Annotated in this window: 56 protein-coding genes and 1 pseudogene (2 of these 57 cut by a window edge); 21 read left to right on the top strand and 36 right to left on the bottom strand. The window is 71.0% G+C overall.

All coding sequences use genetic code 11. From position 1 onward, the window contains the following. Positions 1-286 carry the final stretch of a glycoside hydrolase family 6 protein gene (locus ACZ46W_RS09300; RefSeq protein ID WP_468333816.1) on the top strand. 758 nt of this gene lie to the left of the window's left edge, so only the last 286 of its 1,044 coding nucleotides appear in the window; the start codon falls outside the window, past its left edge; the stop codon is at positions 284-286. A gap of 10 nt (positions 287-296) precedes the next feature. On the opposite strand, the gene glxA is transcribed toward ACZ46W_RS09300, so the two are convergent. From glxA to ACZ46W_RS09280, 4 genes are all read right to left on the bottom strand, one after another. Then, positions 297-2,255, bottom strand: a complete 1,959-nt coding sequence (gene glxA, locus ACZ46W_RS09295) for a radical copper oxidase GlxA (RefSeq protein WP_468333814.1) — start codon at positions 2,253-2,255, stop codon at positions 297-299. A gap of 3 nt (positions 2,256-2,258) precedes the next feature. Next, entirely contained in the window at positions 2,259-4,052 is a 1,794-nt protein-coding gene (locus ACZ46W_RS09290) for a glycosyltransferase family 2 protein (protein WP_468333811.1), read from the bottom strand. Between the two features lie 188 nt (positions 4,053-4,240). Beyond that, on the bottom strand, positions 4,241-4,534 hold the full coding sequence (locus ACZ46W_RS09285; protein WP_468333808.1) for an MTH1187 family thiamine-binding protein: 294 nt from the start codon (positions 4,532-4,534) through the stop codon (positions 4,241-4,243). Then, on the bottom strand, positions 4,531-4,875 hold the full coding sequence (locus ACZ46W_RS09280; RefSeq protein ID WP_468333805.1) for a DUF3817 domain-containing protein: 345 nt from the start codon (positions 4,873-4,875) through the stop codon (positions 4,531-4,533). Before ACZ46W_RS09280 ends, ACZ46W_RS09285 begins: the two co-directional genes overlap by 4 nt. 152 nt (positions 4,876-5,027) lie before the next feature. On the opposite strand from ACZ46W_RS09280, the gene ACZ46W_RS09275 reads away from it, so the two are divergent. From ACZ46W_RS09275 to ACZ46W_RS09260, 4 genes are all read left to right on the top strand, one after another. Further along, entirely contained in the window at positions 5,028-5,666 is a 639-nt protein-coding gene (locus ACZ46W_RS09275) for an AIM24 family protein (RefSeq protein WP_366127318.1), read from the top strand. Then, entirely contained in the window at positions 5,666-6,316 is a 651-nt protein-coding gene (locus tag ACZ46W_RS09270; RefSeq protein WP_468333802.1) for an AIM24 family protein, read from the top strand. Before ACZ46W_RS09275 ends, ACZ46W_RS09270 begins: the two co-directional genes overlap by 1 nt. Then, positions 6,313-7,086 (top strand): AIM24 family protein, encoded by a 774-nt coding sequence (locus ACZ46W_RS09265; RefSeq protein ID WP_468333800.1) that lies wholly within the window; start codon positions 6,313-6,315, stop codon positions 7,084-7,086. Before ACZ46W_RS09270 ends, ACZ46W_RS09265 begins: the two co-directional genes overlap by 4 nt. A gap of 123 nt (positions 7,087-7,209) precedes the next feature. Beyond that, positions 7,210-7,686, top strand: coding sequence for a MarR family winged helix-turn-helix transcriptional regulator (locus ACZ46W_RS09260; RefSeq protein ID WP_468333797.1), 477 nt, complete (start codon positions 7,210-7,212; stop codon positions 7,684-7,686). Between the two features lie 4 nt (positions 7,687-7,690). Here the strand turns inward: ACZ46W_RS09260 and ACZ46W_RS09255 are convergent. The 3 genes and pseudogenes from ACZ46W_RS09255 to ACZ46W_RS09245 form a co-directional block, all read right to left on the bottom strand. After that, positions 7,691-7,830: pseudogene (locus ACZ46W_RS09255) on the bottom strand (ATP-binding protein); the annotation flags it as partial. Between the two features lie 101 nt (positions 7,831-7,931). Further along, positions 7,932-9,299 (bottom strand): sensor histidine kinase, encoded by a 1,368-nt coding sequence (locus tag ACZ46W_RS09250; RefSeq protein ID WP_468333794.1) that lies wholly within the window; start codon positions 9,297-9,299, stop codon positions 7,932-7,934. Beyond that, positions 9,296-9,955, bottom strand: a complete 660-nt coding sequence (locus ACZ46W_RS09245; protein ID WP_468333791.1) for a response regulator transcription factor — start codon at positions 9,953-9,955, stop codon at positions 9,296-9,298. Before ACZ46W_RS09245 ends, ACZ46W_RS09250 begins: the two co-directional genes overlap by 4 nt. 117 nt (positions 9,956-10,072) lie before the next feature. Between ACZ46W_RS09245 and ACZ46W_RS09240 the strand changes: the two genes are divergently transcribed. Next, positions 10,073-10,435 (top strand): PepSY domain-containing protein, encoded by a 363-nt coding sequence (locus ACZ46W_RS09240; RefSeq protein WP_468333788.1) that lies wholly within the window; start codon positions 10,073-10,075, stop codon positions 10,433-10,435. Between the two features lie 368 nt (positions 10,436-10,803). Here the strand turns inward: ACZ46W_RS09240 and meaB are convergent, their stop codons facing one another. Next, a complete protein-coding gene (gene meaB, locus ACZ46W_RS09235) occupies positions 10,804-11,760 on the bottom strand; it encodes a methylmalonyl Co-A mutase-associated GTPase MeaB (protein WP_468333785.1) in 957 nt (318 codons plus the stop codon). Positions 11,761-11,792: 32 nt separating this feature from the next. After that, positions 11,793-13,001, bottom strand: coding sequence for an acetyl-CoA C-acetyltransferase (locus ACZ46W_RS09230; RefSeq protein WP_468333782.1), 1,209 nt, complete (start codon positions 12,999-13,001; stop codon positions 11,793-11,795). A 138-nt stretch (positions 13,002-13,139) separates the two neighbouring features. On the opposite strand from ACZ46W_RS09230, the gene mce reads away from it, so the two are divergent. The 7 genes from mce to ACZ46W_RS09195 all read left to right on the top strand — a co-directional run bounded on the left by mce (position 13,140) and on the right by ACZ46W_RS09195 (position 22,933). Then, positions 13,140-13,592: a methylmalonyl-CoA epimerase gene (gene mce / locus ACZ46W_RS09225; protein ID WP_468333779.1), complete on the top strand. Its 453-nt coding sequence runs from the start codon at positions 13,140-13,142 to the stop codon at positions 13,590-13,592. Positions 13,593-13,758: 166 nt separating this feature from the next. After that, positions 13,759-17,844: a polarized growth protein Scy gene (gene scy / locus ACZ46W_RS09220; RefSeq protein ID WP_468333776.1), complete on the top strand. Its 4,086-nt coding sequence runs from the start codon at positions 13,759-13,761 to the stop codon at positions 17,842-17,844. Between the two features lie 115 nt (positions 17,845-17,959). Further along, complete coding sequence (locus ACZ46W_RS09215; protein ID WP_126885916.1) at positions 17,960-18,898, top strand: coiled-coil domain-containing protein; 939 nt, start codon at positions 17,960-17,962, stop codon at positions 18,896-18,898. Positions 18,899-19,088: 190 nt separating this feature from the next. After that, a complete protein-coding gene (locus ACZ46W_RS09210) occupies positions 19,089-20,033 on the top strand; it encodes an ABC transporter ATP-binding protein (protein ID WP_468333773.1) in 945 nt (314 codons plus the stop codon). A gap of 2 nt (positions 20,034-20,035) precedes the next feature. Beyond that, positions 20,036-20,815, top strand: a complete 780-nt coding sequence (locus tag ACZ46W_RS09205) for an ABC transporter permease (RefSeq protein WP_468333770.1) — start codon at positions 20,036-20,038, stop codon at positions 20,813-20,815. A gap of 142 nt (positions 20,816-20,957) precedes the next feature. Further along, complete coding sequence (locus ACZ46W_RS09200; RefSeq protein ID WP_468333767.1) at positions 20,958-22,127, top strand: ABC transporter ATP-binding protein; 1,170 nt, start codon at positions 20,958-20,960, stop codon at positions 22,125-22,127. Next, entirely contained in the window at positions 22,124-22,933 is an 810-nt protein-coding gene (locus ACZ46W_RS09195) for an ABC transporter permease (RefSeq protein WP_468333764.1), read from the top strand. Before ACZ46W_RS09200 ends, ACZ46W_RS09195 begins: the two co-directional genes overlap by 4 nt. A gap of 40 nt (positions 22,934-22,973) precedes the next feature. Here ACZ46W_RS09195 and ACZ46W_RS09190 read toward each other — a convergent pair whose 3' ends face one another. Next, complete coding sequence (locus ACZ46W_RS09190) at positions 22,974-23,303, bottom strand: ATP/GTP-binding protein (RefSeq protein WP_468333761.1); 330 nt, start codon at positions 23,301-23,303, stop codon at positions 22,974-22,976. Positions 23,304-23,497: 194 nt separating this feature from the next. On the opposite strand from ACZ46W_RS09190, the gene ACZ46W_RS09185 reads away from it, so the two are divergent. Next, positions 23,498-24,532, top strand: coding sequence for an LLM class flavin-dependent oxidoreductase (locus tag ACZ46W_RS09185; RefSeq protein ID WP_468333758.1), 1,035 nt, complete (start codon positions 23,498-23,500; stop codon positions 24,530-24,532). A gap of 66 nt (positions 24,533-24,598) precedes the next feature. Here the strand turns inward: ACZ46W_RS09185 and ACZ46W_RS09180 are convergent, their stop codons facing one another. After that, the gene (locus ACZ46W_RS09180; protein WP_064071815.1) at positions 24,599-24,991 is read right to left on the bottom strand and encodes an SCO5389 family protein; all 393 of its coding nucleotides are present in this window, start codon (positions 24,989-24,991) and stop codon (positions 24,599-24,601) included. Positions 24,992-25,212: 221 nt separating this feature from the next. Here ACZ46W_RS09180 and nucS point away from each other — a divergent pair, with 221 nt between their 5' ends. After that, positions 25,213-25,875, top strand: coding sequence for an endonuclease NucS (gene nucS / locus ACZ46W_RS09175; RefSeq protein WP_179166412.1), 663 nt, complete (start codon positions 25,213-25,215; stop codon positions 25,873-25,875). 80 nt (positions 25,876-25,955) lie between these two features. Here nucS and ACZ46W_RS09170 read toward each other — a convergent pair whose 3' ends face one another. The 4 genes from ACZ46W_RS09170 to ACZ46W_RS09155 form a co-directional block, all read right to left on the bottom strand. After that, positions 25,956-28,757 carry an ATP-binding protein gene (locus ACZ46W_RS09170; protein WP_468333754.1) on the bottom strand — a complete coding sequence of 934 codons (2,802 nt, stop codon included), beginning with the start codon at positions 28,755-28,757 and terminating at the stop codon, positions 25,956-25,958. A gap of 222 nt (positions 28,758-28,979) precedes the next feature. After that, the gene (locus ACZ46W_RS09165; RefSeq protein WP_031073773.1) at positions 28,980-29,303 is read right to left on the bottom strand and encodes an STAS domain-containing protein; all 324 of its coding nucleotides are present in this window, start codon (positions 29,301-29,303) and stop codon (positions 28,980-28,982) included. A 181-nt stretch (positions 29,304-29,484) separates the two neighbouring features. Further along, positions 29,485-30,333, bottom strand: a complete 849-nt coding sequence (locus tag ACZ46W_RS09160; RefSeq protein WP_468333751.1) for a 3-hydroxyacyl-CoA dehydrogenase family protein — start codon at positions 30,331-30,333, stop codon at positions 29,485-29,487. Positions 30,334-30,472: 139 nt separating this feature from the next. After that, positions 30,473-31,117, bottom strand: coding sequence for a TetR/AcrR family transcriptional regulator (locus ACZ46W_RS09155; RefSeq protein ID WP_468333748.1), 645 nt, complete (start codon positions 31,115-31,117; stop codon positions 30,473-30,475). Between the two features lie 79 nt (positions 31,118-31,196). Here ACZ46W_RS09155 and ACZ46W_RS09150 point away from each other — a divergent pair, with 79 nt between their 5' ends. Genes ACZ46W_RS09150 through ACZ46W_RS09140 form a run of 3 tightly spaced genes read left to right on the top strand, consistent with a single transcriptional unit; the run spans position 31,197 to position 33,337 of the window. Continuing rightward, positions 31,197-31,979, top strand: a complete 783-nt coding sequence (locus tag ACZ46W_RS09150; protein WP_468333745.1) for an ABC transporter ATP-binding protein — start codon at positions 31,197-31,199, stop codon at positions 31,977-31,979. A 22-nt stretch (positions 31,980-32,001) separates the two neighbouring features. Then, the gene (locus ACZ46W_RS09145; RefSeq protein WP_468333742.1) at positions 32,002-32,751 is read left to right on the top strand and encodes an ABC transporter permease; all 750 of its coding nucleotides are present in this window, start codon (positions 32,002-32,004) and stop codon (positions 32,749-32,751) included. A gap of 13 nt (positions 32,752-32,764) precedes the next feature. After that, entirely contained in the window at positions 32,765-33,337 is a 573-nt protein-coding gene (locus ACZ46W_RS09140) for a cob(I)yrinic acid a,c-diamide adenosyltransferase (RefSeq protein ID WP_468333739.1), read from the top strand. Positions 33,338-33,350: 13 nt separating this feature from the next. Here ACZ46W_RS09140 and ACZ46W_RS09135 read toward each other — a convergent pair whose 3' ends face one another. Further along, complete coding sequence (locus ACZ46W_RS09135; protein WP_468333736.1) at positions 33,351-33,932, bottom strand: hypothetical protein; 582 nt, start codon at positions 33,930-33,932, stop codon at positions 33,351-33,353. Positions 33,933-34,083: 151 nt separating this feature from the next. Here ACZ46W_RS09135 and ACZ46W_RS09130 point away from each other — a divergent pair, with 151 nt between their 5' ends. From ACZ46W_RS09130 to ACZ46W_RS09120, 3 genes are all read left to right on the top strand, one after another. Further along, positions 34,084-35,283 carry a sensor histidine kinase gene (locus ACZ46W_RS09130; RefSeq protein WP_468333733.1) on the top strand — a complete coding sequence of 400 codons (1,200 nt, stop codon included), beginning with the start codon at positions 34,084-34,086 and terminating at the stop codon, positions 35,281-35,283. After that, positions 35,280-35,948 (top strand): response regulator, encoded by a 669-nt coding sequence (locus ACZ46W_RS09125; RefSeq protein ID WP_468333730.1) that lies wholly within the window; start codon positions 35,280-35,282, stop codon positions 35,946-35,948. The genes ACZ46W_RS09130 and ACZ46W_RS09125 overlap by 4 nt, the downstream gene beginning before the upstream one ends. 125 nt (positions 35,949-36,073) lie before the next feature. Further along, a complete protein-coding gene (locus ACZ46W_RS09120) occupies positions 36,074-37,933 on the top strand; it encodes a glycosyl hydrolase family 18 protein (protein ID WP_468333727.1) in 1,860 nt (619 codons plus the stop codon). On the opposite strand, the gene ACZ46W_RS09115 is transcribed toward ACZ46W_RS09120, so the two are convergent. From ACZ46W_RS09115 to ACZ46W_RS09020, 20 genes are all read right to left on the bottom strand, one after another. Further along, positions 37,934-38,647 carry a 4'-phosphopantetheinyl transferase family protein gene (locus ACZ46W_RS09115; RefSeq protein ID WP_468333725.1) on the bottom strand — a complete coding sequence of 238 codons (714 nt, stop codon included), beginning with the start codon at positions 38,645-38,647 and terminating at the stop codon, positions 37,934-37,936. It lies immediately after the preceding gene. Positions 38,648-38,685: 38 nt separating this feature from the next. Beyond that, positions 38,686-39,156: a DUF2550 domain-containing protein gene (locus ACZ46W_RS09110; RefSeq protein ID WP_468333723.1), complete on the bottom strand. Its 471-nt coding sequence runs from the start codon at positions 39,154-39,156 to the stop codon at positions 38,686-38,688. Positions 39,157-39,284: 128 nt separating this feature from the next. Beyond that, a complete protein-coding gene (locus tag ACZ46W_RS09105; RefSeq protein WP_073754366.1) occupies positions 39,285-39,659 on the bottom strand; it encodes a F0F1 ATP synthase subunit epsilon in 375 nt (124 codons plus the stop codon). A 153-nt stretch (positions 39,660-39,812) separates the two neighbouring features. Then, positions 39,813-41,255: a F0F1 ATP synthase subunit beta gene (gene atpD / locus ACZ46W_RS09100; protein ID WP_382665980.1), complete on the bottom strand. Its 1,443-nt coding sequence runs from the start codon at positions 41,253-41,255 to the stop codon at positions 39,813-39,815. Continuing rightward, complete coding sequence (locus tag ACZ46W_RS09095) at positions 41,255-42,172, bottom strand: F0F1 ATP synthase subunit gamma (RefSeq protein ID WP_468333718.1); 918 nt, start codon at positions 42,170-42,172, stop codon at positions 41,255-41,257. The genes atpD and ACZ46W_RS09095 overlap by 1 nt, the downstream gene beginning before the upstream one ends. Before the next feature lie 20 nt (positions 42,173-42,192). Beyond that, positions 42,193-43,791 carry a F0F1 ATP synthase subunit alpha gene (gene atpA, locus ACZ46W_RS09090; protein WP_366127350.1) on the bottom strand — a complete coding sequence of 533 codons (1,599 nt, stop codon included), beginning with the start codon at positions 43,789-43,791 and terminating at the stop codon, positions 42,193-42,195. A gap of 127 nt (positions 43,792-43,918) precedes the next feature. Beyond that, positions 43,919-44,734: a F0F1 ATP synthase subunit delta gene (locus ACZ46W_RS09085; protein WP_468333714.1), complete on the bottom strand. Its 816-nt coding sequence runs from the start codon at positions 44,732-44,734 to the stop codon at positions 43,919-43,921. Beyond that, positions 44,731-45,276, bottom strand: a complete 546-nt coding sequence (locus ACZ46W_RS09080) for a F0F1 ATP synthase subunit B (RefSeq protein WP_366127352.1) — start codon at positions 45,274-45,276, stop codon at positions 44,731-44,733. The genes ACZ46W_RS09085 and ACZ46W_RS09080 overlap by 4 nt, the downstream gene beginning before the upstream one ends. Positions 45,277-45,318: 42 nt before the next feature. Then, positions 45,319-45,561 (bottom strand): ATP synthase F0 subunit C, encoded by a 243-nt coding sequence (gene atpE / locus ACZ46W_RS09075; RefSeq protein WP_290111532.1) that lies wholly within the window; start codon positions 45,559-45,561, stop codon positions 45,319-45,321. Positions 45,562-45,639: 78 nt separating this feature from the next. Continuing rightward, positions 45,640-46,449 carry a F0F1 ATP synthase subunit A gene (gene atpB / locus ACZ46W_RS09070; protein WP_468333710.1) on the bottom strand — a complete coding sequence of 270 codons (810 nt, stop codon included), beginning with the start codon at positions 46,447-46,449 and terminating at the stop codon, positions 45,640-45,642. A gap of 225 nt (positions 46,450-46,674) precedes the next feature. Next, positions 46,675-47,112 carry a hypothetical protein gene (locus ACZ46W_RS09065; RefSeq protein ID WP_366127354.1) on the bottom strand — a complete coding sequence of 146 codons (438 nt, stop codon included), beginning with the start codon at positions 47,110-47,112 and terminating at the stop codon, positions 46,675-46,677. A 263-nt stretch (positions 47,113-47,375) separates the two neighbouring features. Then, positions 47,376-48,695 carry an undecaprenyl/decaprenyl-phosphate alpha-N-acetylglucosaminyl 1-phosphate transferase gene (locus ACZ46W_RS09060; RefSeq protein ID WP_468333706.1) on the bottom strand — a complete coding sequence of 440 codons (1,320 nt, stop codon included), beginning with the start codon at positions 48,693-48,695 and terminating at the stop codon, positions 47,376-47,378. 106 nt (positions 48,696-48,801) lie between these two features. Continuing rightward, entirely contained in the window at positions 48,802-50,055 is a 1,254-nt protein-coding gene (locus tag ACZ46W_RS09055) for a serine hydroxymethyltransferase (protein WP_468333703.1), read from the bottom strand. Positions 50,056-50,131: 76 nt separating this feature from the next. Beyond that, positions 50,132-50,770, bottom strand: a complete 639-nt coding sequence (locus ACZ46W_RS09050) for an arsenate reductase/protein-tyrosine-phosphatase family protein (protein ID WP_366127357.1) — start codon at positions 50,768-50,770, stop codon at positions 50,132-50,134. Beyond that, positions 50,767-51,414 (bottom strand): L-threonylcarbamoyladenylate synthase, encoded by a 648-nt coding sequence (locus tag ACZ46W_RS09045; RefSeq protein WP_468333699.1) that lies wholly within the window; start codon positions 51,412-51,414, stop codon positions 50,767-50,769. The genes ACZ46W_RS09050 and ACZ46W_RS09045 overlap by 4 nt, the downstream gene beginning before the upstream one ends. A gap of 28 nt (positions 51,415-51,442) precedes the next feature. Continuing rightward, complete coding sequence (gene prmC / locus ACZ46W_RS09040; protein WP_366127359.1) at positions 51,443-52,288, bottom strand: peptide chain release factor N(5)-glutamine methyltransferase; 846 nt, start codon at positions 52,286-52,288, stop codon at positions 51,443-51,445. A 65-nt stretch (positions 52,289-52,353) separates the two neighbouring features. Continuing rightward, entirely contained in the window at positions 52,354-53,433 is a 1,080-nt protein-coding gene (prfA, locus tag ACZ46W_RS09035) for a peptide chain release factor 1 (protein WP_468333695.1), read from the bottom strand. A gap of 104 nt (positions 53,434-53,537) precedes the next feature. Continuing rightward, positions 53,538-53,762 carry a 50S ribosomal protein L31 gene (gene rpmE, locus ACZ46W_RS09030; RefSeq protein ID WP_126883229.1) on the bottom strand — a complete coding sequence of 75 codons (225 nt, stop codon included), beginning with the start codon at positions 53,760-53,762 and terminating at the stop codon, positions 53,538-53,540. Between the two features lie 155 nt (positions 53,763-53,917). Next, positions 53,918-55,015, bottom strand: a complete 1,098-nt coding sequence (locus ACZ46W_RS09025; RefSeq protein WP_468333691.1) for an LCP family protein — start codon at positions 55,013-55,015, stop codon at positions 53,918-53,920. Positions 55,016-55,279: 264 nt separating this feature from the next. Beyond that, a protein-coding gene (locus tag ACZ46W_RS09020) for a trypsin-like serine protease (protein ID WP_468333688.1) crosses the window boundary here: on the bottom strand, positions 55,280-56,297 show its 3' portion. 746 nt of this gene lie beyond the right edge of the window; 1,018 of the gene's 1,764 nt are visible here — the last part of the coding sequence; its start codon lies beyond the right edge, outside the window; it ends in the stop codon at positions 55,280-55,282.

The following is a 56,297-nucleotide window of genomic DNA, read 5'->3' as shown; positions in this document are numbered from 1 at the left end:
CTTCGGCACGGAGCTGTCCGGGCTCCTGGACGGCGCCCACTTCGTCGTCGACACCAGCCGCAACGGCGCGGGACCGCTCCCGGGCGACGGCGAGGAGGCCTGGTGCAACCCGCCGGGGCGGGCGCTGGGCACGCCGCCGACCGAGCACACGGGCGACGAGCGGGTGGACGCCTACCTGTGGGTGAAGCGTCCGGGCGAGTCGGACGGCACCTGCCGGGGCGGACCGGCGGCCGGGACCTGGTGGCCGGAGTACGCGCTGGGCCTGGCGAGCCGGGCCAAGGGCTGACCCGTCCGGCTCAGTCGACCCGCACCCACTTCGCCACCGACGGCCGGCCGTCCTTGTCGACCACGAACAGCATGTACCAACCGGGCGGGACCAGCGTCCTGTCCAGCGGCGCCTGGACGGTGATCGAGTCCGCGCCCTTGGTCAGGCCCAGCTCGATGGAGCGCTGCTCCACGTCCGTCGTGTGCGTCACCGCGCTGGGCCGCATCAGGCGCGCCTTGGTGATGCGGGCGGCGTCCTTGGTGCGGAAGGTGGCCCGGCCGTTCTGGTCGAGCTCCTGCGGGCCCTCGCCCAGCACCGGCCGCGCCTCGGCGCCGCCGCCGTGCAGGTAGGGCGGGGTGAAGATCTCCACGCGCTGCTCGAAGGTGCCCAGCTTGGTGTTGTCCTTGTCGCTGAACAGCGGGTCGGAACCGAACGTCGCCACCCGCCCGTCGGGCAGCAGCAGCGCCTCCGAGTGGTAGTTGCGGCCCACGGTCGGTTCGGCGGCCTCGCGGAAGGAGTCGGTCCTCGGCTCGTAGAACTGCGCCTTGAGGATGTCGCTGGCGTCACGGCCCCGGTACCGCTCCGACCCGCCGGTCGTGAAGACGGTGTCGTCCGGGAGGAGCACGCTGCTCAGGTAGCGGGTGCCCTGCGGCAGGGAGGGGCCTTTGCGGAAGGCGGGTCTGGCGGCCTTGAGGTCGATGAGCGCCGTGCGGGCGGTGGACAGTTCGGACTCGCCGACCCCGCCGCCGCCGAGCACCATCAGTTTCTGGTCCTGGGCGGGCGGCAGGAGCAGGGAGGCGGAGGTTTCGAGCTGGTCGGGGTCGGTGATGCCCCTGATCTCCTGGAAGGTGTTCTTCTTCAGGTCCCACAGGCCGGGTACGCGGCCCTTCTCGGCGGGCCCGTAGCCGGCGTTGGAGCCGGTGTAGAAGAGTTTGCCGCCCTGGGTGAGGAAGAGCGCCGGGTAGGTGGGGAAGTAGCGGAAGGGGCCCTTGGTCCACTTCTTCGTCCTGGGGTCGTAGATCTCGTTGTCGCCGGGGACGACGTCACCGACGTCGTTGAGGCCGGAGACGGCGAGCACCCTGCCGTCCTGGAGGGTCACCAGGGTGGGGTACCAGCGGGCGTCCTTCATGGGGGCGACGGGGACGTACTTCTCGGCCTTGGGGTCGAACTCGTACGCCGCCTTGATGCCCTGGAAGTCCTGCTTCTCGGTGGTGAGTTTCTGGGCGATGCCGTAGACGTTGTTCGCGTCCTTGCCCTTGAGGCCCAGGATCTTGTACTGGGCGGCCTCGGTGGTCAGGGCCTTGGGGCCCTCCTTGCGCGCCTCGACGAAGACCCGCGCCTCGGCGGCGGTGACCTTGGTCTCCCAGGGCTTCATCTGGCCGCTGGTGAAGTACGAGATCTTGAACTCGCGCTTGGCCTTGGGGACCGTCACGTCGAACTTCGACACGTACTCGACGCCCGTGGGGGAGCGGAAGACGGTGCCCTTCTTGAGGGTGATGGCCTTGTCCGGGCTCTCGTTCTTGACGCGCATGCCGCCGCCGGCGCGCTTCACCTCGCCGTCGAGGACCTCGTAGCGGGCGGTGCCGCCGGCCACCAGGAGCCGTCCGTCGGGCAGTTGGCTGTGACCCGCGCAGAAGAAGTCCTCGGGGGTCGGGATCTTCTTGAAGGTGTTCTTGACCGGGTCCCACAGGATGGTGTCGAAGGTGCCCGCGTCGAACTTCTTCTGGTTGTTCCCGGAGCCGGCGATGAGGAGCACCTTGCCGGTGTGGAGCAGGGCGGCGTGGATGGCGTTGAGCCGGTACTGGTCGGGCACGTCGAGCTGTTGCCAGGAGCCGTACTTGGCCTTGTACCCGGGCTGGGCGATCTTGTAGGCGTGGTACTTCGCCTCGGCGAAGGAGAGCGCGGCCGGCGCGTTGAGGCCCGCGAGCAGGACCACCGCTCCACCGCCCAGCAGGGTCTTCTTGAGCTTCTTCGACGGCCGGTAGGCCATGGTTCAGTTCCCTCCTGTCGTCGTGGCGAACGCGGGCTCGGGCTCGTCGCCGGTCTTCGGCTTCGCCTTCGGTTTCGCCTGGGCGGCCGGCTTCGGTTCGAGGGCGCGGAGGCGGGCGTGGGCCTGGCGTTCCCGGTACAGGCCCCAGCTCCAGACGCCGACCGGGGCGAGCGCGATGACGAGGGCGAGGACGGCCCAGGTGCGCATGGCCGCGTGCGTGTGGTCGAGGACGACGGAGGCGACGAGCGAGGCGACCAGGACGGCGGCCCAGTACAGGTGTATGCGGAAGGTGGCCGGCCGGTCGCAGCTCGCCTCGCCGCCCTTGGGGGTGACGACGAAACGGCCCCGGGTGCGCAGCACGGCCGAGGCGAGGGACTTGAGGTAGATGGGTGCGCAGAGCGCGGACATCGCCATGCCGGCCAGCCCGCCGGACCCTTCCGGTTCGTGGGGCGAGACGTTGTGGCGGCGGTTCCACAGGTAGAGCCCGATCTGGAGGGCGGCGGCGTCGCTGTAGAGCATCAGCCAGACGGAGGAGGACACCTGGGTGCCGGAGGCGCCGAGCCAGAGGAACAGGACGCAGGACAGGATGCCGAGGAACCAGTTGACGGCCGTCATCGGGTAGTAGACGAGCATCAGGGTGTAGTTGAGCAGCCGGCCCGGCGGCAGTTGGAACAACGCCCTCCAGTACTGCTTGAAGAGGGTCTCGTAGGTGCCCCGTGACCAGCGGAGCTGCTGGGTGAAGAAGTCGGTCCAGGAGGCGGGCCCCTCCCCCACCGCCAGCACGTCCGGGGTGTAGACGGAGCGCCACAGGTGTCCGGTCCGGGGGTTCTTGGTGCGGTGCAGTTCGAAACCGGTGGCCATGTCCTCGGTGATCGAGTCGTACAGGCCGCCGATCTGCTTGATGGCGGCGACGCGTACGACGTTGTTGGTGCCCACGAACATGGGCGCGTGGTAGCGGTTGCCGGCGCGCTGGATGAGCGCGTGGAAGAGGAACTGCTGGGATTCGGCGGCCTTGGTGACGGGCGAGGTGTAGTTGCCGTACACCTGCGGGCCGACGACGAAGGCCACGTCGGGGTCGCGGAAGAAGCCGAGGGTCCGTTCCAGGAAGTTGGGCAGCGGTATGTGGTCGGTGTCGACGGAGGCGAAGAAGTCGTAGTCGTCGCCGTGCATGGCGATCCAGGCGTTGTAGTTGCCGTGCTTCGTCCTGGCCTTGTGCACGCCCTTGGGACGGTTCCACGCGGGGACGCCGGCGCGGGTGAAGTGGCGTACGCCCAGCTCCCGGCAGAGGGCCTTGGCCTGCTCGTCGTCGCCCTCGTCGAGCAGCCACACGTCGAGCCGCCCGTCGTGTGTGATGCGGACGGCCCCTTCGAGGGTGGCGCGGACCATGGAGAGCGGCTCTTTGCCCGGTACGTAGGTGGTGAGGAACGCGACGCGGGTGCCCTTCTGGGGGACGACGGGAACGGGATCGCGGGCGACCATCGTGGCGTGGGCGATGGAGACGACGTTGACGAGCATGAACAGGCAGATGAGCCCGATCGACACGAGCATCACGGTGTCGAACCTGACGAGCCACCGGTCGCCGCCCTCCCGGGTGGTCCAGTGGGAGGGCCACACGAGGTAGACGAGCAGCACCGCCGAGAGCAGCGGTGCGAGGGTCATCAGCAGGACGGCCCGTATTCGGTGCGGCTCCTGGGAGAGCAGGCTGCGGTACCGGACCTGGTACGCCGCCCGGTCCGGTTCCGTGAGGGGACCGGCGAGTCGGCTGTAGGTGTCGTAGTCGTAGCCCTCGGGCCGCACGGTGCCTCCAGCTCTCGGAGCGGGTCGCTATATCCCCACGAAAGGGGAGATTTGGCGACGTGTCGACTGGAGGCGTCCGAGCGGGCGTTTCTCGCGGCCGGGAGGTTTGAGCCCGCCCTCCGGCGCGCGGCGCACCGGAATGGAGGAACCCCGGCCCGCACGTGGGCCGGGGTTCTCGAAAGTGAGCGTCAGGCGGACAGGTGGCGCTCCACCGTCTGGACCTTGGCGGTCAGCGCGTCCGTGACGCCGGGCCGTATGTCGGCCTTCAGGACGAGCGAGACGCGCGGCGCGCGCGCCTCGACCACGGCCACGGCGCGCCTGACGACGTCCATGACCTCCTCCCACTCGCCCTCGACGGACGTGAACATCGCGTCGGTGCGGTTCGGCAGGCCGGACTCGCGGACCACGCGCACCGCGTCGGCGACGTACTCGCCGACCTCCTCGCCGACGCCGAGCGGGGTGACGGAGAACGCGACGATCATGCGTTCACCGTGCCCTCGCGGCGGGCGCGGGAGGCGATGACGGCGTCGTCGGCGGCGCGCCTGAGCTTGCGGTCGGCGAAGAAGCCGCCGAAGGGCAGCACGGACAGCACGAAGTACAGGGCGGCCGTCTTCAGCTCCCACTTGGTGCGGTTCCAGGCGTCCAGCCAGAAGAGCACGTACAGGATGAAGAGCACGCCGTGGATCGCGCCCATGACCGGCACCGCGTTGAACTCCGTCGTGCGCTTCAGCACCGAGCAGACGAGCAGCAGGATGAACGACACGGCCTCCGGGGCGGAGACCAGTCGGAGGCGGTGGAGGGAGGCGGCGGTCTTGATGTCCACGAGGAAGCACCTTCGTCGTTCGGATCGATCTTGTGAATCGATGCACAAGCGGTCCGGTTCATTGTGACAGGCGGCCTCGCGCGCCTTTTATCAGGGTCCGGATCCTCCTGAGGGCTGTATTCGCACCCCCGGCCGCCGGTTACCGTCATGGCGTGGCAACGTTCCGACTCCAAGGCAGCAAAGTGCTCGCCGTCGACATGACAGGCGACGCCGTCAAAGCGAAGAACGGCTCGATGGTCGCGTACGACGGCCAGATGGCCTTCAAGAAGATGTCCGGCGGCGGTGAGGGCCTCCGCGGGATGGTCACCCGCCGCCTCACCGGCGAGCAGATGGAGATGATGGAGGTGAAGGGGCAGGGCACCTGCTACTTCGCCGACCGCGCCTCCGAGATCAACCTGGTCTCGCTGCACGGCGACAAGCTGTACGTCGAGTCCAGCAACCTGCTGTGCGCCGACGCCTCGCTGCGCACCGGCACCAGCTTCACCGGGCTGCGCGGCGGGGCGACCGGGACCGGTCTGTTCACCACCACCGTGGAGGGCTCCGGCCAGGCCGCGATCATGTCGGACGGCCCGGCCGTGGTGCTGCGCGTCACGCCGCAGTACCCGCTGTCGGTCGACCCCGGCGCCTACATCGCCCACCAGGGCAACCTCCAGCAGAACTTCCAGTCCGGTGTGACCTTCCGCACACTGATGGGCGAGGGTGGCGGCGAGGCGTTCCAGATCCGCTTCGAGGGCGACGGCCTCGTGTACGTACAGCCCAGCGAGCGCAACACGGTCGGAGGGGACGTCTGATGCCGTTCCGCGAGGTCAATTCGAAGATGGTCGAGGCGACCGTCTCCCCCGGACAGAAGATGTTCAGCCAGCGTGGCGCGATGCTGGCCTACCGGGGTGACGTCACTTTCACGCCGAACATGGCGGGCGGCCAGGGCGGCGTCATGTCGATGATCGGCCGCCGCGTGGCCGACGAGGCGGCCCCCCTCATGACCGTCGAGGGCAGCGGCACCGTGATGTTCGGGCACGGCGGCCACCACATCCAGGTGATCCAGCTCTCCGGCGACACCCTGTACGTCGAGGCCGACCGCCTGCTCGCCTTCGACGGCACGCTCCAGCAGGGCACCATGTTCATGGGCTCCCAGGGCGGCGTCATGGGTATGGTGCGCGGCCAGGTGACCGGCCAGGGCCTGTTCACCACCACCCTCAAGGGCCACGGCGCCGTCGCGGTGATGGCCCACGGCGGGGTCATCGAACTGCCCATCACTCCGAACCGCCCCGTGCACGTCGACCCGCAGGCCTACGTCGCCCACCACGGCGACGTGCGCAACAAGCTCTCCACCGCGCTCGGCTGGCGCGACATGGTGGGGCGCGGCTCCGGCGAGGCGTTCCAGTTGGAGCTGAGCGGCAGTGGTGTGGTGTACGTCCAGGCGTCGGAGGAGAAGCTGTGAGCACGCCCGTCATTCACGATCCGTCGACCCTGCCGAGCGACGACAACGTCAATCCGTACGCCTTCTGCGTGGAGCTGAAGGGCTCCCAGTGGTTCCTCCAGAAGGGCAAGATGATCGCCTACTACGGGCGGATCGAGTTCAACGGCATCGGCCACGGCCGCCTGGACCGCCTGGTCCGTACGAGCTTCCACTCGCCCCTCCACGCGAGCGACTGGGTGGTGGCGGAGGGCAGCGGCAAGATGCTGCTCGCGGACCGCGCCTTCGACGTCAACTCCTTCGACCTGGACGACGGCAACCTCACCATCCGCGCCGGCAACCTCCTCGCGTACCAGCCGAGCCTCGCCCTGAAGCAGTCGATCGTGCCGGGCTTCCTCACCCTGATCGGCACCGGCAAGTTCGTCGCCGCGTCCAACGGCCCGGTGGTCTTCATGGAACCGCCGCTCCGGGTCGACCCGCAGGCGCTGGTCGGCTGGGCGGACTGCCCCTCCCCCTGCCACCACTACGACCACGGCTACATGACGGGCGTGATGGGCGGGCTGCGCGCGCTGACCGGCATCGGCGGCGCGTCGGGCGAGGAGCACCAGTTCGAGTTCGTGGGGGCCGGTACGGTGCTGCTCCAGTCCACCGAGGTGCTGATGCCCGAGCAGGCGACGGGTGCGGTGCCGCACGAGCCGGGAGTACCGGGGTCCGGATCCGGCCAAGGTCACCACGGTTCGACACCGCGCCTTCCCGGACAGCTGGGGGACCTCCAGCGTCGCTTCGGGCTGTGAGCGGTAGTCTGCGGAGTGTGACGCCCTCGAACGTCTGCACCCAGGTGGACGTGAGGACGGGGGGCCGGAGTGCCCGGCGTCACAACTTCGTCCAGAATTCAACTTCTTAGGTAGAATCCCTATATGGAGACCGAGACGGCCACGAACTGGCTGACCGATGCCGAGCAGTGCGCCTGGCGCACCTATCTGGACGTCAACAGGCTGCTGACGTACCAACTGGAGAAGGACCTCCAGCCGTTCGGCCTGACCAACAACGACTACGAGATCCTGGTCAACCTCTCGGAGGCGCCCGACCGACGCCTCCGCATGAGCGACCTGGCCGCCGCGACGCTCCAGTCCAAGAGCCGGCTCTCCCACCAGATCACCCGTATGGAGAACGCGGGTCTGGTACGCCGGGAGAACTGCGAGTCCGACCGGCGCGGGCTGTACGCGGTGCTGACCGAGCACGGCATGGAGACCATGCAGAAGGTCGCGCCGCACCACGTCGACTCCGTGCGCAGGCACTTCATCGACCAGCTCAGCCCCGAGGCCCTGGAAGAACTGCGCCAGTCGCTCAAACCCATCGCCGAACAGCTCCGGGGCCTGCGCGGCAAACCGTAGCGCCTCACCCACCCGGCAGGCGCAGCACGAACAGCGCACCGCCCAACGGCGCCCGCCCGACCGTCAACGCGCCCCCATGCCGGACCGCCACATCCCGGGCGATGGCCAGCCCCAGACCCGCACCACCCCGTCGCGGCTGCGGGCGGCCCACTCCCGGCACGGCTCTCGCACCGCCGCGGAGGCTTCGAGGCCGCCGCGCCGGACTCCGTCCGACTGCCGGGGCGAACGCCCCGGCAGGAAGCGGCTCACCCCGCCGGCAACCGCAACACGAACAGCGCACCACCCTCCGGGGCACGCCCCACCGTGAGCGTGCCCCCATGCCGGACCGCCACATCCCGGGCGATGGCCAGCCCCAGACCCGCACCACCCTCGTCGCGGCTGCGGGCGTCGTCGAGGCGGACGAACCGTTCGAAGATCCGCTCCCGCTCGGGCTCCGGCACGCCGGCCCCGTCGTCCGCGACGGTGAGCACGACGTGCCGGCCCTCGCGGCGCACCGTCACGGCCACGGCCGCCTCGGCGTGCCGCTGGGCGTTGTCCAGCAGGTTGCCCAGCACCCGGGCGAGCTGCCCGCGCGACCCGGCGGCCTCGGCCCGCTCCGCCTCGACGCGCACCGGCACCCGGTCGCCCACCCGCTGGGCGACCTCCTCCCGTACCAGGGCCGCCAGGTCGACCCGGCCCTGACCGGGCCGTTCCCCCGCGTCCAGCCGGGCGAGCAGCAACAGGTCGGCGGCGAGCTGCTGGAGCCGTACGGTGTCGGCGACCGCTCCCGGAAGGTCCAGCAGCTCCGGGTGGGCCGCCCCGACCTCCAACTGGGTGCGGAGGCTCGCGATGGGGCTGCGCAGCTCGTGCGACGCGTCCGCGACGAACCTCCGCTGCCGCTCCACGCTCGCCTCCAGCGCGGCCAGCGTCTCGTTCGTCGTCCGCGCCAGCCGGGCCACCTCGTCGCGCGTCGCCGGCTCCGGCACGCGCCGCGACAGGTCCTCCGACGCCGTGATCGCCGCCATCTCCCGCCGGATGCCCTCGACGGGCCTGAGCGCCCGCCGGGTCACCAGCCAGGTGACGCCCCCGACGACGAGCAGCAGCAACGGCAGCGCGGCCAGCATGGCGTCCCGCACCCCGGACACGGTCGCCGCCTCGGTCGCCAGCGGCGCCCCCGCGTACACGGTGACCTCACCCCGCGGGCCGGACGCCTTGACCGCGGCGAACCGGTACGCGGCGGTGTCACCGTCCACGGTGACGTCGCCGGTCGAGTACGCGGCCTCCTCCCCGACCTCCCCGGTCTCCGCCTCCCCTCCCCCGGCGACCGCCTTCGTCCCGGGACTCCCGGTTCCCGAGATCGCGTCGATGTCCTCCCCGATCGCGACGACCCGTCCCTCCTCGTCGACCACCTGCACCGGGTGCTCCTCGGTGTCGTCGGGCAGGTCGAGCCTGCCGAAAGGCGTCCCGCCCGCGATCTGCGAGGCCACGGAACGCGCCGACACCTCCGCCTCCAGCTCCGCCTGGTCCACGAGGTTGCCCCGCAGCACCCCCAGCAGAGCGACCCCGGCCACCACCAGGGCCAGCGCGACCACGAGCGTCGCCCCCAGCGCGGTACGGGCGCGTACGGAACTCACCGCTCCTCCAGCCGGTACCCGGCGCCACGCACCGTCGTGATGACCCCCGGCCCCAGCTTCCGCCTCAGCGCGCTCACATACACCTCGACGATGTTCGGATCGCCCTCGTACGCGAAGTCCCAGACGTGCTCCAGGATCTCCGCCTTCGACACCACCTCACCCGCCCGGGTGGCCAACTGCTCCAGCACGGCGAACTCCTTGGCGGTCAGCGCCACCTCGGCGTCCCCCATCCGCACGCGCCGGCTCGCCGTATCGACACTCAGCTCCCCGGCCCTCAGCACCGGTGACGGGCTTCCCCCGCGCCGCCGCAGCAGGGCCTTCACCCGGGCCAGCAGCACCACGTACGAGAAGGGCTTGGTCAGGTAGTCGTCCGCGCCGGTGTCGAGCCCCTCGGCCTCGTCGTACTCGCCGTCCTTGGCCGTGAGCATCAGGATCGGCACGTCGTTCCCGGCCGCCCGCAGCGCCGCGCACACGCGGTACCCGTTCATGCCGGGCAGCATGATGTCCAGCACGACCAGGTCATACGCCCCGGCCCCCGCCTGGTGCAGCCCCTCCAGCCCGTCGTGGACGACATCCACGGCGAACCCTTCGGCCCGCAGCCCGGCGGCAAGCGACAGGGCGAGCCGCTTCTCGTCCTCCACGATCAACAGGCGCATGCGTTCAGGGTCCCAAACGGAACCTGAAGAAGCCTTCAGCCACCTTCAGGCTGCGTTCAGCACCCCACCGGCAGGGTGGTTGCCGTACCGAGAAGGCACCGACATTCGGAGGCATCCATGAAGCGCAACCTCATCATCGCCACGGTCACCGCGGCTGCCCTGCTGACGGGCGGCACGGCAGCCGCGTTCGCCTCCTCGGCGGACGACGAGGCCCCCGCGAAGACGCACCACACGGCGACCCAGGTGGACGACGACCGCGACGACACGGTCGAGGCGCCCAAGGTCACGGCCGAGCAGGCCCTCAAGGCGGTCGCGAACCACGGCACGGTGGTGTCCCTGGACCTCGACGACGATGACGACAAGAAGTCCTGGGACGTCGAAATCGTCACCAAGGACGGCAAGACCCAGGACTGGACCGTCGACGCGCAGACGGCCAAGGCCACCCAGGACAAGGACGACGCCGACGACTCGGACGACTGACGTCGCCCACCCACCGTCCCGCACCCGGCGTCCCGCCGGGTCGGGGCCGTGCCCCCCCACCCACCGTCCCGCAGTCGGCGTCCGGCCGGGGTGGGGCCGTGCCCCCCGCCCACCGTCCCGCACCCGGCATCCCGCCGGGTCGGGGCCGTGCCCCCCACCCACCGTCCCGCAGTCGGCGTCCGGCCGGGGTGGGGCCGTGCAGGGTCGCCCCCGCAGAGGTTGGCGGCGAAGGGTGGGCTCCCAAGCCCGTAACCCAAGGCCGCCGGCCTCGAGGAGGTGAGCCCGGAGGGGCCCCGCCCCCCACCCACCCGGGGTGACCGCCGACCCACCCGTTCCGCCCTGCGGAACGAATGCCCACAACGAGGGGCCTACCGCCCCGTCAGGCCCGCCACCAGTTCGTCCGCCGCCGCGTACGGGTCCAGCTCCCCCGCCACGATGCGCTCGGACAGCGCGTCCAGGCGCCGGTCGCCGTGGAGGTCGCCGATCCGTTCGCGGAGGGCCGTGACCGCGATGGTCTCGACCTCGTGCGCCGCCCGCGCGCGGCGGCGTTCCGCGAGGACGCCCCGTTCCTCCATCCACGCGCGGTGCTTCTCCAGCGCCTCGACGACCTCGTCGACACCCTCGCCCCGCGCCGCGACCGTCTTGACGATGGGCGGCCGCCAGTCGCCCGGCCCCCGCGACTCGCCGAGACCCAGCATGTGGTTCAGCTCGCGCGCGGTCGCGTCGGCCCCGTCCCGGTCGGCCTTGTTGACGACGTACACGTCGCCGATCTCCAGGATGCCCGCCTTCGCGGCCTGGATGCCGTCACCCATGCCGGGGGCAAGCAGCACCACCGACGTATCGGCCTGGGAGGCGATCTCGACCTCGGACTGGCCGACACCGACCGTCTCGACGAGCACCACGTCGCACCCGGCCGCGTCCAGGACGCGGATCGCCTGGGGGGCGGCCCACGCCAGCCCCCCCAGGTGGCCACGCGTCGCCATCGAGCGGATGTAGACGCCCGGGTCGGAGGCGTGCTCGGACATCCGCACCCGGTCGCCCAGCAGCGCGCCGCCGCTGAACGGCGAGGACGGGTCCACGGCGAGCACGCCCACCCGCTTCCCGGCCTTCCGGTACGCGGTGACCAGCGCCGACGTCGAGGTCGACTTGCCGACACCGGGCGAGCCGGTCAGGCCCACCACGTACGCACCGCCGGTCAGCGGTGCCAGCGCCGCCATCACCTCACGGAGCTGTGGGGACGCCCCCTCCACGAGCGAGATCAGCCGGGCCACGGCCCGCGGCCGGCCCTCCCGTGCCTGGGCGACCAGTGTGGGGACGTCCACCATCACGTACGTAGCTCCTTACTCGCCAGCGAGGATTACTTGCCGTTGCCCGGAACGCGGACGATCAGCGCGTCACCCTGACCGCCGCCGCCGCACAGCGCCGCCGCGCCGACCCCGCCGCCGCGCCGCTTGAGCTCCAGCGCGAGGTGGAGGACGAGACGGGCACCGGACATGCCGATCGGGTGCCCGAGGGCGATGGCGCCGCCGTTGACGTTCACCTTTTCCGGCGATACTCCCAGGTCCTTCATTGACTGGACGGCAACGGCGGCGAACGCCTCGTTGATCTCGATCAGATCAAGATCGGCGACCTCCAGGCCCTCCTTCTTCAGCGCGTGCGCGATCGCGTTCGACGGCTGCGACTGGAGCGAGTTGTCCGGACCGGCCACGTTCCCGTGGGCGCCGATCTCGGCGATCCACTCCAGGCCGAGCTCCTGGGCCTTGGCCTTGCTCATCACCACCACGGCCGCCGCACCGTCCGAGATCTGCGACGAGGACCCGGCCGTGATCGTGCCGTCCTTCGCGAAGGCGGGACGCAGCTTCCCCAGCGACTCCACCGTCGTCTCGGCGCGAATGCCCTCGTCCTTGCTGAAGACGACGGGCTCGCCCTTGCGCTGCGGGATCTCGACGGGCGTGATCTCGGCCTCGAAGATGCCGTTCTTCTGCGCGGCGGCGGCCCGCTGGTGGGACAGCGCGGCGATCTCGTCCTGCGCCTCGCGCGCGATGCCGAGCCGGGTGTTGTGCTTCTCCGTGGACTCGCCCATGGCGATGTTCTCGAAGGAGTCGGTGAGGCCGTCGTACGCCATGGCGTCGATCATCTCGATCGCGCCGTACTTGTAGCCCTCGCGGGACTTGGGCAGCAGGTGCGGCGCGTTGGTCATGGACTCCTGGCCGCCCGCGACGACGACGTCGAACTCACCGGCGCGGATGAGCTGGTCCGCGAGCGCGATGGCGTCGAGGCCGGACAGGCAGACCTTGTTGATGGTCAGGGCGGGGACGTTCATGGGGATGCCGGCCTTGACCGCGGCCTGCCGCGCCGGGATCTGCCCTGCCCCGGCCTGAAGCACCTGTCCCATGATCACGTACTGCACCTGGTCGCCGCCGATCCCGGCCCGGTCGAGGGCGGCCTTGATGGCGAAGCCGCCGAGGTCGGCGCCGGAGAAGGTCTTGAGCGAGCCGAGCAGGCGGCCCATGGGCGTGCGTGCGCCCGCGACGATGACTGAGGTGGTACCGGTCGTTCCAGACATGAGGCACGGCCCCTTGGATGTGGAGAGTGAACGAGGGTTTACCGCCAATGTACTGAGCGGTACGTGTCCTGGTCACCGGGCAGCGAGTGTGATGGCGCGCACGTTGCGTAACCACCTCCGCCGCGCTGCACTGGTCCCATGCTGACGCGAATCGACCACATCGGGATCGCCTGTTTCGACCTCGACAAGACCGTTGAGTTCTACCGTGCCACGTACGGCTTCGAGGTGTTCCACAGCGAGGTCAACGAGGAGCAGGGGGTCCGTGAGGCCATGCTCAAGATCAACGAGACCTCCGACGGCGGCGCCTCCTACCTCCAGCTCCTGGAACCCACCCGCGAGGACTCCACCGTCGCGAAGTGGCTGGCCAAGAACGGCGAGGGGGTCCACCACATCGCCTTCGGCACGGCGGACGTGGACGGCGACGCCGCGGCGATCAGTGAAAAGGGTGTGCGGGTTCTGTACGACGAGCCGCGCATCGGTTCCATGGGGTCGCGGATCACGTTCCTGCACCCCAAGGACTGCCACGGCGTCCTCACGGAACTGGTGACCTCGGCCGAACCCTCGTCCGAGTCGTCCTCAGTGGAGCACTGACCTCCGGATTCCTGGCCCGGTAGAGTGGGCGGCTCCGGGCCGGGGCCGGATCGGGGCCGTGCCGCGACTCCGTCTGTGATCTGACACCATTCCCCGGGGGGCCGTTCGCCGGCGAACGGTGCTCGTACAAAGAGAGTTGCGACCAGGGGACGGATGGGACCGCGCAGTGCGGGGCTACGAACGCCAGGAGAGCCACCGGGCTGACGACCACCTTTCGCGGTTCGAAGCCGAGATGGACCGGCTGAAGACCGAGCGGGAGAAGGCCGTCCAGCACGCCGAGGACCTCGGTTACCAGGTCGAGGTGTTGCGCGCCAAGCTCCATGAGGCGCGCCGCACGATCGCGTCGCGGCCGGCGTACGACAACGCGGACATCGGCTACCAGGCCGAACAGTTGCTGCGGAACGCGCAGATCCAGGCCGACCAGCTCCGCTCGGACGCCGAGCGCGAGCTGCGCGAGGCCCGGGCCCAGACGCAGCGGATACTGCAGGAGCACGCCGAGCACCAGGCCCGCCTCCAGGCGGAGTTGCACGCCGAGGCGGTGCAGCGGCGCCAGCGGCTGGACCAGGAGCTGTCCGAGCGCCGCCAGACGGTCGAGGCGCACGTCAACGAGAACGTGGCCTGGGCGGAGCAGCTCCGCGCCCGGACGGAGGCGCAGGCCCGCCGGCTGATGGAGGAGTCCCGCGCGGAGGCCGAGCAGGCCCTGGCGGCGGCCCGCGCGGAGGCGACCCGGCTCGCCGAGGAGGCCCGCCGGCGCCTCAGCGCCGAGACCGAGACGGCCCGCGCGGAGGCCGAGGCGATCCTGCTGCGCGCCCGCAAGGACGCCGAGCGGCTGCTGAACGCCGCGTCCACGCAGGCGGCGGAGGCCACCAGCCACGCCGAGCAGCTCCGTACCGCGACGACCGCCGAGTCGGACCAGGCGCGCCAGCAGGCGGCCGAGCTGAGCCGGGCGGCCGAGCAGCGGATGGCCGAGGCGGAGGAGCGGCTGCGCGAGGCCCGCGCGGAGGCCGACAAGGTCGTCGCGGAGGCCCGTGACGCGGCGGCCAAGCGGCTGTCGTCCGCCGAGTCGGAGACGGAGCAGCGCACCCGTACGGCCAAGGCGGAGATCGCCCGGCTGGTCGCGGAAGCCACCAAGGAGTCCGAGGCCCTCAAGGCGGAGGCCGAGCAGGCCCTCGCGGACGCCCGCGCGGCGGCCGAGCAGTTGGTCGCCGAGGCCACGGAGAAGGCCCGTACGGCGGCGGCCGAGGATTCGGCGGCGCAGCTCGCCAAGGCGGCCCGTACCGCCGAGGAGGTCCTGTCCAAGGCGTCGGACGACGCGCAGGAGACCACCCGCAAGGCGTCGGAGGAGGCCGAGCGGATCCGCCGCGAGGCGGAGGCCGAGGCGGACCGGCTGCGGGCCGAGGCGCACGACACGGCCGAGCAGCTCAAGGGCGCCGCGAAGGACGACACGAAGGAGTACCGCGCCAAGACGGTCGAGCTCCAGGAGGAGGCGCGCCGGCTGCGCGGCGAGGCCGAGCAGTTGCGGGCCGACGCGATCGCCGAGGGCGAGCGCATCCGGGGCGAGGCGCGGCGCGAGGCGGTCCAGCAGATCGAGGAGGCGGCGAAGACCGCCGAGGAGCTGCTGACCAAGGCGAAGGCGGACGCGGACGAGCTGCGTACGGCCGCGACGGCCGACAGCGAGCGGGTCCGCACGGAGGCGATCGAGCGGGCGACGGCGCTGCGCAAGCAGGCCGAGGAGACGCTGGAGCGCACCCGCGAGGAGGCCGACCGGCTCCGTACGGAGGCCGAGGAGCAGGCCGAGTCAGTGAAGGCCGCGGCCGAGCAGGCCGCCGCCGCGCTGCGCGAGGAGACCGAGCGGGGCATCGCGGCCCGCCAGGCGGAGGCCGCCGAGGAGCTGACCCGGCTGCACACGGAGGCGGAGACCCGCCTCACGGCCGCCGAGCAGGCGCTGACCGACGCGCGGGCGGAGGGCGAGCGGATCCGCCGCGAGGCCGCCGAGGAGACCGAGCGGCAGCGCGCCGAGGCCGCCGAGCGCATCCGTACGCTCCAGGCGCAGGCCGAGCAGGAGGCGGAGCGGCTGCGCACGGAGGCGGCGTCGGACGCGTCGTCGGCCCGTGCGGAGGCGGAGAACGCGGCGGTGCGGCTGCGTTCGGAGGCGGCCGCGGAGGCGGAGCGGCTCAAGTCGGAGGCGCAGGAGTCGGCCGACCGGGTGCGCGCGGAGGCGCAGGCGGCGGCCGAGCGGGTCACGGCGGAGGCCGCCGAGGAGCTGGCCGCCGCGCGTACGGAGGCGGAGCGCCGGCGCCGCGAGGCGGAGGAGACACTGGGTGCCGCCCGTACGGAGGCGGACCAGGAGCGGGAGCGGGCGCGCGAGCAGAGCGAGGAGCTGCTGGCGTCGGCGCGCAAGCGCGTCGAGGAGGCGCAGACCGAGGCGCAGCGGCTGGTCGAGGAGGCGGACCGGCGGGCGACCGAGATGGTGTCGGCCGCCGAGCAGACGGCGCAGCAGGTGCGGGACGCGGTCGCGGGGCTGCACGAGCAGGCCGAGGAGGAGATCGCCGGGCTGCGGTCGGCGGCCGAGCACGCGGCGGAGCGGACGCGCGCGGAGGCGCTGGAGGAGGCGGACCGGGTCCGTTCCGACGCGTACGCGGAGCGGGAGCGGGCCGCGGAGGACGCGGGCCGGCTGCGGGAGCGGGCCCAGGAGGAGGCGGAGGCCGCCAAGGCGCTCGCGGAGCGCACCATGGCGGACGCGATCGCGGAGTCGGAGAAGCTGAGGTCCGACACGGCGGAGTACGCGCAGCGGATGCGCACGGAGGCGTCGGACTCGCTGGCCTCGGCGGAGCAGGACGCGGCACGCACGCGTGCGGAGGCGCGGGAGGACGCCAACCGCATCCGGTCGGAGGCGGCGGCGCAGGCGGACCGGCTGGTCGCCGAGGCGACGAGCGAGGCCGAGCGGATGGCGGCCGAGGCGGCCGAGCTGCTGGCCACGGCGGAGCGGGACGCGGCGCGGCTGCGTACCGAGGCCGAGCAGGTCAAGGCGGACGGCGAGGCGCAGGCCGAGGAGCTGCGGGCGGCCGCGCGGGCGGACGGCGAGCAGGTCCTGGACGAGGCGCGGCAGGCCGCCGACAAGCGGCGCGCGGACGCGGCGGCGCAGGCGGACCAGTTGGTCGGCGAGGCGACGAGCGAGGCCGAGCGGATCGGCGCGGAGACGGCCGAGCGGGTCGAGCGGCTGGTCGCGGAGGCGACGGCGGAGGCGGAGCGGCTCCGTTCGGAGGCCGCGGCGGAGGCCGAGCGGCTGGTGGCCGAGGCGACCGGCGAGGCGGAGCGGCTGCGGGCCGAGGCCGCCGAGACGGTGGGCTCCGCGCAGCAGGCGGCCGAGCGGATCCGCGCGGAGGCGGAGCGGCTGCGTACGGAGACGGCGGCGGCGGCCGAGCAGGTGCGTGCCGAGGCGCGGGCCGAGGCGGACCGGCTGGTCGACGAGGCGCGCGAGGCGGCGGCCAAGCGGCGGGCGGACGCGGCCGAGCAGGCCGACCAGCTCGTCGCGAAGGCCCAGGAGGAGGCGCTGCGGGCGACCGCGGAGGCGGAGTCGCAGGCCGACACGATGGTGGGCGTGGCCCGCAAGGAGGCCGAGCGGATCGTCGCCGAGGCGACCGTCGAGGGCAATTCGCTGGTGGAGAAGGCCCGTACGGACGCGGACGAGCTGCTGGTCGGGGCGCGTGGTGACGCGACGGCCATAAGGGAGCGCACGGAGGAGCTGCGCCGGCGGACCGAGGCGGAGATCGAGGAGCTGCACGAGCGGGCCCGCCGGGAGAGCGCCGAGCAGATGAAGGCGGCCGGCGAGCGGGTCGACAAGCTGGTGAAGGCGGCCACCGAGCAGCGCGCCGAGGCGGAGGCGAAGGCCAAGGAGCTGCTCGCCGAGGCGAATTCGGAGGCGAGCAAGGTCCGTATCTCGGCGGTGAAGAAGGCGGAGGGGCTGCTCAAGGAGGCCGAGCAGAAGAAGGCCACGCTCACCCGCGAGGCGGAGAAGATCAAGGCGGACGCGGAGCGCGAGGCCGAGAAGATGATCTCCGAGGGCAAGCGGGAGCTGGAGGTGCTGGTGCGCCGCCGCGAGGACATTCAGGCGGAAATCTCCCGGGTTCAGGACGTGCTGGAGGCGCTGGAATCTTTCGAGGCGCCGTCAGGGGGTACCAAGGAGGGCGGAGTCAAGGCGACCGCGGCGGCAGGTGTTACCCGTTCGAGCGGCAAGTCAACCGACGAGTAAGCCACTCAAAAGGCTGGACATTCTCCAGTTTGAACGGGCATCCGCTCGAAGACACGCCGCATCGACCCCTAGGATTCCCCCTAACACCTCACCGGTCTCATTCGACAGGAACCCCATGAGCGACACTTCCTCCCCCTTCGGCTTCGAGCTCGTGCGGCGTGGTTACGACCGCGGTCAGGTGGATGACCGCATTACCAAACTCGTCGCCGACCGAGACAGTGCTCTGGCCCGAATCACCTCTCTGGAAAAGCGCATCGAGGAGCTCCACCTCGAGACGCAGAACGCCCAGGCCCAGGTCAGCGACGCCGAGCCGTCGTACGCCGGTCTGGGTGCGCGCGTCGAGAAGATCCTCCGTCTCGCCGAGGAGGAGGCCAAGGACCTGCGCGAGGAGGCCCGTCGCGCCGCCGAGCAGCACCGCGAGCTCGCCGAGTCGGCGGCGCAGCAGGTGCGCAACGACGCCGAGGCGTTCGCGGCCGAGCGCAAGGCGAAGGCCGAGGACGAGGGCGTCCGGATCGTCGAGAAGGCCCAGGGCGAGGCGAACTCGCTGCGTGCCGAGGCGCAGAAGGACGCGCAGTCCAAGCGGGAGGAGGCGGACGCGCTCTTCGAGGAGACCCGGGCGAAGGCCGCGCAGGCCGCCGCCGACTTCGAGACGAACCTCGCCAAGCGGCGTGAGCAGTCGGAGCGGGACCTGGCCTCGCGCCAGGCGAAGGCGGAGAAGCGTCTCGCCGAGATCGAGCACCGGGCGGAGCAGCTCCGCCTGGAGGCGGAGAAGCTGCGTACGGACGCGGAGCGCCGGGCCCGTCAGACGGTGGAGACGGCGCAGCGCCAGGCCGAGGACATCGTGGCGGACGCGAACGCCAAGGCGGATCGTATCCGCAGCGAATCGGAGCGCGAGCTGGCGGCGCTGACGAACCGTCGCGACTCGATCAACGCCCAGCTCACCAACGTCCGCGAGATGCTGGCCACGCTGACCGGTGCGGCCGTCGCCGCGGCCGGCTCCCCGGCGGACGACGAGCCGGTCTCGCGCGGCGTCCCGGCGCAGCAGACCCGCTAGTTCCCCGCCCGGCCGATCAGGCCGGACCAGGGGCTGGTTCCTTCGCGAGGGCCCTGTGGGACCCACGTGGCGCACGTCCGACGGCCGTGCGCGCGTGGCCCCTGCGGGGCCCTTCGTGTGCCTGTCGTACGGGAAAGAGGGCGGTGTCATTCCGGTGGCGTCCGCCTGGGCGCGCCCGTAGCGTGGACGGGTGATCGAGCTCGAGGGTCTAACGAAACGTTTCGGTACGAAGACGGCGGTCGACCACCTCTCCTTCCAGGTCCGCCCGGGCGTGGTGACGGGCTTCCTCGGGCCCAACGGCGCGGGCAAGTCGACCACGATGCGGATGGTGCTCGGTCTCGACCACCCGACCAGCGGGTCGGTCCGTATCGACGGCAGGCACTACCGGGAGCTCGACGAGCCGCTGAAGTACATCGGCGCGCTGCTGGAGGCGCGGGGGCTGCACGGCGGGCGCAGCGCGTACAACAACCTGCTCTGCCTGGCGCAGTCCAACCGCATTCCGGAGCGCCGGGTCTCCGAGGTACTCGATCTTGTGGGGCTCGCGGCCGTGGCCAGGAAGAAACCGAAAGGTTTTTCGATGGGCATGGGGCAGCGACTGGGAATCGCCGCCGCATTGCTGGGTGATCCGCAGATCTTGATGTTCGACGAACCCGTCAATGGTCTGGACCCCGAGGGAATTCACTGGATCCGCAATCTGATGAAGGCGCTCGCGGCCGAAGGCCGGACGATCTTCGTTTCCAGTCATCTGATGAGCGAAATGGCCCTGACCGCCGACCACTTGATCGTGATCGGGCAGGGCAAGCTCCTCGCGGACAGGTCGATGGCGGATTTCATCCACGAGAACTCGCGCAGTTATGTCCGGCTGCGCTCCCCGCAGCGGGAGGAGTTGCGCGACGCGCTCCACTCCGCCGGCCGCACGGCGGTCGAGGCCGCGAACGGCACGCTGGAGATCGACGGCGCGACGACCGAGGAGATCGGCGAACTGGCGGCCCGCCACGGGATCACGCTGCACGAGCTGAGCGCCCAGCGGGCCTCGCTGGAAGAGGCGTTCATGCGGATGACGGCGACGGCGGTCGAGTACCACGCGCACGGCACGGCCGGGCCGACCGGTCCCCAGTGGTCGAAGGAGGTCTGACGATGGCGTCGGCACCCGCGGTCCTCCGGTCGGAGTGGACCAAGATCCGTACCGTCTCCTCGACGGTCTGGACCCTCGCCAGCGCGCTGGTCGTCACCGTCGCGATGGGCGCGGCGCTGTCCGCGCTGGTGCGGGAGACGTTCGACGAGATGCCGCCCATCGAGCAGGCCACCTTCGACGCGACGGTGGTGAGCTTCTCCGGCATGCTGCTGGGCCAGCTCGCGATGGTGGTCTTCGGCGTCCTGGTGGTCGGCACCGAGTACAGCACCGGAATGATCCGTACGTCCCTGGCCGCCGTACCGCAGCGGGCGACCTTCCTCTTCAGCAAGATCGCGGTGGCCGGAGTGCTGGCCGTGGCCGTGGGCCTGGCGACCAGTTTCCTGTCCTTCTTCCTCGGCCAGGCCCTGCTCGGCGAGCACCGCACCACCATCGGCGAGGAGAACGTCCTGCGCGCGGTGATCGGCGGCGGTCTCTACATGGGGCTGATGGCGGTGTTCTCGATGGGCGTGGCGGCGATGCTGCGCTCGACGGTGCTCTCGCTCGGCATCCTCGTCCCGTTCTTCTTCCTCATCTCCCAGATCCTCTCCGCCGTGCCGAAGGCCAAGGAGGTGGCCGAGTACTTCCCCGACCAGGCCGGCTCCACGATCATGCAGGTCGTCCCCGGCGCGCTGGGCAGCGACCCGGCCCCGTACGGCCCCTGGGGCGGGCTGGGGATCATGGTCGCCTGGGTGGCGGCGGCACTGGCCGGCGGGTACCTGGTGCTGAAGCGGCGGGACGCCTAGGCCCTGTCCTGACACGGCAGCCATCTCCTGGGGCGGAAGTGGAACCGTCAAGCTGCGGATACCCTCTTACCTCTTACGGGGGCCCTGTGTGTGCATGCCGCAGGCCCGAACGACGCAACCGACCTGTCGATGGGGCTGGAGAATGATCGAGGCAGTCGGCCTGACGAAGCGCTACGGCGCCAAGACGGCCGTGTACAACCTTTCCTTCCAGGTGAGGCCGGGGACCGTGACCGGCTTCCTGGGACCGAACGGCTCCGGCAAGTCGACGACGATGCGCATGATCCTCGGCCTGGACCGGCCGACGTCGGGCCACGTGACCATCGGCGGCCACCCCTTCCGGCAGTTGCCCAACGCACCCCGTCAGGTGGGCGCCCTCCTGGACGCCAAGGCCGTGCACGGCGGCCGCAGCGCGCGCAACCACCTGCTGTCGCTGGCCCAGCTCGCCGGCATCCCGGCGCGCCGGGTCGACGAGGTGCTCGGGGTGGTCGGGTTGCAGGACGTGGCCCGCAAGCGGTCCAACGGGTTCTCGCTCGGCATGGGGCAGCGGCTCGGCATCGCGGCCGCGCTCCTCGGCGACCCTCAGGTGCTGCTGTTCGACGAGCCGGTCAACGGCCTGGACCCCGAGGGAATCCTCTGGGTGCGCAATCTGATGAAGGCGCTGGCCGCCGAGGGCAGGACCGTCTTCGTCTCCTCGCACCTGATGAGCGAGATGGCCCTCACCGCAGAGCACCTGATCGTCATCGGCCGTGGCCAGCTCCTCGCCGACATGAGCGTCAAGGACTTCATCTCGGCCAACTCCGCGGACTTCGCCCGGGTGCGTACACCGCAGACCGAGCCCGCGCAGCGGGAGAAGCTCATGGGCGTGCTCGCCGAGGCCGGCGGGCAGGTCCTGTCGGAGCCGGACGGCGCCCTGCGCGTGACCGGGCTGCCGCTGCCGCGCATCAGCGACCTGGCGCACGAGGCGGACGTACGCCTGTGGGAGCTGTCGCCGCACCAGGCCTCGCTGGAGGAGGCGTACATGCGCCTGACCCAGGGCGCCGTGGACTACCGCTCGACCACCGACCAGCGGGCCGGGCTGATGCAGCAGCCGGGCCCGATGGACCACGTGCCGCCGCAGCAGGTCGTCCCCGAGGTGCCGCAGCAGGGCTGGTACGCCCCGCCGCCGCCCGGACAGAACCCGTACGCGGGCGGACAGCACCCCGTGCCCGGCGCCGCACCCGCCGCCCCGCCCGCGCCCGCCGCGGCTCCGGCTCCCGCCCCGGCCCCCGCCTCCGCCCCCGCAGACCTGAGCAAGAGCGAGGACGCCCGATGACCACCGCCCCCTACCAGCAGCAGTACACCTCGCCCATCCCGGTGCGGCGCGCCCACCTCGGGGACGCGCTCGCCTCCGAGTGGACCAAGATCCGTTCCGTGCGCTCCACGATGTGGACGCTCGGCGTCATGATCCTGCTCATGGTCGGCACCGGGCTGCTCAGCGTCGTGGCGATCAACGCGACCGACACGGACATGGGCGGGGATTCCGTCCTGCCGCTGGGCTTCAACGGTGTGCTCCTCGGCAGCATCTGCGTGGTCACCCTCGGCGTGCTGACCATCTCGTCCGAGTACGGCACCGGCATGATCCGTACGACGCTGACCGCGTGCCCCAGCCGCAGCCGCGTGCTGGTGGCCAAGGCCGTCGTCTTCTTCGTGCTGACCCTCGTCGTCACGGCGATCACCGCCGCGCTGGTCGCGGCCATGCAGAACGCGATGCTCGACGCCGGCACCGCGACCGGGGAGGAGTGGCTGCGCGCGACGGTCGGCGCGGGCCTGTTCACGGCGGTCCTCGGGCTGCTGGCGCTCGCCGTCGGCGCGCTGGTCCGGCACTCCGCCGGTGCGATCACCATCATGATCGGTGTCATGCTGCTGCCGCTGGTGGCGGGGATGTTCATGTCGGAGATGGAGAAGGTCCAGGAGTTCCTGTTCAAGTACTCGATCCCGAGCCTGCTCATCGCCTTCTACAGCGACGAGGGCCTGATCGCGGGAGGACCGCACGGCTGGACGCCGCTGTGGATCCTGACCGGCGTGGCCGCCGTCGCGCTGGCCGGGGCGTTCCTCGCCACCGAGAAGCGCGACGTCTGATCGTGACCTCCGCTCCCCGTCACCGACGGGAGAGCCCCCGTCAGTGACGGGGAGCGTTACGGGACCGCTGCACCCGCGTGGTGCGGCGGTCCTTCGCGTTCCAGCAGGCCTTGTGCCAGTGCCGCCGGTCGTCCACACCGCCGTACTCGGGCCAGGCCACCACGTGCGGGACGGTCGGCGGGATCTCCTGGTCGCAACCGGGGCAGCGGTACCGCTTGCCGGCCGCGCTCGCGCCCGCCACATGACGCACCGACCACTCCTCGTCCTGCCAGGACTCGGTGCGCTGGAAGCCGCCGTACCTGTCGCCCGGCGCGCCGCTGGTCTCGTTCGGCTTCTCGCCGCCACGGGGGCGGTTGCGGCGCGGGGACACGGAACACCTCACTGGGGGCAGGCGCGGACGTTTGCCGGTCCAGCCTAAGGGCCGCGACTGTGGGTACTCGCACGGTCGCCGACGAGTTACCGGAAAATCGCAACAACTTCCCGCACGGCCGTTGCCTTTGGCACCTGCCAGACGTTGTTGCCAGTGAGGGGAGCCGCGTCGGCCGGTCAAGGAGGCATAAGGCGATGCGTGTGGGAACTTTTGTACTGGCGGCCCAGTTTCCCGGCCAGGGCCAGGGGGAGACGTTGCACCGCGCGGTGCGTTCGGCGGAGGTGGCCGAGGAGGCGGGGCTGGACTCGGTATGGCTGGCCGAGCACCACTTCGTACCGTACGGCGTGTGCCCCTCGGCCGTGACGCTCGCCGCGCTGCTGCTCGGCCGGACGCGGCGCGTCCGGGTCGGGACGGCCGTGAGCGTGCTGCCGACGACCCACCCGGTGGCGCTGGCCGAACAGACGGCGCTGCTGCACCTCACCTCCGGCGGACGGTTCACGCTGGGCGTGGGCCGGGGCGGGCCATGGGTCGACCTGGAGGTGTTCGGCACGGGCCTCGCGGCGTACGAGACGGGGTTCCCCGAGTCGCTGGACCTGCTGCTGCGCTGGCTGCGCGAGCCGCGCGTCTCGGCGGACGGGCCCCGGCACCGGTTCCGTGAGGTCGCCGTCGTACCCAGGCCGCAGGAGCTCATCGACGGGGATCCCGTGCCGGAGACGATCGTCGCCTGCACCTCGCCCCAAAGCGTGCGGCTCGCCGCCGAGCGCTGCCTGCCGATGCTGCTCGGGATGCACTGCGGCGACGAGGAGAAGGCCGACATGGTCGCCCTGTGGCGGCGTGCGGCACTCGCCGCCGGGCACACCCCGGACGCGGTCGCGCGGGCGGCGGGCGGCCATGTCTCGGCGGGCGTCGCACAGCTCGCGGACCGCACGGCGGACGCGGTGGAGACGCTGGTCAAGGCGATGCCCGGCTGGCTGAAACAGGGGCTGGACGCCCATGTCACCGTGGACGGCAGGCACCGGGCGATGCGTGACCCGGTCGCCTACACGGAGTTGCTGTGCCGGCTGCATCCGGTGGGATCGCCCCGGGTGGCGGCGGACCGGCTGGCGGCGACCTCGGAGCGTACGGGCATCACGCGCTTCGCGCTGCTCGTCGAGGGCTCCGGCGATGTCGCGGCCACGGAGGAGAACGTGCGGCGGCTGGGGGCGGAGGTGGTACCCCGGCTCGAATGATGGGCTCCATGCTGCCGCCCCTGCACCTGTTGCACCTCCCGCGATGCGGAGCGGCAGCACAAGGCGTCAGCAGTCGCGCAGGGTCGGCGACTGGTTCAGCAGTTGGGCTCGCACGGAGGTGAAGCGGGCGAGCCGCTCGTCGACCGAGGAGTCCAGCGGGAACACCGCGACGCGGTGGCAGTTCTGGAAGGCCAGACGGACGCCGAAGTGCCGCTGGAGCGCACCCCGGATCGCGTCACTCGCCAGTGCGCGCAGCAACTGACCGCGTGCCTGCTCGTCCGGCGGCGGCGTCTGGTTGTCGGCGAACGCACCACCGTCCACCTTGAGCTGGGCCACCAGAGAGCTGATCATCTCCCACGCGTAGGGCAGGGAGGTCCGGACGCAGTCGACGAAGTCGGCTTCGTCGACCTCGCCTCGCTCGGCCTGTTCCAACAGCGCCGGTGAGACGTCGAGCGACATGGGTTCTCCTCTCGCGACCCCGGGGAATCGGGGTCTTACGGGCAGGGAAGGAGGACGCCCCCCGCACGACACGCTGCGTGCACGAGCGACAACCTCCCGCTTCCACGGTAAGCGCGGTGTCCGGACCGCACCAGGAGATTGGGTGCACAACCGGCCATGGGAGAAGGGGAGTTTAGGACCGAATCGCGCGGAAGAGCGTGTGTCTTGTAGCGTTGCGGACCATGCGTCTCGTCATCGCCCGCTGCTCCGTGGACTACGCGGGCCGGCTCACCGCCCACCTGCCCTCCGCACCCCGTCTGATCCTGGTAAAGGCCGACGGCAGCGTCTCCATCCACGCCGACGACCGGGCGTACAAACCGCTCAATTGGATGTCGCCGCCGTGCACCCTCAAGGAGGGTGATGACCGCGTTTGGACCGTCGTGAACAAAGCGGGCGAGAAACTGATCATCACGATGGAGGAAATCCTCCATGACTCGTCGCACGAACTCGGTGTCGATCCCGGCCTCATCAAGGACGGCGTGGAAGCACACCTCCAGGAGCTGCTCGCCGACCGGATCGAGACACTCGGCGACGGGTACACGCTGATCCGCCGCGAGTACCCGACCGCCATCGGGCCGGTCGACATCCTGTGCCGCGACGCGGACGGCGCGACCGTGGCCGTGGAGATCAAGCGGCGCGGCGAGATCGACGGCGTGGAGCAGCTCACCCGCTATCTGGAGCTGCTGAACCGTGACCCCCACCTGGCGCCGGTGAAGGGCGTCTTCGCGGCGCAGGAGATCAAGCCGCAGGCGCGGGTGCTGGCGACCGACCGCGGGATCGGGTGCGTGGTGCTGGACTACGACGCGCTGCGCGGCATCGAGGACGACAAGCTGCGGCTGTTCTGACCCCGTGACATGCGTAGGGCCCCGGATTCCTCCGGGGCCCTAGGTGTCTCAGGCGGCACGTGTCTCAGGCGGCACGTGTCTCAGGCGGCCGTTCCGCTCGGCGTGGGGCTGCTGCTCGTGGCGGGCGCGCTCTGGGTGGCGCCGCTGGTGTCGGTGCCGCCGTCGGCGCCCCCGCTGGTGGTGCCGCCGCCGGCACCGCTCGTCGTGTCACCCGAGGTGGACCCGCCGGTGGTGTCACCCGTGGTCGACCCGCCGGTGGTGTCACCCGTGGTCGACCCGCCCGTCGTGTCACCGGAGGTGGACCCGCCCGTCGTGTCACCGGTGGTCGACCCGCCCGTCGTGTCACCGGTGGTCGAGCCGCCCGTCGTGGTGCCGCCGGTCGTGCCACCGGACGTCGAACCGCCGGACGTCGAGCCGCCCGAGGTCGTGCCACCGGTCGTCGGGGCGCCCGTGGTGGGCCCGCTGCTGGTGGGGCTGCCCGAGCTGGGCCCCGAGGTGGTCGGCGTCGCACCGCTCGTCGTGGACGGGTCGCCCGACGGGGTGGTCGGGTTGCCGGCGGAACCGGTCTCGCCCGGGCTGGCCGAGGAGCCGGGGGTGCCGGGGGAACCGGAGTGGGACCCCGGACCGGAACCGCCCGTGCCACCGTCGCCGCTGCCGGGGTCGCGCGTGGAGTCCTGGGCCGGCACGTCCGCGTCGAGGCCGCCGTCGCCGCCGTCCTCGTTGGCCGACTGGTCGGAGGTGACCCGGCCCGAACCGCCCTTGCCGTCGTCGCCGCCCGAGGTGGCGCCCAGGGTCACCACCGTGCCCAGGACCGCCGCGAGGAGCGCGCCCGCGCCCGCCGCGACCAGGTTGCGCCGGGCGCCGTTCAGGATGGTGCGCCGGGTGGCCGGCCGGGCCACCGGGGCGGGCGGGTCCTGGCGGGCGATGAGCGTCTCGGTGTCACCGACGAGGCCCGGCACGGCGGCCGGCTTCGGCGTGGCCGCGCTCGTGGCCGCCACCACGCCCCCGGGCGGGGACGCCGACTCCTCGTACCGTGCCGCGGGCACCTCCTCGCCCGCCGCCGTCCGGCCACCGGGCAGCGGCCCGCGCTCGCGGTCGGCGACCAGGGCGAGGGCGCGCCGGCCGGCCACCGTGCCCCGCTTGTCGGCGAGCGCGCCGCGCATGGCGATCGACGCCTCCAGCTCGGCGCGGGCCCGGTCCAGGTTCCCGGCGCACAGGGCGAGGACGCCCAACTCGTGGTGGAAGTACGCCTCCTCGGCAACCTCTCCCGCGTGCCGGGCCGCCTCCGCGCCGGTCCGCAGCGCCCGCTCCCAGGCGCCCCAGTGGAGCCCGGCGGCGAACGCGGGCGCCGCGCTGCGGGCCAGCACCACGGCCGCGTCGGCGTACCCCTCCTCCTCGTCGTCCGAGGGGGACAGGCCGGAGGATTCCTGGGAGCCGGAACCGGAGCCGGAGCCGCCGAAGACGGTGCCGACCGAGGCGTCGGCGTCGGACGCCCCGCCCGGAGCGGCGTCCGCCGCGGCCTTGACCAGCGCGGTCAGCGCGGCCAGGACGGCGTCCGCCTCGGTGGCCGCCCGCTCGGGGCTGACGGAGGGGTGGCCGACCCACCAGGCGTAGTGGTGGGCGGCGCTGCGGGCGCGGTCGGCGGCGCCCTCGCCGTAGCCCTTGGCGACGAGCTGCGCCAGCACGCCGGCGGCGAGCCGGTAGCGGGTGCCGACCGGGGTGAGCAGTCCGCAGCGCAGCAGCTCGCCGAGGGCGGCATCCGCGTGCGTGTCGTTGACGAGCGCCGGCAGGTGTGCCTGGTGCGGCACCTCCCCGCCGAGCGCGACGGCGAAGCGCAGTGTCTCGCGGGCCGACTCGGAGAGCCGGGAGGCGAGCAGCGGGGCGGGCGCCGCGCCGTCGCCGAGGGAGGGCAGCGGTGCCTCGCGGCCGTCGGCGAAGACGCTGTCCTCGTCGTCGTCCGAGGGGGCGCGCAGGTCGTCGCGCTGCCGCAGCAGGGCGCCGGCCTGGACGAACCGGAGCGGCAGGCCCTCGGATTCGAACCAGAGGTCGCCGGCCCAGTTGGCCTCGTCGTCGGTGAGCGGCCGGTCGACGCCACGCTCCAGCAGCTCCAGCGCGGAGCTGCGGTCGAGACCGGAGAGGAACACCTCTTCGAGGTGGGAGTCGGCCGAGGGCGCGGCGACGTCGGGTGTGGCGGCGAGCAGGAACGCGCATTCGGGGGTGGCGTCGAGGAGCTCGTCCAGCGCGGCGCCGCCGAACTCCAGGTCGTCCAGGACGACGACGGCGCCGATGTCGTGGACGGCGGCCAGCAGTCCGGCGCGGTCGGGTCGGTGGGCCGGTGCGCGGTGGACGGTGGCGAACAGCTCGTAGAGCAGCTCGGTGGGGGTGCGGTGGTGGCCGGAGAGCCGGACGACCCCGTCGGGGGCGAGGTCGGCGCAGTCGGCCGCGACGGCGTCGAGCAGCGCGGTGCGGCCGGAACCGGCCGGTCCGGTGAGCCGCACGGAGCGGCCGCGGGCCAGCAGCCGGACCAGCCGCTCGCGTTCCTCCTGGCGCTCCAGGAGGGGCAGCGGCGGGGCGGCGGGACCGGGCGGTACGGGCGGGCCGGCGGTACGGGCGAGGTCGGCGCGCTCTTCGGGGGTGTGGCGGCCGGGTGCCTCCGGGCGGCGCCCGGGCGGGCACGGTTCGATCTCGCTGCCGTCTATCGGGTTGATGGTGAGCAGGAGGTCGCCCGAGACGAGTTGGGCGGTCCGGGCCTTGCCCGGTGGTGCGCCCCCCTGCCCGTAGGCGGGCGTGGGGCCGTCGTCGCGCGCGGTGCGCGGGCGGCCGGCGGCGTCGCGGTCGTCGTCGTGGCCGAAGTCTTCCGGTCCCCGGTTGATCGGGTCCATGGTGAAAGCCCCCAAAAGCGTGGTGCGGCGAAGCCCCTCCCGGCCTTGCACGCCCGCTGTCGCTTCTGGTCCGGTGCCCGCCGGGTGGGTCCGTCAATCGGCAGGCGACCGAACCCTAGACCTTCGCTCAGTATGAATGAAGAGCCGGGGTGGCACGGCGCCCAAGACGTCACGGTCTTGTGAGGATTGGGCGCCTGGTGTGGTTTACCAGGCCCCGTACCGTTACACCCGGGGCAACGTTTCGGCGGCGATTCCGCCCTCGATGGCGAGAATGCGGTGCAGCCGGGTGGCCACCAGCAGGCGCTGCATCTGGGGCGGTACGCCCCGCAGCACGAGCCGGCGGCCACAGCGGCCCGCACGCCGGTGAGCGCCCATGATGACCCCGAGTCCGGTGGCGTCCCAGGAGTCGAGGCCGGTCAGGTCGAGCACCAGGTCGCCGGCTCCGTCGTCGACGGCCGAGTGCAGGACCGTACGGGCGTCCGCCGCGCTGCGGACGTCGAGGCGGCCCCCGACGACCAGCTCGGCGTGGTCGCCCCTGATGTGCATATGCGCTCCCCGAGAGTGCGTTGTCGTCACGTCTTTACGTCGTGCACGTCTTTCGTCGTCACGTACTTCTATGCAACAACTGACTGCCTTACCGGCGGACCAGTTGCGCCTTGTAAGCGAACCGATACCGAATTCACCCCGAGGGGTGATGGTGAACTGGTCGAAACGGCCTTGATGCGACTCAGTGCTTGTAGAAGCCCTGCCCGCTCTTGCGGCCGATGTCACCCGCGTCCACCATCCGGCGCATCAGCTCCGGCGGGGCGAACTTCTCGTCCTGGGACTCGGTGTAGATGTTGCTGGTGGCGTGCAGCAGGATGTCGACGCCGGTGAGGTCGGCGGTGGCCAGCGGGCCCATCGCGTGGCCGAAGCCGAGCTTGCAGGCGATGTCGATGTCCTCGGCGGAGGCGACGCCCGATTCGTACAGCTTCGCGGCCTCGACGACCAGGGCGGAGATCAGACGGGTCGTCACGAACCCGGCGACGTCGCGGTTGACGACGATGCAGGTCTTGCCGACGGACTCGGCGAACTCGCGCGCGGTGGCGAGCGTTTCGTCGCTGGTCTTGTAGCCGCGCACCAGTTCGCAGAGCTGCATCATCGGCACGGGCGAGAAGAAGTGGGTGCCGACGACGCGCTCCGGGCGCTCCGTCACGGCCGCGATCTTGGTGATCGGGATGGCGGAGGTGTTGGAGGCGAGGACGGCGTCGTCGCGTACGAGCTTGTCGAGCGTACGGAAGATGTCGTGCTTGACGTCCAGCTTCTCGAAGACGGCCTCGACGACGATGTCGGCGTCGGCGGCGGCGTCCATGTCGGTGGTCGTGGTGATGCGGCCCAAGGCGGCCTCGGCGTCGGCGGCTTCGAGCCTGCCCTTGGCGACGAACTTGTCGTACGAGGCCTTGATGCCGTCGGTGCCCCTGGTCAGGGCGGCGTCGGTGACGTCACGCAGCACGACCTCCCAGCCCGCCTGGGCCGAGACCTGCGCGATTCCGGACCCCATGAGTCCGGCCCCGATGACGGCGAGCTTCCTGGCCACGATCTTCCCCTTAACACCCGTTTACGTATCGGCTCTTCGCGGAGGTTAGCGGGCGGGCGCGGCTGTGTGGCGCCGAAGAGATGCGCGTCACGTCTCAGATGACGGACATCACACGGGTACGGGCGCCGGGGTGAGCCGGTCAGTCGGCGTGGACCGCGTACTCCAGCACCTTGCGCCCCATCAGCTCCTCCATTTCGTCGAGGAGGCCGAGGGCTTCGCGGGCCACCTCGCCGATGTCGCGCCGCTTGACCATTTCGGCGCCGATCCAGGCCATGAGCGTGCCGTGGACCCAGGAGAGCTGCCCGGCGACGAGGGCCGGCATCGGGTCGCCTTCGGCGGCCGCGGTCTCCTGGGCGAGGGTCGCGGTGAGGTCGGCGAGCGCCTCCTGCTGGATGGCCCACAGGCGGGAGCGGAGGGCGTGGGCGTCGGTGATGACGCGCATGAAGTCGGCCCAGCCCGCGAAGAGGCCGACGGTGGGCGACTGGCTCACGACGGCGGCGCGCAGTTCGCGCAGGACGGCGTCGGCGGCGGATTCGCCGGGGCGGCGGCCGCGGACATAGCGGGAGAGCCGGTCGACGACGTCCTGGCCCCGGTCGAGGAAGAGGTCCTCCTTGGCGGGGAAGTAGTTGTACACCGTGTTGACGGAGACGTCGGCCGCTCTGGCGATCTCCGCGATCGTCACGGCGTCGAAGCCGCGCTCCAGGAACAGGCCCGTGGCCACGTCGGAGATGTGCTGCCTGGTCTGCCGCTTCTTGCGCTCTCTCAGTCCCTCGGTGGTCGCCATGCCCTCATCCTAGCTTTTCTGGGCTCGATGAAAACTTGGTGTCGTTGCAAAATTTAAGTGCCTCTGTTTTTCTTGGGTCATGCCCATCATCAGTACGGCCGGACTGGCCCACACCTTCCGCACCCGAAGCGGCCCCGTCGAAGCCGTCCGCGGCATCGACCTCACCGTCCGCGCGGGCGAGATCCTCGGCTTCCTCGGCCCCAACGGCGCCGGGAAGACCACCACGCTGCGGATGCTCACCACGCTGCTGCCGCCGACCGGCGGCGCCGCCACCGTCGCGGGCCACGACCTGGTCGGCGACCCCGTCGGCGTACGGCAACGGATCGGGTACGTCGCCCAGTCCGGCGGCGTCGACCTGAGCGTCTCCGTACGCGAGGAGCTGGTGACCCAGGGCCGGCTCTACCGCCTGACCAAGGCCGAGGCGGCCGACCGTGCCGGCGAACTGGCGCGCGAGCTGGACCTCACCGACCTGCTGGACCGCCCGTGCGCGGCGCTCTCCGGCGGACAGCGGCGGCGCCTGGACATCGCCATGGGGCTCGCGCACCGCCCCGAGGTCCTCTTCCTCGACGAGCCGACCACCGGCCTCGACCCCGGCAGCCGCGCCGACCTGTGGCGGCTGGTGCGCCGGCTTCGCGACACGTACGGCACCACCGTCTTCCTCACCACCCACTACCTCGACGAGGCCGACGCCCTGTCCGACCGGCTCGTCATCGTCGACAAGGGGGCGGTCGTCGCCGAGGGCACCCCGGCCGCGCTCAAGGAGCGGTACGCCGGCTCGGCCGACGCGTCGCTCCAGGACACGTTCCTCGCCATCACCGGCCGTGGCCCGGCCCCCGCCGACACCGCGCCCGTCGCCGTCTAGAAGTCCCGATCCAGGAGACCCGATGCTCTTCCACGACACCGCGCTGGTCTTCGAGCGGTACGCCCGCCAGACCCTGCGCTCCCGCTTCCAGCTCCTCTTCGGCGTCCTGATGCCGCTGCTGTACCTGGTCTTCTTCGGTCCGCTGCTCACCGGCCTGCCGCTGGGCGCCGAGGGCGACTCCTGGCAGGTCCTCGTCCCCGGGCTGCTGCTCCAGCTCGGCCTCTTCGGGGCGTCCTTCGCCGGGTTCGCGATCATCATCGAGAAGCAGATGGGCGTCGTCGAGCGGATGCGGGTCACCCCGGTCAGCCGGCTGGCGCTGCTGCTCGGGCGGGTCCTGCGGGACGCGACGCTCTTCGTCTTCCAGGCCGTGCTGCTCGTGCTGGCCGCCGTGCTGATGGGGCTGCGGGCGCCACTGGGCGGGGTCCTGATCGGCTTCGCGTTCGTCGCCGTCCTGACGGTGGCGCTGGCGTCGCTGTCGTACGCGCTGGCCCTCAGGCTCCCCAAGCCGCAGGAGTTCGGCCCGGCCATCAACGCGGTGGCCATGCCGTCCATGCTGCTGTCCGGCCTGATGCTGCCCATGGCCCTGGCCCCGGCCTGGCTCGACGCCCTCTCCCACCTCATGCCGTTCCGCTACCTGGTGGACGCGGTCCGGGCGGGGTACGTCGGCGACTACGCGAGCCCGGCGCTGCTGTACGGGGCGCTGGTCGCGGCCGGTTTCGCGGCCCTGGCCGTGACGGTGGGCACAGGTGTGTTCCGGAAGGCCGGGGCGTAACTAGGCTGGCCGCATGGTCAATCTGACGCGCATCTACACCCGCACCGGCGACAAGGGCACGACGGCACTCGGCGACATGAGCCGGACCGCCAAGACGGACCTGCGGATCGCGGCGTACGCCGACGCCAATGAGGCGAACGCCGTCATCGGCACCGCCATCGCGCTGGGCCACCTCGACGAGGAGGTCGTCAAGGTCCTCGTCCGCGTGCAGAACGACCTGTTCGACGTGGGCGCGGACCTGTCGACCCCGGTGGTGGAGGACCCGAAGTACCCGCCGCTTCGGGTCGAGCAGTCGTACATCGACAAGCTGGAGGCGGACTGCGACCGGTTCCTGGAGGGCCTGGACAAGCTCCGCTCCTTCATCCTCCCCGGCGGCACGCCCGGAGCGGCGCTGCTGCACCAGGCGTGCACGGTCGTGCGCCGCGCCGAGCGCTCGACGTGGGCCGCGCTGGAGGTCCACGGCGAGACGATGAACCCCCTGACGGCGACGTACCTGAACCGGCTGTCCGACCTGCTGTTCATCCTGGCCCGGACGGCCAACAAGGAGGTCGGCGACGTGCTGTGGGTGCCGGGCGGGGAGCGCTGAGCCCGGCGGGGCGCTAGCGGCGCTCCACCCGGACCGGTTCACGCTCCTCGGTGACCGGCTCGTCCGGGGCCCTCCTCGGCCAGATCGCGTACGAAAGGGCGATCAGGCCGTGGATGCCGGCCGTCCGCCACGCCGCGTGCATCCAGCTCTCCAGCGAACCGGTGCGGCTCGCGTCGCCCACGTACAGCATGGCCAGCCACAGCAGGACGGTGGCCGTGACCGCTCCGACGAGGGTGCCGAGCCAGATGCGGCCCTCGTGGCGGGCGCGGGCCATGCCGTAGCGGGGCGGGCCCGCCGGGCGCGGGGCGCCGCCGAGGCGGTGGGCGGCGTGGCCGTCGAGCCACTTCACCGTGCGGTGGCCGTGGCCGACGGTGTAGCCGATGTACAGCGCGGCCAGCCCGTGCTTCCAGCTCGGTTCGGCGCCGTTCTTGAGGTCCATCGCGGTGACGACCAGCAGGACGACCTCCAGCAGCGGCTCGCACAGCAGCAGCGCCGCGCCCGTGCGGGGCATTTTCCACAGGTAACGGGTGGCGAGCCCGGCGGCCAGCAACACCCAGAAGCCGACCTCACAGACCACGATGAGCGTGACGACCACGTCGCTCTCCCTTCGGTTCCCCTCCAGCCTCCGGGCCGCCGGGCGCCGATTCGTCGTCGCCGGTGACGAACCCGTACTGCATCTTTCGATGTACTCCGCGCTCCGACCGCGCGTGGACGTCCCGGCCGCGCGCAGCGTGTTGGATGGAGACGTGAGACTCCCCCGTACGCATCGCGACGACGCGCTGATCGCCGCCGCCGGGCTGGCCTGCGGCCTGCTGCTGTGGTCGTTCGGGCTGTACACGCAGGGCCCGGGCACCGGGCTGCCCGACGGGCCGGTGGTGCTGGTGCCGCTGTTCGCGATGACCGCGCTGGCGCTGCTGCGGCGGACCATGCCGCGTACGGCGCTGCTCGCCGGGACGGTCGCGGTCGTCGCGGACCAGTTCACCCGGGGCAACCTGCTGACGGTCGTGATGTTCGCCGACATCGTGTACGCCGCCGTGGTGTACGGGCCGCCCGCCTCCGCCCGACGGATTCCCGTCACCACGGGACTGATCACCATCGCGGTGACGCTCGGGTTCCTGGCCTGGTTCCGGAAGCCGGAGGCGCTGCTGATCGGTGTGGTCACGGCGCTGATCACGTTCTTCCCGGCCATCACGGGCGCCGTGGTGCGCAATCACCGGCAGGCCGCCGACACGGCCCGGCTGCGCGCCGAGCAGACCGCGCTGCTGGCCGAGATGGACCGCCGCCAGGCGGTGATCGCCGAGCGCTCCCGGATGGCGCGGGAGCTGCACGACATGGTGGCCAACCACCTGTCGGCGATCGCCATCCACTCCACCGCCGCGCTGTCGCTGGACGACCCGAAGACGTCCCGGGACGCGCTGGGCGTCATCCGCGAGAACAGCGTCGACGGCCTGGCCGAGATGCGCCGGCTGATCGGCCTGCTGCGCGACAGCAGCGGCCACGACGAGCCGGCCGCCGCCCCGACGCTCGACGGCCTGGACGCCCTGGTGCGGCAGGCCGGGGCGAACGGCTCGGCGAGCGGCCTGACGTTCACGCTGGTCGACGGCCGGGCGCCGGACACGGAGCTGCCCGCGCCGGTCGAACTCGCGGCGTACCGGATCGTGCAGGAGTCGCTGACGAACACGCTCAAGCACGCGGACGCGGGCGAGGTGACCGTCGCGCTGCACTCCGCCGACCACGCCCTGACCGTCGAGGTGACCAGCCCCTTCGGCACCCGGCCGGGTCCGCGCGCGCCCGGGTCGGGGGCCGGTCTGGTGGGGATGCGGGAGCGGATCGCGCTGCTGGGCGGCGTGTTCGAGGCGGGGCCGGTCGAGGAGCGGGGCGAGAAGATCTGGCGGGTACGGGCGGAGCTGCCCGTGGCGGAGGACGACAAGGAGCCGTCGGCATGACCGGAACCACCCCACGGGTGCGCGTACTCGTGGCCGAGGACCAGAGCTCGGTGCGCGCCGGGCTGGTCCTGATCCTGGGCAGCGCGCCCGACATCGAGGTGGTCGGCGAGGCCGGGGACGGGGAGGAGGCGGTGCGCCTCGCCCGTGAGCTGCGGCCGGACCTGGTGTTGATGGACGTTCAGATGCCCCGGCTGGACGGGGTGTCGGCGACCCGGCAGGTGGTGGCCGAGTCCCTCGCCGACGTGCTGGTGCTGACGACGTTCGACCTGGACGAGTACGTCTTCGGGGCGCTGCGCGCCGGGGCGTCCGGGTTCCTGCTGAAGAACACGGACGCCAAGGACCTGATCGAGGCGGTACGGACGGTGGCGCGCGGCGAGGGCCTGATCGCCCCGGCGGTGACGCGCCGGCTGATCGCCGAGTTCGCGGCGCCGACGAGGCCGGTGCGGGCGGAGAACGCGCCCGACCCGTCGGTGCTCGACGCGCTGACGCGGCGGGAGCGGGAGGTGCTGTCCTGCCTGGGGCAGGGGCTGTCGAACGCGGAGATCGCGGTACGCCTGGAGATGGCGGAGGCGACGGTGAAGACCCATGTGAGCCGGCTGCTGGGGAAGCTGGAGCTGCGCAGCAGGGTGCAAGCGGCGGTGCTCGCCCAGGAGTTGGGTGTCTGAACAAACGGCACACCTATGGTCTGGACCTATTGACGATTGGTCCAGACCTTCCTACGCTCACGGCGCGCACCTTTCACGGACTCAACCGACCCCCACCTTGTCCGTCCGCAACTTGAGGAGCACCGTTGAGCACTCAAGCACTTCCGCGCAGAACCGGGTTCCGGGCGAGAGCCACGGCCGGACTCACCGCCCTGCTGCTCCCCCTGGCCGCCATGGTCGGCCTCGCCTCCCCCGCCCAGGCCGCCGCATCGGCGACCGCCACGTACACCAAGGTCTCCGACTGGGGCTCCGGCTTCGAGGGCAAGTGGACGGTGAAGAACACCGGTACCACCACCCTCTCCTCCTGGACCGTCGAGTGGGACTTCCCCTCCGGCACGTCGGTCACCTCCGCGTGGGACGCGACCGTCACCAACAGCGGCACCCACTGGACCGCCAAGAACGTCGGCTGGAACGGCACCCTCGCCCCCGGCGCCACCGTCTCCTTCGGGTTCAACGGCACCGGCACCGGATCCCCCTCCGGCTGCAAGCTCAACGGCGGCTCCTGCGACGGCGGCAGCGTCCCCGGCGACACCCCGCCCTCCGCACCCGGCACCCCGTCCGCGTCCGACATCACCAACACCTCGGTGAAGCTGACCTGGACCGCCGCCACCGACGACAAGGGCGTCAAGAACTACGACGTGCTCCGCGGCGGCACCAAGGTCGCCACGGTGACCGGCCTGACGTACACCGACACCGGCCTGACCGCCGGGACCGACTACTCCTACACCGTCCAGGCCCGAGACACCGCCGACCAGACCGGCCCGGTCAGCGGCACCCGCGCCGTCCGTACCACCGGCGGCGGCACCGACCCCGGCCCCGGCCCGGCCCCCGGCTCCAAGATCAACCTCGGGTACTTCACCAACTGGGGCGTCTACGGGCGCAACTACCACGTCAAGAACCTGGTGACCTCCGGCTCCGCGTCGAAGATCACGCACATCAACTACGCCTTCGGCAACGTCCAGAACGGCAGGTGCACCATCGGGGACGCCTTCGCCGACTACGACAAGGCCTACACCGCCGAGCAGTCCGTCGACGGCAAGGCCGACACCTGGGACCAGCCGCTGCGCGGCAACTTCAACCAGCTCCGCAAGCTCAAGGCCCAGTACCCGCACATCAAGGTGCTGTGGTCGTTCGGCGGCTGGACCTGGTCCGGCGGCTTCGGCCAGGCCGCGGCGAACCCCGCCGCCTTCGCCCAGTCGTGCTACGACCTGGTCGAGGACCCGCGCTGGGCCGACGTCTTCGACGGCATCGACCTGGACTGGGAGTACCCCAACGCCTGCGGCCTGTCCTGCGACACCAGCGGCCCGGCGGCCTTCAAGAACATGATGCAGGCCATGCGCGCCAAGTTCGGTGCGAACAACCTGGTCACCGCCGCCGTCACGGCCGACGCCTCCTCCGGCGGCAAGATCGACGCGGCCGACTACGGCGGCGCCGCGCAGTACGTCAACTGGTACAACGTGATGACGTACGACTTCTTCGGCGCCTGGGCCGCGAAGGGCCCGACGGCCCCGCACTCCCCGCTCACCTCCTACCCCGGCATCCCGCAGGAGGGCTTCAACTCCGCCGACGCGATCGCCAAGTTCAAGGCGAAGGGCGTCCCCGCGGCCAAACTGCTCCTCGGCATCGGCTTCTACGGCCGCGGCTGGACCGGCGTCACCCAGAAGGAGCCGGGCGGCACCGCGACGGGACCGGCCCAGGGCACCTATGAGCAGGGCATCGAGGACTACAAGGTGCTCAAGAACACCTGCCCCGCCAACGGCACGGTCGCCGGCACGGCGTACGCGCACTGCGGCACCAACTGGTGGAGCTACGACACCCCGGCCACCGTCACGTCCAAGATGGGCTGGGCGAAGAACCAGGGCCTGGGCGGCGCGTTCTTCTGGGAGTTCAGCGGTGACACCGCGAACGGCGAGCTGGTGGGCGCCATCAGCAACGGCCTGAAGTAGTCACCCACGGCGGGGCCGGCCCAGGGTGCCGTCCCCGCCGTACCCCACCTCGTGCCGCACCACACGGCACCCGTCACCCAGGACGGCGACCGCTGCCCGGTAGCCGTCACCCGCGTCGACGTCATGGAGCCGCACCGGCCGGTGCGGCTCCGCCCGCTCCCGCCACTCCAGCAGCGCGGCCGGCGCACCCGGCGCGCTCACCGTCAGCAGCGCGGGGTTCACCATCAGCCCGTCACCGGTCGCCTTGAGCACCGCTTCCTTGCGCGCCCAGTAGCGGGTGAACGCCCGCGGCCGCTCCGCCGCCGGGAACCGCTCCAGCTCCTCGCGCTCCGGCGCCGCCAGCACGACCTCGGGAAGGTCCACCACCTCGCGCGCGACCTGCTCGATGTCGACGCCCACCGGCCCCGCGAGCGACAGCGCGACCGCCACCCGGTCCCCCGAGTGCGACAGCGACACCTCCAGCGGCGACCCCACCAGCCCCGGCTTCCCGTGCGGCTCGGGCCGGTCGCAGTTGCGGCACACATGGGTGAACCGCACCTCGCGCGCCGAGCCCCCGAGCTGCCCGGCCACCACCTGGCGCAGCAGGGCGTGAGCCGTCAGGTACAGCGCGCGGTCCGGCTCCCGTACCAGCGAATCATGGCGGGCCCGCTCACGCGCGTCGAGCAGCGCCAGCAGGGCGGGCGACGGTACGCGGACGGCGTCGGCGATCCACACATGGCACTCCCCCGCCGAAACCCGGGGTATCCCAGGGCTCACGCCACATTGACCCTCTGCCCGGGAGGCGCCGCCTCCAGCCAGGCGAGGAAGCCGGTGAGCGCGTCCTCGCTCATCGCCAGCTCCAGGTGGCGCCCGTGGTGCAGGCAGCCCAGCACCACCGAGTCGGAGAGCAGCGCCAGCTCCTCCTCGCCCTCGGGCATCCGGCGCGCCAGCACCTCGATGCCGGAGCGCTCCAGGACCCGGCGGGGACGGGGCGCGTACGAGAAGACACGGAACCAGGCGATCCGGTCGCCGCTGTAGCGGGCGACGCCGTACACCCACCCCTTGCCGGTGGGGTTCCCGGCGGAGCCAGGGGCAGCGTCACCGTCCTCCGGCACGTTCCAGCGCAGGCTGCAGTCGAAGGTGCCGCCGGAGCGCTGGATCAGCCGCCGGCGCAGTCCGAACACGAAGAGACCGATCACCACCAGCGCGACGACCAGGGCGCTCACCAGCAGAGCGAGGAACATCTCCACCGACCTCCTCGCATCGTTCGTTCAAGGAATACAACCTGCACCTGCATCGACCTCAGCCGCGGCACGGTCTGGATGATTCCAGACCGGGCCGCGGCTGAGGGCACAACTGTCGGCGCGGTGCGTCAGTGCACCGCTACCGCGCGCAGCCGGACCTCGGCGCGCCGCTCGGCGGCGGCGTCCGACTCTGCCTTCGCGCGCTCCAGCGCACGCTCGGCGCGCTGGGGGTCGATCTCGTCCGCCAGCTCGGCGATCTCGGCGAGCAGCGACAGCTTGTTGTCGGCGAACGTGATGAAACCGCCGTGCACGGCGGCGACGACAGTCCCGCCCTCACTCGTACGGATGGTCACCGGGCCCGACTCCAGCACACCGAGCAGCGGCTGGTGGCCGGGCATGACGCCGATGTCGCCGGAGGTGGTGCGCGCGATGACCAGGGTGGCCTCGCCGGACCAGACACTCCGGTCCGCGGCGACCAGCTCGACGTGCAGCTCAGCAGCCAAGGGTGGCTCCTCGGGTCACCACCCGGCGTGTGCCGGGTGTTGGGTCATAAGTCTAGTAGGGCTCCCGGCGTGGAAACGCCGGGGTCCCTCGGTCAAACGGGGCGTACGAAGGGGGGCGGGACGCGTGCCCGCCCCCCTCACGAGTCACGGGACTCAGGAGACGCCGAGCTCCTTGGCGTTCTTCTTGAGGTCCTCAAGACCACCGCACATGAAGAAGGCCTGCTCGGGGAAGTGGTCGTACTCACCGTCGCAGATCGCGTTGAACGCGGCGATCGACTCGTCGAGCGGCACGTCCGAACCGTCCACGCCGGTGAACTGCTTGGCGGCGTGGGTGTTCTGGGACAGGAAGCGCTCGACGCGACGGGCACGGTGGACAACGAGCTTGTCCTCCTCGCCCAGCTCGTCGATACCGAGGATCGCGATGATGTCCTGGAGGTCCTTGTACTTCTGGAGGATTCCCTTGACGCGGGTGGCCGCGGCGTAGTGGTCCTCGGAGATGTAGCGCGGGTCCAGGATCCGGGACGTGGAGTCCAGCGGGTCCACGGCCGGGTAGATGCCCTTCTCGGAGATCGGACGGGAGAGAACCGTCGTCGCGTCGAGGTGGGCGAAGGTGGTGGCCGGGGCCGGGTCGGTCAGGTCGTCCGCGGGGACGTAGATCGCCTGCATCGAGGTGATCGAGTGACCACGCGTCGAGGTGATGCGCTCCTGCAGCAGACCCATCTCGTCGGCCAGGTTCGGCTGGTAACCCACCGCGGACGGCATACGGCCGAGCAGGGTGGACACCTCGGAGCCGGCCTGGGTGAACCGGAAGATGTTGTCGATGAAGAAGAGCACGTCCTGCTTCTGCACATCGCGGAAGTACTCCGCCATGGTCAGACCGGCCAGGGCGACGCGCAGACGGGTGCCCGGGGGCTCGTCCATCTGGCCGAAGACCAGGGCGGTCTTGTCCAGAACGCCGGACTCTTCCATCTCCGCGATGAGGTCGTTGCCCTCACGGGTGCGCTCGCCGACGCCCGCGAAGACGGAGACGCCCTCGTGGAGGTTGGCGACACGCATGATCATTTCCTGGATCAGCACGGTCTTGCCGACACCGGCACCACCGAACAGACCGATCTTTCCACCCTTGACGTACGGGGTGAGAAGGTCGACGACCTTCAGGCCGGTCTCGAACATCTCGGTCTTGGACTCGAGCTGGTCGAAGTCGGGGGCCTTACGGTGGATCGGCCAGCGCTCACCGACGTTGGCGTTCTCCTCGGGGACGTTCAGCACCTCACCGAGGGTGTTGAACACCTTGCCCTTGGTGAAGTCGCCGACCGGCACCGTGATGCCGTTGCCCGTGTCGGTCACCGGGGCCTGGCGGACCAGACCGTCGGTGGGCTGCATCGAGATGGTGCGGACCAGGCCGTCACCCAGGTGCTGGGCGACCTCCAGGGTCAGCGTCTTCTTCTTGCCGTCCTCGGCCGGGTCGGCAACCTCGACGTGCAGCGCGTTGTAGATCTCCGGCATCGCGTCGACGGGGAACTCCACGTCGACGACCGGGCCGATGACCCGCGCGACGCGGCCCGTCGCCGTGGCCGTCTCAACAGTGGTGGTCATTACTTGTCACTCCCCGCGGTCGCGTCGGCCAGGGCGCTCGCGCCACCGACGATCTCGCTGATTTCCTGGGTGATTTCGGCCTGGCGGGCCGCGTTGGCAAGCCGGGAGAGGCTGTTGATCAGGTCTCCGGCGTTGTCGGTCGCCGACTTCATCGCGCGGCGGCGGGCAGCGTGCTCGGAAGCGGCGGCCTGAAGCAGCGCGTTGTAGACACGGCTCTCGACGTACCGCGGCAGCAGGGCGTCGAGGACGTCCTCGGCCGACGGCTCGAAGTCGAACAGCGGAAGGATCTCGCCCTTGCTCCCCGTCTCCTCCGCCGCCTTCTCCAGGCTGAGCGGGAGCATCCGGTTCTGCACGGGCGTCTGCGTCATCATCGACACGAATTCCGTGAAGACGATGTGCAGCTCGTCGACCCCGCCCTCGGCCGTCTCCTTGGTGACGGCCTCGATGAGCGGCGCGGCGACCGCCTTGGCGTCCGCGTAGCTCGGGCTGTCGGTGAAGCCGGTCCACGAGTCCGCGACCTTGCGCTCACGGAACCCGTAGTAGGCGACACCCTTGCGGCCGACGATGTACGTGTCGACCTCCTTGCCCTCGCCGCGCAGCCGCTCGGTGAGCTGGTCCGCGGCCTTGATGGCGTTGGACGAGTAGCCGCCGGCCAGACCGCGGTCGCTCGTGATGAGCAGGACGGCGGCCCGGGTCGGGTTGTCCGTCTCGGTGGTCAGCGGGTGGTTCGTGTTCGACCCGGTGGCCACCGCGGTGACCGCGCGGGTGAGCTCGGTCGCGTACGGCGTGGAGGCCGCCACCTTGCGCTGCGCCTTGACGATGCGCGAGGCGGCGATCATCTCCATCGCCTTGGTGATCTTCTTGGTCGCCGTGACGGATTTGATGCGACGCTTGTAGACCCGGAGCTGCGCTCCCATGAGTCAGGTCCCTTCCGTCGTCACTTCGAGACGTTGACGGCGGCCGGGGCGTCTTCAGCCAGCAGCTTGCCGTCCGACGTCTCGAACTGCTTCTTGAACGCGGCGATGGCGTCGGCGACGGCCGTGAGGGTGTCGTCGGACATCTTCGCGCCCTCGCGGATCGAGGTCATCAGCCCCTTGTGCTCGCGGTGCAGGTAGTCCAGCAGCTCCGACTCGAAGCGGCGGATGTCCGCGACCGGGACGTCGTCCATCTTGCCCGTGGTGCCGGCCCAGACGGAGACGACCTGGTTCTCGGTCGGCATCGGCTGGTACTGGGGCTGCTTCAGCAGCTCGACCATGCGCTTACCGCGCTCCAGCGAGGCCTTCGACGCGGCGTCCAGGTCGGAACCGAAGGCGGCGAACGCCTCCAGCTCACGGAACTGGGCGAGGTCCACGCGCAGCCGGCCGGAGACCTGGCGCATCGCCTTGTGCTGGGCGGAGCCACCGACACGGGAGACCGAGATACCGACGTTCAGGGCCGGACGCTGACCGGCGTTGAACAGGTCGGACTCCAGGAAGCACTGGCCGTCGGTGATGGAGATGACGTTGGTGGGGATGAACGCCGAGACGTCGTTGGCCTTGGTCTCGACGATCGGCAGACCCGTCATCGAACCGGCGCCCATGTCGTCGGAGAGCTTGGCGCAGCGCTCCAGCAGACGCGAGTGCAGGTAGAAGACGTCACCCGGGTAGGCCTCGCGGCCCGGCGGGCGGCGCAGCAGGAGGGAGACGGCACGGTAGGCGTCGGCCTGCTTCGACAGGTCGTCGAAGATGATCAGGACGTGCTTGCCCTGGTACATCCAGTGCTGACCGATGGCGGAGCCGGTGTAGGGCGCCAGGTACTTGAAGCCGGCCGGGTCGGACGCCGGGGCGGCGACGATGGTCGTGTACTCCAGGGCACCGGCCTCCTCCAGCGCGCCGCGCACGGACGCGATGGTGGAGCCCTTCTGGCCGATGGCGACGTAGATGCAGCGGACCTGCTTCTTCGGGTCGCCCGAGCGCCAGTTGTCGCGCTGGTTGATGATCGTGTCGACGGCCAGGGCGGTCTTGCCGGTCTGACGGTCACCGATGATGAGCTGGCGCTGACCACGGCCGATCGGGGTCATGGCGTCGACGGCCTTGTAGCCGGTCTCCATCGGCTCGTGCACCGACTTGCGCTGCATGACCGTGGGTGCCTGCAGTTCGAGGGCACGGCGGCCCTCGGTCGCGATCTCGCCGAGACCGTCGATCGGGTTGCCGAGCGGGTCGACGACCCGGCCCAGGTAACCCTCGCCGACAGCGACGGACAGGACCTCGCCGGTGCGGGTGACCGGCTGGCCCTCCTCGATGCCGCTGAACTCACCGAGGACAATGGCACCGATCTCGCGCTCCTCGAGGTTGAGGGCGAGGCCGAGGGTGCCGTCCTCGAACTTCAGCAGCTCGTTCGCCATGGTCGAGGGCAGACCCTCGACCTTCGCGATGCCGTCGCCGGCAAGGCTGACCGTACCGACCTCCTCGCGCGAGGCCGCGTCCGGCTTGTACGACTGGACAAAGTTCTCCAGCGCGTCCCGGATCTCCTCCGGCCGGATCGTGAGCTCCGCCATCTGGGTTCCCTGCTCTCCTTGTTGGGCCCGAAGTTTCTTTGGGGGATCTGGGGGCTCCCCCCAGAACTTCTGCATCCTCTGCACGGCCCAACCGGGCCGTAGGTAACGCTTGTTGAGTTGGTGCTGGTCAGCCGGCCAGACGCCGGGCAGCCTCGTCGAGGCGGCCTGCGACCGTGCCGTTGATGACCTCGTCGCCGACCCGCACCGAGATCCCGCCGAGGACCGTGGGGTCCACGTCCAGGTTCAGGTGCATCTGGCGGCCGTACAGCTTCGCCAGCACGGCGCCGAGGCGCTGCTTCTGCTGGTCGCTCAGCGGCACCGCCGAGGTGACGACCGCGACCATCCGGTCCCGGCGCGCCGCGGCGAGCTTGGACAGGGACTCGAGTCCCGCTTCCAGGCTACGTCCCCGGGGCTGGGTAACAAGACGGACGATCAGTCGCTCGGTGGCCGGATTGGCCCTGCCGCCGAGCAGGCTGCGCAGCAGCTCGCCCTTGGCGGACGCGGTGGCCGCCTTGTCGGTCAGCGCGGCCCGCAGCTCGGTGCTCGACTGGACGATCCGGCCGAACCGGAACAGCTCGTCCTCGACGTCGTCGAGCGCGCCGGCCTGCTGCGCCGCGGTGAGGTCCGCGGTGTTCGCCAGCTCCTCGAGGGAGTCGACGAGGTCACGCGAGTACGACCAGCGGGACCGGACCATGCCGGAGACCAGGTCGACGGCTTCCCCGCCCACCTGACCGCTCAGCAGTCGCGTGGCCAGGTCGGCCTTGGCCTCACCGGCCTGCGCCGGGTCGGTCAGGACCCGACGCAGCGACACCTCGCGGTCGAGCAGCGCGGTAACGGCGGCCAGCTCACCGGCGAGCTTCGCCACGTCGACCGACGTGTTGTCGGTCAGCGCGTCGAGACGCTCGCGCGCGGCAGCCAGTGCCTCGCGGCTCGCTCCGTTCATCGGGCGGCCTCGGCCTTCTCCTCGAGCTCGTCGAGGAAGCGGTCGATGGTGCGGCTCTGGCGGGCGACGTCCTCGAGGGACTCGCCGACCAGCTTGCCGGCCAGGTCGGTGGCGAGCTTGCCCACGTCCTGGCGCAGCGCGGTCGCCGCGGCCTTGCGGTCGGCCTCGATCTGGGCGTGGCCGGCCGCGATGATCTCCTCGCGCTGGCGCTGGCCTTCCGCCTTCATCTCCTGGATGATCGCGGTGCCCTGCTCCTGCGCCTCCTGACGCAGCCGCGCGGCCTCGTGGCGGGCCTCGGCGAGCTGAGCCTTGTACTGCTCCAGCACACTCTGGGCTTCGATCTGGGCCGACTCGGCCTTCTCGATGCCGCCCTCGATCGCCTCGCGGCGCTGCTCCAGAACCTTGTTGATGTTCGGGAGGAGCTTCTTGGCGAGGAAAGCGAAGACGATGACGAAGGCGATCAGGCCGATGACGAGCTCGTCGAGATGCGGGACGATAGGAGGCTGAGGCTCCTCCGCCGCCGCAAGGAACAGAGCGTTCACATCAGTGCCTTCCGTGAAAGGGGTTGGGCTGTCGGTTCCGGCTTACTGGAAGACGAAGCCCATGACGATGCCGATGAGGGCGAGCGCCTCACAGAAGGCGAAACCCATGATCTGGTTGGTACGGATCAGACCGGCCGCCTCGGGCTGGCGGGCGAGGGCCTGGGTGCCGTTACCGAAGATGATGCCGACGCCGACGCCGGGGCCGATGGCCGCGAGGCCGTAGCCAACAGCGTTCATGTTGCCGGAGACGGTGTTCTCGGCGGCGAGGGTCTGGAGAACGGACATGCCGGATCTTCCTTCTCTTTCAATGACCCGGTGGGGGTTGGCCACCGGATGACTGGGGGTCTTTTGGGAGGGGCTGGCTCAGTGGTGCTCGGAGAGCGCGCCCTGTACGTAGCTGCAGGCCAGGAGGACGAAGACGTACGCCTGGACGGCCTGGATGAAGAGCTCGAAGGCGGTCATCGCGACGACCATCACGAAGGAGGCACCGGCGTAGACGAAGCCGAACCCGTTCATCAGGTACCAGGTGGCCAGCGAGAACATCACGATCAGCATGTGGCCGGCGAACATGTTCGCGAAGAGCCGGACCGCGTGCGTGAAGGGCCGGATGATCAGGTTGGAGAGGAACTCCAGCGCCATGACCATCGGGAGGATCGGGCCGAGGTTCTTGTCGTAGCCGAGGATGTTCTTCCAGCCGCCCACGAAGCCGTGCTTCTTGAAGGTCAGGCTGACCCACATCACGTAGACGACCAGGGCGAGACCGGCCGGGAAGGCGATCAGCGAGGTGACCGGGAACTGGGCGAGCGGGATGATCGACCAGAGGTTCAGGATCCAGACGAAGAAGAACAGCGACACCATGAAGGGGACGTACTTCTCGCCGTCCTTCTTGCCGATGATCTCGTAGACGATGCCGCGGCGGACGAAGTCGTACCCGGCCTCACCGATCATCTGCACCTTGCCGGGCACCAGCTTCGGCTTGGCGAAGGCGGCCCAGAAGAAGACGACGATCGCGATCGAGCCCAGGAGGGCCAGCAGCATCGGCTTCGTGAACTCGAAGCCGGCCACGGTGGCGATGGGCTCGTACATGAACGTGTGGAGGCCCGGCGCCGGGAAGCCGCATCCGGAGAAGATGTGACAGCTCGGGTCGAAGGCAAGCGTCTGGTCAGCACTCACCGCGGGCTCCTTCAGCGTGGCGCATAGGTACGGCAACCTCGTTGTGTCGGCGCGGCACGCAGCCGCGGGTCGGCACTGGACTGGTCTTACGGATGGGGGGGCGGCGGTTCGGCGTCGAGCCTCGCGCTGGGACAGGCGTCAGCTCGGATGGCCGCGCCCGCAGTGCCGCAGTTGGCACCGGACGATAGCAGCATCGCGAACGCGCGTTTATCCCGGCCCTACTCCTCACGTCGACGGCCCCGTCTTCTCGGGCTTCGAGCCCTTTTCGGAGGCGGGGTCCACGTAGAGGATCTTGGCCTTCATGTAGGCGCGGGCCTGGGCCGCGACCCAGACGATGGTCGCCGCGAGCAGCGTGAAGGCGAAGGCCTTGAAGTCGAACAGCGTGGTGTTCTTGAGCAGGGCCATGAACATGAACAGCAGTAGCAACTGAGCCATGTAGAGCATCAGCCCCATGGCCTGGAAGAGCTGCGGCAGAGACTTGGCCGTCCGCTGGAGCACCACCAGCCCGATCCCCATGAAGAGGACGACCACGAGCGTGCCGGCCACGGCGCCGATCGCGCCCTTGCCGCCGGCGACCACACCGCTCACCACGGTGGCGACAGCGCCGGTGGCGAGCGTGGGTACGGCGGCGTACAGCAGGGTGCGTGCGTCGTTGGACGGCATGGCGGCATCTCCGCTTGCTGGTGGGGGCAGTGGTGTCGTCATGGACGAGCGTAAGCCCGGTCCGAGGCGTGCTCTCGGGGGCCGAGGAACCGTCGCACTACGGTCCTTCGGCTCTGTCGCCGGGTCTCGTGAACGGTATCACAAACTATTTGATGAGGTCTTTACCCGGGGGTGTGCCAACTCTCACACATGAGAGTGACCCTGCGCGTGTGTGCAAGACAGCGGATCGGTTTGTCTGGTAAAGGCTCCGGCTGGGCGGTTCGTCAACCGGGCGTTCCGGCCTTCCGCCGGTCGTGGAGCTCGGGAAGGGCACTGAGGGCGGTCGCCCCGTTGACTCCCGCCGGGACCGGTACGCGCTCGGTCTCCTCCTCGTACGCGGACGACGGCACCGCTTCCGCGACCGCCGGCCGCACCTTCCGGCGGCGGTAGCGCGGCGGGACGAAGGCCTCCGCCCAGCGCGGGGCGCGCGGCGTGAAGCGCGGCAGCAGCAGGAGCACCAGCCCGATCGCGCTCAGCGCGACGATCACCAGCACGATCCACATCGACGCCGAGTGCACCGAGTAGGCCAGCGTCCCGAAGGCGATCAGCGCCGACCAGAAGTACATGATCAGCACGGCACGGCTGTGCGAGTGGCCGATCTCCAGCAGCCGGTGGTGCAGGTGCCCCCGGTCGGCCGCGAACGGCGACTGGCCGTTCCACGTCCGGCGCACGATCGCCAGCACGAGGTCGGCCACCGGGATCGCGATGATGGTCAGCGGCAGCAGCAGCGGGATGAAGACCGGCAGCGCGGCGTGCGTGGCCTCACGGGTCGAGCCCTCGAAGATCTTCAGCGCGTCGGGGTCGACCTGGCCGGTGATCGAGATCGCGGAGGCGGCCAGCACCAGGCCGATCAGCATCGAGCCGGAGTCACCCATGAAGATCCGCGCCGGGTGCATGTTGTGCGGCAGGAAGCCCAGGCACATGCCCATCAGGATCACGGCGAACAGCGTCGCCGGGGCGGCCGCCTCGATGGTGAAGCCGTACCAGATGCGGTAGGCGTACAGGAAGAACGCGGCGGCGGCGATGCACACCATGCCGGCGGCCAGGCCGTCGAGGCCGTCGACGAAGTTCACCGCGTTGATGGTGATGACGACCAGGGCGACGGTCAGCAGCGTGCCCTGCCACTGCGTCAGGGCGACCGTACCGATGCCCGGGATGGGCAGCCACAGGATCGTCAGGCCCTGCATGACCATCACGCCCGCGGCGATCATCTGGCCGCCGAGCTTGATCAGGGCGTCGATCTCGAACTTGTCGTCCAGGACACCGATCAGCCAGATCAGGGCGGCGCCGGAGAGCAGCGCGCGCGGCTCGTTGGACAGCTCGAAGACGCTGTTGAGGTTGGTCAGGTGGTCCGCGACCAGCAGTCCCGCGCACAGCCCGAAGAACATGGCGATGCCGCCGAGCCGTGGTGTCGGTTCTCGGTGCACGTCGCGGGCGCGGATCTCCGGCATCGCTCCGGCCGCGATGGCGAACTTCCGCACCGGACCGGTCAGCAGATAGGTCACCGCGGCCGTGACACAGAGCGTCAGCAGGTAATCACGCACGGGCTGCCCCACAGGAATCGCTGGCCATCTCAGCCCCACACCCTAGCTCTGCCGTCCCCATGCTTGAGGACACACGTCCGCCGCCGGCGGTTGCACGGACGCTCTTCTACCCCCGATACGGTGGAAATCGCTCGGCCAGTTCACGTACCTCGGTACGGACCTTCCCGGCCACTTCCTCGCCCTCCTGGAGCGCCGCCGTGAACAGGGCGGCGATCCGCTCCATGTCCGTGGCGCCCATGCCCTGGGTCGTCACGGCGGCCGTGCCCAGCCGGATGCCGCGCCCGTCCCCGTACGGCAGGGCGCAGGTGTCCAGCACGATGCCGGCGGCGGCGAGGCGGGCCTTGGCGGCGCGTCCGTCGATGCCCAGGGGTGTCGGGTCGGCGGTGATCAGGTGGGTGTCGGTGCCGCCGGTGGTGATGGCGAAGCCCTCCTGGGCGAGCGCGTCGGCCAGCGCGCGGGCGTTGGCGACCACCCGATGGGTGTACGCCGCGAACTCCGGCGTCGCCGCCTCGCCGAACGCCACCGCCTTGGCGGCGATGGTGTGCATCTGGGCGCCGCCCTGCGTGAACGGGAACACCGCCCGGTCGATGCGCTCCGCGAGCTCGCTCCCGCAGAGCAGCAACCCGCCGCGCGGTCCGCGCAGCACTTTGTGCGTGGTCGCGCAGACGACGTCGGCGTACGGCACGGGGTTGGGCGCCGCCCCGCCCGCGACGAGCCCTATCGGGTGAGCCGCGTCGGCGATCAGGCACGCCCCGACCTCGTCGGCGATCTCGCGGAACTCGGCGTAGTCGATGTGCCGGGGGTATGAGATCGAGCCACATACGATCGCCTTCGGGCGGTGCTCGTGCGCGAGGACGCGGACCTGCTCGTAGTCGATGAGCCCGGACTCGGCGTCCACGCCGTACGGGACGAAGTCGAACCAGCGGCCGGAGAAGTTCGCCGGCGACCCGTGCGTCAGGTGCCCCCCGTACGCCAGCCCCATCGCCAGCACGGTGTCCCCCGGCCGCAGCAGCGCCGCGTACGCCGCGAGGACGGCGGAGGAGCCCGAGTGGGCCTGCACGTTCGCGTGATCGGCCCCGAACAGCGCGGTGGCCCGCTGCACGGCGATCCGCTCGGCGGCGTCCACGTACGCGCACCCGCCGTGGTACCGGGCGCCGGGGTACCCCTCGGCGTACTTGTTGGCGAGCGGCGACCCGAGGGCGGCGAGCACGGCGGGCGAGGCGAAGTTCTCGGCGGCGATCAACTGCAGGCTGTCGGCCTGCCGCCGCTCCTCCCCCGCGAGCACGTCGGCGATCTCGGGATCCTGCCGACGCAGGGCATCGACGTCACGCACATCGGCGGCAGCAGCGGTGACCGGCATCAGTGGCTCCATGCGTGGGCGGGCCCCGTCACCCCCAATGTAGGCCCGCCACCACACCACCGCGCGGGAACACCGCTCAACGCTTGGCCGAGACCCCCGTCAGGGCCGTGACCACCGGGTCCAGGGCCTGCTGGATCTCGTCGCCGATGGAGCGGAAGAAGGTGATCGGCGCGCCGTAGGGGTCGTTGACCTCGTCCGCTTCCGCGCTGGGGGCGAGGAGCCAGCCGCGGAGGGCGGCGGCAGCGCGGACCAGGGCGCGGGCGCGTTCGACCATGCCGTCGCTGAGGGGGTCCGGGAGAGTCGCCGGATCTATCGCCCGTACGAGGCGGGTGAACTCCTTCAGGGTGAACGTGCGCAGCCCCGCGCTGTGGCCCATCGAGATGACCTGGGCGCGGTGGTCGCGGGTCGCCGTCAGGACCAGGTCGGCGCGGATGACGTGCTCGTCGAGCAGCTCACGGCCGACGAAGCCGCTCGCGTCCGCGCCGAAGTCGGCGAGGACGATCTCGGCGTTGGCCTCCATGGGGGCACCCTCGTGGCCCCAGGTGCCGGCGCTCTCCACGATCAGGCCGCCGCCCATCGGGTCGCCCAGGCGGTCGCACAAGGCATGGCGGGTCAGCCGCTCGGTGATGGGCGAGCGGCAGACGTTGCCGGTGCTGACGTGGAGGATGCGGAACGAGCTCTCCGTGCCTATGCCACGCCCCTCAGGGGCGGTCAATTGGCCACCTCGAGGTCGGGTACCACCTTGCGCAGCTCCTCCACGGACAGGGCGCCCGCGCGCAGCAGGACCGGGACCTTGCCGGTGACGTCGACGATCGACGACGGGACGATGCCCGGCGTCGGACCGCCGTCCAGGTACACGGAGACGGAGTCGCCGAGCATGCCCTGCGCGGCGTCGCAGTCCTCCGGCGACGGGTGGCCGGTCAGGTTGGCCGACGAGACGGCCATCGGGCCGACCTCGGTGAGCAGCTCGATGGCGACCGGGTGCAGCGGCATCCGGATCGCCACGGTGCCGCGCGTGTCGCCGAGGTCCCACTGGAGCGACGGCTGGTGCCGGGCGACCAGCGTCAGGGCGCCCGGCCAGAAGGCGTCGACGAGCTCCCAGGCCTGCTCGGAGAAGTCCGTGACGAGGCCGTGCAGGGTGTTCGGCGAGCCGATCAGGACGGGGGTGGGCATGTTGCGGCCGCGCCCCTTGGCCTCCAGCAGGTCCGCGACGGCCTCCGGGCTGAAGGCGTCGGCACCGATCCCGTACACGGTGTCGGTGGGGAGGACGACGAGCTCGCCGCGGCGGACGGCGGACGCGGCCTCACGGAGGCCCGTCGTGCGGTCGGTCGCGTCGTTGCAGTCGTATCGCCGTGCCATCAGCGGGCCTCCTCGTACACGTTCTTCGTCATGGCATCGCCTTGCGCGCGGTCGCGAAGCGCGGGCGGTTGTTCAGGTCGGGGTGGTCGGCGGCGTCCGCCCAGCCGGCCTCCTCGTTGAAGATCCACGGCACCTGGCCGCCCTGGGTGTCGGCGTGCTCGACGACGACGAGGCCGCCGGGGCGCAGCAGCCGGTGGGCGGTGCGTTCGATGCCGCGGATGGTGTCGAGGCCGTCCTCGCCGGAGAAGAGCGCCATCTCCGGGTCGTGGTCGCGGGCCTCGGGCGCGACGTACTCCCACTCGGTGAGGGGGATGTACGGGGGGTTGGAGATGACCAGGTCGACCTGGCCGTCGAGCTCGGGGAGCGCCGTGAGGGCGTCGCCCTGGTGGACGGTGACCCGGGACCCCTCGGCGTTCTTGCGGGTCCACACCAGCGCGTCCTCGGACAGCTCCACGGCGTGCACGCGCGAACGTGGCACCTCCTGGGCCATGGCGAGCGCGATGGCGCCCGAGCCGGAGCACAGGTCGACGATCAGCGGCTCGACGACGTCCATCGCCCGTACGGCGTCTATGGCCCACCCGACGACCGACTCGGTCTCGGGGCGCGGCACGAAGACGCCGGGCCCCACCTGGAGCTCCAGGTAGCGGAAGAACGCCCGCCCGGTGATGTGCTGGAGCGGCTCGCGGGCCTCGCGGCGGGCGACTGCCTCCCAGTAGCGGGCGTCGAAGTCCGCGTCCTTGACGTTGTGCAGCTCTCCCCGCTTGACGCCGTGCACGAACGCGGCGAGCTCCTCCGCGTCGAAGCGCGGTGACGGCACGCCGGCGTCGGCCAGCCGCTGGGTGGCCTGGGCCACCTCGGCAAGCAGCAGGTTCACGCTGGTCCTCCGGGCTGGGCGGGTTGCTGTATTACTCCGGTACTACTGCGGTGCTACTGCGGTGTTCACTGCGCGGCGGCGAGCTTCGCGGCGGAGTCGGCGTCGACACACGCCTGGATCACCGCGTCGAGCTCCCCGTCGAGCACCTGGTCCAAGTTGTACGCCTTGAAGCCGACCCGGTGGTCCGAGATCCGGTTTTCCGGGAAGTTGTACGTCCGGATCTTCTCGGACCGGTCGACCGTGCGCACCTGGCTGCGGCGCGCGTCGGCGGCGTTCTTCTCGGCCTCCTCCTGGGCGGCGGCGAGCAGCCTGGAGCGCAGGATACGCAGGGCCTGCTCCTTGTTCTGGAGCTGGCTCTTCTCGTTCTGGCAGGAGGCGACGATGCCGGTCGGCAGGTGGGTGATGCGTACGGCGGAGTCCGTGGTGTTGACGGACTGGCCGCCGGGGCCGGAGGACCGGTAGACGTCGATGCGCAGGTCGTTGGCGTGGATCTCGACGTCGATCTCCTCGGCCTCGGGCGTCACGAGGACACCGGCGGCGGAGGTGTGGATACGGCCCTGGGACTCGGTGGCGGGCACGCGCTGCACGCGGTGCACCCCGCCCTCGTACTTCAGCCGCGCCCAGACGCCCTGGCCGGGCTCGGTGGCGCCGTTGCCGCCCTTGGTCTTCACGGCGACCTGGACGTCCTTGTAGCCGCCGAGCTCGGACTCGGTGGCGTCGATGATCTCCGTCTTCCAGCCGACACGCTCGGCGTACCGCAGGTACATGCGCAGCAGGTCGCCGGCGAACAGGGCGGACTCGTCGCCGCCCGCGCCCGCCTTGATCTCCAGGATGACGTCCTTGTCGTCGCTGGGGTCGCGCGGGACGAGCAGCAGCCGCAGTTTGTCGGTCAGCTCCTCGCGCTGCTTCTCCAGCTCCTTGACCTCGGCGGCGAAGTCGGGGTCGTCGGCGGCCAGCTCGCGGGCGGTCTCGATGTCGTCACCGGTCTGCTTCCAGGAGCGGTACGTGGCGACGATGGGGGTCAGCTCGGCGTAGCGCTTGTTGAGCTTGCGGGCGTTGGCCTGATCGGCGTGGACCGACGGGTCGGCAAGCTTCTTCTCGAGATCGGCGTGCTCGCCGATCAGTTCCTCGACCGCCTCGAACATCTTCGGGCTCCTGGTTTCGCGAAATGGCTGCTGTGGAAGACGGCAAAGCGCCGGTCCCGGCCACCCCGACACGCGGGGCGGCCGGAGACCGGCGCAGTGGCTCGCTACTTGGCGGAGCCGGCAGCCTTCTTGCCGAAGCGGGCCTCGAAGCGGGCCACACGGCCACCGGTGTCGAGGATCTTCTGCTTGCCCGTGTAGAACGGGTGGCACTCGGAGCAGACCTCGGCACGGATGGTGCCGCCCTGGATCGTGCTACGGGTGGTGAACGACGCGCCACAGGTGCAGCTCACCTGCGTCTCGACGTACTCGGGGTGGATGTCGCGCTTCAAGGTGTCTCCTAGTTTCGGGAGGGCACCGGGTCGCACGTGCGGGATGCACGGGCGTGAACCGGGGCCGACGTACCAGTCTGCCAGGACCGGCCGCATCTCCCAAAACCGGGGGGTGGCCGGATCTATTCCGGCAACCCGGCCGGCTGCCCGGCCGCCTACCTGACCACCCCGTCGGCCTGCCCCTTGGCGGCGTCCGCGGTGGCGGAGGCGGGGATCGGCCGGTCGGCCTTGAGGGCGGCCCACACCTGCTGGGACTGGGCCTTCAGCGGTATCACGCGGTTGAGGTTGGCGGGGTCGTACTGGACCGGCAGCGTGATCATGTGGACGTCGTCGGCGCCGAGCTGCTTCAGCCCGCTCGCGAAGTCCGCGAGCTCCTTGACGGAGTCCAGCTCGGAGTCGGGGGTGATCGCCTTGGTGGCGGTGTCGGCGAGGTCCCACAGCTTCTTGGGGCTGGTGAAGACGCCGACGCTCTTGGCCTGCTCGATGAAGGCCTTCATGAACGCCTGCTGGAGCTGTATTCGGCCGAGGTCGCTGCCGTCGCCGACGCCCTTGCGGGTGCGGACGAGGCCGAGGGCCTGCTCGCCGCCGAGCGTGTGGGTGCCGGCGGGCAGGTCGAGGCGGCTGCTCTTGTCGGTGATCGGCTTGGTGGTGGTGATCTCCACGCCGCCGAGCTCGTCGATGAGCTTCTTGAAGCCGGTGAAGTCGACCTCGATGTAGTGGTCCATGCGGATGCCGGACATCTTCTCGACCGTCTTCACCGCGCAGGCCGGGCCGCCGACCTCGTACGCCGTGTTGAACATGGCCTTGCGCTGGCCGGGCACGTTCGCACCGGTCTTGTCGGTGCAGTCGGGCCGCTCGATGATCGTGTCGCGCGGTACGGAGACGACGCTGGCCTTCTTGTGGCCCTCGTACACGTGCAGGATCATCGCGGTGTCCGAGCGGGCGGCGCCCTCGTCCCTGCCGTACTCGCCGTTGGCGCCGGAACGGGTGTCGGAGCCGAGGACCAGGATGTCCATGGAGCCGTTGTCGACGTTCTGCGGGCGGTCGTCGTCGCCCAGTTGGGCGTTGATGTCGACGCTGTCGATGTTGCCGTTGAGCGTGAAGTACGCGTAACCGAGCCCGCACCCGCCGACCAGGACCACTCCGGCGGCGGACCAGGCCGCGACGGTGAGCGCCCGGCGGCCCTTGCCGGGCTGACGGCGGCGGCGTCCGGTGGCGCGTATTCGGCTGGTCTTGCTGCCCTGCTCGGCCATGTTCTCCTCAGTCCTCGCTGGTTCCGCTACCCCCGGGCGCAGTGATCAGGCACTGTCGGCCTGTCAGACGGGGAGGCGGCCCAAAGGGTTGCACGGCCGGCTAAGAGGTCCTTAAGAACGCGCTGTGCCCACCGCGCGTTGGCGCGATGGGCACAGACTGTGTTTCACCTGCGGTTTTCCAAGGGCCGGGGGTCCGGGACGGCTCGTTGGAGAACCGCCCCGGACGTGGCGAACATCGCATGCTGCCGGCCCTCGGGGCCTCGGTCAGCCGAGCAGGTTGTACGCCTGCCAGCCGGTGCCGAAGTCCTTGCGGGCGAGGAAGCCGCCCCTGCCGTTGCCGGGGTACAGCCAGAGCTTGCCGGCCGTGTCACGGGCGAGGACGTCGGCGACGCCGTCGCTGTTGACGTCACCGGTGGTGGCGAGGGCGTTCATGGAGCCGAAGGCGGCGACCAGGACGGGCGCGGCCCACGGCTTGGTGGCGACGCCGGTGCCCTTGTACAGGTAGGTCTTGCCGTCCGTGGCGCGGGCGAAGATGTCGGCCTTGCCGTCGTTGGTGAAGTCACCGTGGCCGCGGATCATCGTGAACTTGCCCCAGCCGGTGCCGACGCTGATCGGCGTGCCGAAGGCGCCGGTGCCGCGGCCCGGGTAGACGCGCATGGTGCCGACGGAGTCGACCGCGACCAGGTCGGGCAGCTCGTCACCGGTGACGTCACCGGGGGTGAGGATCGCCTTGTGCTTGCCCCAGCCCTTGGCGATGAGCTTGGACTGCCACTCGCCGGCCCCGATGGAGTAGTGGTCCCAGTAGACGTCGCCGTTGTAGCGGTTCAGCAGGTCCGTGAGGCCGTCGCGGTCCAGGTCGTTCTGGAGCGCCAGGGTGAAGCCGCCGAAGTAGCCGAGGTTCTGCGTGCGGCTCAGCGAGGTGACCTTCGAGGTCCAGCCGAACAGGGTGGAGTCCGAGGTGCGGCGGGCCAGCAGGTCGGCGGTGTGGTCGCCGTTCCAGTTGGCGTCGTCGACCCGGGACTGGACCGGCGCGGAGTAGGTGGAGACCTTCGCGTACACGCCGTACTTGCCGGCGGCCGAGCAGTCGATGTCACCCCACGAGACGACGCCGACGAGCTTGCCGCCGACGACCAGCGGGCCGCCGGAGTCGCCGTTGCAGGTGGTCTCGCTGGTCTCGTCACTGCCGGTGGGCGGGTCGCCCGCGCACAGCATGTGGCCCTTGATGAAGCCGTCCGGGTAGGCGGCGGCGCAGCTCGTGTCCGAGACGGTGTCGGCGTCGGCG

It is taken from the genome of Streptomyces sp. NPDC031064 (assembly GCF_055570965.1).
The sequence above is the reverse complement of the archived record's forward strand: the minus strand, read 5'-3'. Positions and strand labels throughout refer to the sequence as shown.

Coding starts and splice junctions, on each gene's coding strand:
- glxA (WP_468333814.1), bottom strand. CDS start 2,255: ATGGCCTACCGGCCGTCGAAGAAGCTCAAGAAGACCCTGCTGGGCGGT.
- ACZ46W_RS09285 (WP_468333808.1), bottom strand. CDS start 4,534: ATGATCGTCGCGTTCTCCGTCACCCCGCTCGGCGTCGGCGAGGAGGTC.
- ACZ46W_RS09270 (WP_468333802.1), top strand. CDS start 5,666: ATGCCGTTCCGCGAGGTCAATTCGAAGATGGTCGAGGCGACCGTCTCC.
- ACZ46W_RS09260 (WP_468333797.1), top strand. CDS start 7,210: ATGGAGACCGAGACGGCCACGAACTGGCTGACCGATGCCGAGCAGTGC.
- ACZ46W_RS09245 (WP_468333791.1), bottom strand. CDS start 9,955: ATGCGCCTGTTGATCGTGGAGGACGAGAAGCGGCTCGCCCTGTCGCTT.
- ACZ46W_RS09240 (WP_468333788.1), top strand. CDS start 10,073: ATGAAGCGCAACCTCATCATCGCCACGGTCACCGCGGCTGCCCTGCTG.
- meaB (WP_468333785.1), bottom strand. CDS start 11,760: ATGGTGGACGTCCCCACACTGGTCGCCCAGGCACGGGAGGGCCGGCCG.
- ACZ46W_RS09230 (WP_468333782.1), bottom strand. CDS start 13,001: ATGTCTGGAACGACCGGTACCACCTCAGTCATCGTCGCGGGCGCACGC.
- mce (WP_468333779.1), top strand. CDS start 13,140: ATGCTGACGCGAATCGACCACATCGGGATCGCCTGTTTCGACCTCGAC.
- ACZ46W_RS09215 (WP_126885916.1), top strand. CDS start 17,960: ATGAGCGACACTTCCTCCCCCTTCGGCTTCGAGCTCGTGCGGCGTGGT.
- ACZ46W_RS09205 (WP_468333770.1), top strand. CDS start 20,036: ATGGCGTCGGCACCCGCGGTCCTCCGGTCGGAGTGGACCAAGATCCGT.
- ACZ46W_RS09200 (WP_468333767.1), top strand. CDS start 20,958: ATGATCGAGGCAGTCGGCCTGACGAAGCGCTACGGCGCCAAGACGGCC.
- ACZ46W_RS09195 (WP_468333764.1), top strand. CDS start 22,124: ATGACCACCGCCCCCTACCAGCAGCAGTACACCTCGCCCATCCCGGTG.
- ACZ46W_RS09185 (WP_468333758.1), top strand. CDS start 23,498: ATGCGTGTGGGAACTTTTGTACTGGCGGCCCAGTTTCCCGGCCAGGGC.
- ACZ46W_RS09180 (WP_064071815.1), bottom strand. CDS start 24,991: ATGTCGCTCGACGTCTCACCGGCGCTGTTGGAACAGGCCGAGCGAGGC.
- nucS (WP_179166412.1), top strand. CDS start 25,213: ATGCGTCTCGTCATCGCCCGCTGCTCCGTGGACTACGCGGGCCGGCTC.
- ACZ46W_RS09170 (WP_468333754.1), bottom strand. CDS start 28,757: ATGGACCCGATCAACCGGGGACCGGAAGACTTCGGCCACGACGACGAC.
- ACZ46W_RS09165 (WP_031073773.1), bottom strand. CDS start 29,303: ATGCACATCAGGGGCGACCACGCCGAGCTGGTCGTCGGGGGCCGCCTC.
- ACZ46W_RS09155 (WP_468333748.1), bottom strand. CDS start 31,117: ATGGCGACCACCGAGGGACTGAGAGAGCGCAAGAAGCGGCAGACCAGG.
- ACZ46W_RS09150 (WP_468333745.1), top strand. CDS start 31,197: ATGCCCATCATCAGTACGGCCGGACTGGCCCACACCTTCCGCACCCGA.
- ACZ46W_RS09145 (WP_468333742.1), top strand. CDS start 32,002: ATGCTCTTCCACGACACCGCGCTGGTCTTCGAGCGGTACGCCCGCCAG.
- ACZ46W_RS09140 (WP_468333739.1), top strand. CDS start 32,765: ATGGTCAATCTGACGCGCATCTACACCCGCACCGGCGACAAGGGCACG.
- ACZ46W_RS09125 (WP_468333730.1), top strand. CDS start 35,280: ATGACCGGAACCACCCCACGGGTGCGCGTACTCGTGGCCGAGGACCAG.
- ACZ46W_RS09110 (WP_468333723.1), bottom strand. CDS start 39,156: ATGTTCCTCGCTCTGCTGGTGAGCGCCCTGGTCGTCGCGCTGGTGGTG.
- atpD (WP_382665980.1), bottom strand. CDS start 41,255: ATGACCACCACTGTTGAGACGGCCACGGCGACGGGCCGCGTCGCGCGG.
- ACZ46W_RS09095 (WP_468333718.1), bottom strand. CDS start 42,172: ATGGGAGCGCAGCTCCGGGTCTACAAGCGTCGCATCAAATCCGTCACG.
- atpA (WP_366127350.1), bottom strand. CDS start 43,791: ATGGCGGAGCTCACGATCCGGCCGGAGGAGATCCGGGACGCGCTGGAG.
- ACZ46W_RS09085 (WP_468333714.1), bottom strand. CDS start 44,734: ATGAACGGAGCGAGCCGCGAGGCACTGGCTGCCGCGCGCGAGCGTCTC.
- atpE (WP_290111532.1), bottom strand. CDS start 45,561: ATGTCCGTTCTCCAGACCCTCGCCGCCGAGAACACCGTCTCCGGCAAC.
- ACZ46W_RS09065 (WP_366127354.1), bottom strand. CDS start 47,112: ATGCCGTCCAACGACGCACGCACCCTGCTGTACGCCGCCGTACCCACG.
- ACZ46W_RS09055 (WP_468333703.1), bottom strand. CDS start 50,055: ATGCCGGTCACCGCTGCTGCCGCCGATGTGCGTGACGTCGATGCCCTG.
- ACZ46W_RS09045 (WP_468333699.1), bottom strand. CDS start 51,414: ATGGCACGGCGATACGACTGCAACGACGCGACCGACCGCACGACGGGC.
- prfA (WP_468333695.1), bottom strand. CDS start 53,433: ATGTTCGAGGCGGTCGAGGAACTGATCGGCGAGCACGCCGATCTCGAG.
- ACZ46W_RS09025 (WP_468333691.1), bottom strand. CDS start 55,015: ATGGCCGAGCAGGGCAGCAAGACCAGCCGAATACGCGCCACCGGACGC.